Origin of the sequence: Tritonibacter mobilis, assembly GCF_001681715.1 — a bacterium.
In the GTDB taxonomy this organism is placed as follows: domain Bacteria; phylum Pseudomonadota; class Alphaproteobacteria; order Rhodobacterales; family Rhodobacteraceae; genus Epibacterium; species Epibacterium mobile.
Genome location: NZ_LNWY01000021.1, coordinates 1 through 53074, shown reverse-complemented (window position 1 = coordinate 53074; position 53074 = coordinate 1). Strand labels below are relative to the sequence as shown.

67 protein-coding genes (1 of these 67 cut by a window edge) are annotated in these 53074 nt (G+C 59.0%); 18 read left to right on the top strand and 49 right to left on the bottom strand.

The annotated features are described in order from the left end of the window. The 5 genes from yidC to UB90_RS19235 form a co-directional block, all read left to right on the top strand. Nucleotides 1–1526 carry the 3' portion of a membrane protein insertase YidC gene (gene yidC / locus UB90_RS19255; RefSeq protein WP_065326677.1) on the top strand. The gene continues 310 nt to the left of window position 1, outside the view, so only the last 1526 of its 1836 coding nucleotides appear in the window; its start codon lies off the left edge, out of view; the stop codon is at nucleotides 1524–1526. After that, nucleotides 1523–2260 (top strand): MOSC domain-containing protein, encoded by a 738-nt coding sequence (locus UB90_RS19250; RefSeq protein WP_065326678.1) that lies wholly within the window; start codon nucleotides 1523–1525, stop codon nucleotides 2258–2260. Before yidC ends, UB90_RS19250 begins: the two co-directional genes overlap by 4 nt. Continuing rightward, nucleotides 2260–2910 (top strand): ribosome biogenesis GTP-binding protein YihA/YsxC, encoded by a 651-nt coding sequence (gene yihA, locus UB90_RS19245; RefSeq protein ID WP_065326679.1) that lies wholly within the window; start codon nucleotides 2260–2262, stop codon nucleotides 2908–2910. The genes UB90_RS19250 and yihA overlap by 1 nt, the downstream gene beginning before the upstream one ends. A gap of 16 nt (nucleotides 2911–2926) precedes the next feature. After that, nucleotides 2927–3286, top strand: a complete 360-nt coding sequence (locus UB90_RS19240; protein WP_065326680.1) for a DUF2946 family protein — start codon at nucleotides 2927–2929, stop codon at nucleotides 3284–3286. 68 nt (nucleotides 3287–3354) lie between these two features. Next, nucleotides 3355–4767, top strand: coding sequence for a PepSY-associated TM helix domain-containing protein (locus tag UB90_RS19235; RefSeq protein WP_065326681.1), 1413 nt, complete (start codon nucleotides 3355–3357; stop codon nucleotides 4765–4767). A gap of 46 nt (nucleotides 4768–4813) precedes the next feature. On the opposite strand, the gene UB90_RS19230 is transcribed toward UB90_RS19235, so the two are convergent. Further along, the gene (locus UB90_RS19230; protein WP_009177046.1) at nucleotides 4814–5545 is read right to left on the bottom strand and encodes an SDR family NAD(P)-dependent oxidoreductase; all 732 of its coding nucleotides are present in this window, start codon (nucleotides 5543–5545) and stop codon (nucleotides 4814–4816) included. A gap of 171 nt (nucleotides 5546–5716) precedes the next feature. Between UB90_RS19230 and argB the strand changes: the two genes are divergently transcribed. The 4 genes from argB (at nucleotide 5717) to UB90_RS19210 (ending at nucleotide 8479) form a co-directional block, all read left to right on the top strand. After that, nucleotides 5717–6577, top strand: a complete 861-nt coding sequence (argB, locus tag UB90_RS19225; RefSeq protein WP_046002741.1) for an acetylglutamate kinase — start codon at nucleotides 5717–5719, stop codon at nucleotides 6575–6577. 70 nt (nucleotides 6578–6647) lie between these two features. Continuing rightward, nucleotides 6648–7343, top strand: coding sequence for a ferredoxin (locus tag UB90_RS19220; protein WP_065326682.1), 696 nt, complete (start codon nucleotides 6648–6650; stop codon nucleotides 7341–7343). Then, complete coding sequence (locus UB90_RS19215) at nucleotides 7340–7837, top strand: SixA phosphatase family protein (protein WP_065326683.1); 498 nt, start codon at nucleotides 7340–7342, stop codon at nucleotides 7835–7837. The genes UB90_RS19220 and UB90_RS19215 overlap by 4 nt, the downstream gene beginning before the upstream one ends. A gap of 216 nt (nucleotides 7838–8053) precedes the next feature. Continuing rightward, nucleotides 8054–8479 carry a GNAT family N-acetyltransferase gene (locus UB90_RS19210; RefSeq protein ID WP_065326684.1) on the top strand — a complete coding sequence of 142 codons (426 nt, stop codon included), beginning with the start codon at nucleotides 8054–8056 and terminating at the stop codon, nucleotides 8477–8479. A gap of 238 nt (nucleotides 8480–8717) precedes the next feature. Here the strand turns inward: UB90_RS19210 and UB90_RS19205 are convergent, their stop codons facing one another. The 8 genes from UB90_RS19205 to crcB form a co-directional block, all read right to left on the bottom strand. Beyond that, on the bottom strand, nucleotides 8718–9509 hold the full coding sequence (locus UB90_RS19205) for an amino acid ABC transporter ATP-binding protein (protein ID WP_065326685.1): 792 nt from the start codon (nucleotides 9507–9509) through the stop codon (nucleotides 8718–8720). 12 nt (nucleotides 9510–9521) lie between these two features. After that, nucleotides 9522–10850: an amino acid ABC transporter permease gene (locus tag UB90_RS19200; protein ID WP_065326686.1), complete on the bottom strand. Its 1329-nt coding sequence runs from the start codon at nucleotides 10848–10850 to the stop codon at nucleotides 9522–9524. A gap of 1 nt (nucleotide 10851) precedes the next feature. Next, entirely contained in the window at nucleotides 10852–12120 is a 1269-nt protein-coding gene (locus UB90_RS19195) for an amino acid ABC transporter permease (protein WP_005633188.1), read from the bottom strand. 139 nt (nucleotides 12121–12259) lie between these two features. Further along, a complete protein-coding gene (locus UB90_RS19190) occupies nucleotides 12260–13276 on the bottom strand; it encodes an amino acid ABC transporter substrate-binding protein (RefSeq protein WP_039982887.1) in 1017 nt (338 codons plus the stop codon). A 310-nt stretch (nucleotides 13277–13586) separates the two neighbouring features. Further along, nucleotides 13587–14291 (bottom strand): ATP12 family chaperone protein, encoded by a 705-nt coding sequence (locus UB90_RS19185; RefSeq protein WP_065326687.1) that lies wholly within the window; start codon nucleotides 14289–14291, stop codon nucleotides 13587–13589. A gap of 42 nt (nucleotides 14292–14333) precedes the next feature. Beyond that, nucleotides 14334–15002 carry an HAD-IA family hydrolase gene (locus UB90_RS19180; protein WP_065326688.1) on the bottom strand — a complete coding sequence of 223 codons (669 nt, stop codon included), beginning with the start codon at nucleotides 15000–15002 and terminating at the stop codon, nucleotides 14334–14336. Next, nucleotides 14999–16045 carry an RluA family pseudouridine synthase gene (locus UB90_RS19175; protein ID WP_065326689.1) on the bottom strand — a complete coding sequence of 349 codons (1047 nt, stop codon included), beginning with the start codon at nucleotides 16043–16045 and terminating at the stop codon, nucleotides 14999–15001. Before UB90_RS19175 ends, UB90_RS19180 begins: the two co-directional genes overlap by 4 nt. Next, nucleotides 16042–16422: a fluoride efflux transporter CrcB gene (gene crcB, locus UB90_RS19170; RefSeq protein WP_065326690.1), complete on the bottom strand. Its 381-nt coding sequence runs from the start codon at nucleotides 16420–16422 to the stop codon at nucleotides 16042–16044. Before crcB ends, UB90_RS19175 begins: the two co-directional genes overlap by 4 nt. Nucleotides 16423–16589: 167 nt before the next feature. Here crcB and UB90_RS19165 point away from each other — a divergent pair, with 167 nt between their 5' ends. Continuing rightward, on the top strand, nucleotides 16590–17984 hold the full coding sequence (locus UB90_RS19165) for a multicopper oxidase family protein (protein WP_081285620.1): 1395 nt from the start codon (nucleotides 16590–16592) through the stop codon (nucleotides 17982–17984). A 67-nt stretch (nucleotides 17985–18051) separates the two neighbouring features. Here UB90_RS19165 and UB90_RS19160 read toward each other — a convergent pair whose 3' ends face one another. The 3 genes from UB90_RS19160 to UB90_RS19150 all read right to left on the bottom strand — a co-directional run bounded on the left by UB90_RS19160 (nucleotide 18052) and on the right by UB90_RS19150 (nucleotide 22060). Then, on the bottom strand, nucleotides 18052–19383 hold the full coding sequence (locus tag UB90_RS19160; protein ID WP_065332055.1) for a replication-associated recombination protein A: 1332 nt from the start codon (nucleotides 19381–19383) through the stop codon (nucleotides 18052–18054). Nucleotides 19384–19386: 3 nt separating this feature from the next. Next, nucleotides 19387–20784, bottom strand: a complete 1398-nt coding sequence (locus UB90_RS19155) for a trypsin-like peptidase domain-containing protein (RefSeq protein ID WP_065326693.1) — start codon at nucleotides 20782–20784, stop codon at nucleotides 19387–19389. Nucleotides 20785–20965: 181 nt separating this feature from the next. Further along, on the bottom strand, nucleotides 20966–22060 hold the full coding sequence (locus UB90_RS19150; protein WP_065326694.1) for a 3-deoxy-7-phosphoheptulonate synthase: 1095 nt from the start codon (nucleotides 22058–22060) through the stop codon (nucleotides 20966–20968). A gap of 356 nt (nucleotides 22061–22416) precedes the next feature. On the opposite strand from UB90_RS19150, the gene UB90_RS19145 reads away from it, so the two are divergent. Then, nucleotides 22417–23814: an MATE family efflux transporter gene (locus UB90_RS19145; RefSeq protein WP_065326704.1), complete on the top strand. Its 1398-nt coding sequence runs from the start codon at nucleotides 22417–22419 to the stop codon at nucleotides 23812–23814. On the opposite strand, the gene UB90_RS19140 is transcribed toward UB90_RS19145, so the two are convergent. Further along, nucleotides 23801–24454, bottom strand: a complete 654-nt coding sequence (locus tag UB90_RS19140) for a YitT family protein (protein ID WP_065326695.1) — start codon at nucleotides 24452–24454, stop codon at nucleotides 23801–23803. The genes UB90_RS19145 and UB90_RS19140 overlap by 14 nt on opposite strands. Nucleotides 24455–24605: 151 nt before the next feature. On the opposite strand from UB90_RS19140, the gene UB90_RS19135 reads away from it, so the two are divergent. Both UB90_RS19135 and UB90_RS19130 read left to right on the top strand, forming a co-directional pair. Next, nucleotides 24606–25505, top strand: a complete 900-nt coding sequence (locus UB90_RS19135; RefSeq protein WP_065323000.1) for an NAD-dependent epimerase/dehydratase family protein — start codon at nucleotides 24606–24608, stop codon at nucleotides 25503–25505. Between the two features lie 55 nt (nucleotides 25506–25560). Then, nucleotides 25561–25899 carry a zinc ribbon domain-containing protein YjdM gene (locus UB90_RS19130; protein WP_009176198.1) on the top strand — a complete coding sequence of 113 codons (339 nt, stop codon included), beginning with the start codon at nucleotides 25561–25563 and terminating at the stop codon, nucleotides 25897–25899. On the opposite strand, the gene UB90_RS19125 is transcribed toward UB90_RS19130, so the two are convergent. The 10 genes from UB90_RS19125 to UB90_RS19080 form a co-directional block, all read right to left on the bottom strand. Beyond that, nucleotides 25896–26294 carry a hypothetical protein gene (locus UB90_RS19125; RefSeq protein WP_065326696.1) on the bottom strand — a complete coding sequence of 133 codons (399 nt, stop codon included), beginning with the start codon at nucleotides 26292–26294 and terminating at the stop codon, nucleotides 25896–25898. The two genes, UB90_RS19130 and UB90_RS19125, sit on opposite strands and share 4 nt — an antisense overlap. Before the next feature lie 212 nt (nucleotides 26295–26506). Continuing rightward, nucleotides 26507–26932, bottom strand: a complete 426-nt coding sequence (rplQ, locus tag UB90_RS19120) for a 50S ribosomal protein L17 (protein WP_009176308.1) — start codon at nucleotides 26930–26932, stop codon at nucleotides 26507–26509. A gap of 146 nt (nucleotides 26933–27078) precedes the next feature. After that, the gene (locus tag UB90_RS19115; RefSeq protein WP_005621805.1) at nucleotides 27079–28095 is read right to left on the bottom strand and encodes a DNA-directed RNA polymerase subunit alpha; all 1017 of its coding nucleotides are present in this window, start codon (nucleotides 28093–28095) and stop codon (nucleotides 27079–27081) included. 113 nt (nucleotides 28096–28208) lie between these two features. Further along, nucleotides 28209–28598, bottom strand: a complete 390-nt coding sequence (gene rpsK / locus UB90_RS19110) for a 30S ribosomal protein S11 (protein ID WP_005621807.1) — start codon at nucleotides 28596–28598, stop codon at nucleotides 28209–28211. Nucleotides 28599–28614: 16 nt separating this feature from the next. After that, nucleotides 28615–28983, bottom strand: coding sequence for a 30S ribosomal protein S13 (gene rpsM / locus UB90_RS19105; protein ID WP_005621809.1), 369 nt, complete (start codon nucleotides 28981–28983; stop codon nucleotides 28615–28617). A 373-nt stretch (nucleotides 28984–29356) separates the two neighbouring features. Continuing rightward, the gene (locus UB90_RS19100) at nucleotides 29357–29938 is read right to left on the bottom strand and encodes an adenylate kinase (RefSeq protein ID WP_005621812.1); all 582 of its coding nucleotides are present in this window, start codon (nucleotides 29936–29938) and stop codon (nucleotides 29357–29359) included. Beyond that, complete coding sequence (gene secY / locus UB90_RS19095; protein ID WP_009177182.1) at nucleotides 29935–31299, bottom strand: preprotein translocase subunit SecY; 1365 nt, start codon at nucleotides 31297–31299, stop codon at nucleotides 29935–29937. Before secY ends, UB90_RS19100 begins: the two co-directional genes overlap by 4 nt. Before the next feature lie 110 nt (nucleotides 31300–31409). Beyond that, on the bottom strand, nucleotides 31410–31880 hold the full coding sequence (gene rplO, locus UB90_RS19090; RefSeq protein WP_009176352.1) for a 50S ribosomal protein L15: 471 nt from the start codon (nucleotides 31878–31880) through the stop codon (nucleotides 31410–31412). A 185-nt stretch (nucleotides 31881–32065) separates the two neighbouring features. Then, nucleotides 32066–32758 (bottom strand): hypothetical protein, encoded by a 693-nt coding sequence (locus UB90_RS19085; protein ID WP_065326705.1) that lies wholly within the window; start codon nucleotides 32756–32758, stop codon nucleotides 32066–32068. A 450-nt stretch (nucleotides 32759–33208) separates the two neighbouring features. Further along, a complete protein-coding gene (locus UB90_RS19080; protein ID WP_005621822.1) occupies nucleotides 33209–33424 on the bottom strand; it encodes a DUF1127 domain-containing protein in 216 nt (71 codons plus the stop codon). A gap of 260 nt (nucleotides 33425–33684) precedes the next feature. Here UB90_RS19080 and UB90_RS19075 point away from each other — a divergent pair, with 260 nt between their 5' ends. Beyond that, entirely contained in the window at nucleotides 33685–34425 is a 741-nt protein-coding gene (locus UB90_RS19075; protein WP_065326697.1) for a class I SAM-dependent methyltransferase, read from the top strand. Nucleotides 34426–34519: 94 nt separating this feature from the next. On the opposite strand, the gene rpmD is transcribed toward UB90_RS19075, so the two are convergent. From rpmD to UB90_RS19000, 15 genes are all read right to left on the bottom strand, one after another. Further along, nucleotides 34520–34708 (bottom strand): 50S ribosomal protein L30, encoded by a 189-nt coding sequence (gene rpmD, locus UB90_RS19070; RefSeq protein ID WP_005621828.1) that lies wholly within the window; start codon nucleotides 34706–34708, stop codon nucleotides 34520–34522. A 12-nt stretch (nucleotides 34709–34720) separates the two neighbouring features. Continuing rightward, nucleotides 34721–35284 carry a 30S ribosomal protein S5 gene (gene rpsE / locus UB90_RS19065; RefSeq protein WP_009176874.1) on the bottom strand — a complete coding sequence of 188 codons (564 nt, stop codon included), beginning with the start codon at nucleotides 35282–35284 and terminating at the stop codon, nucleotides 34721–34723. Between the two features lie 167 nt (nucleotides 35285–35451). Further along, complete coding sequence (rplR, locus tag UB90_RS19060) at nucleotides 35452–35811, bottom strand: 50S ribosomal protein L18 (RefSeq protein ID WP_005621834.1); 360 nt, start codon at nucleotides 35809–35811, stop codon at nucleotides 35452–35454. An 11-nt stretch (nucleotides 35812–35822) separates the two neighbouring features. Beyond that, the gene (gene rplF, locus UB90_RS19055) at nucleotides 35823–36356 is read right to left on the bottom strand and encodes a 50S ribosomal protein L6 (RefSeq protein ID WP_005621838.1); all 534 of its coding nucleotides are present in this window, start codon (nucleotides 36354–36356) and stop codon (nucleotides 35823–35825) included. A 15-nt stretch (nucleotides 36357–36371) separates the two neighbouring features. Next, nucleotides 36372–36764 carry a 30S ribosomal protein S8 gene (gene rpsH / locus UB90_RS19050; protein ID WP_005621841.1) on the bottom strand — a complete coding sequence of 131 codons (393 nt, stop codon included), beginning with the start codon at nucleotides 36762–36764 and terminating at the stop codon, nucleotides 36372–36374. 12 nt (nucleotides 36765–36776) lie between these two features. After that, on the bottom strand, nucleotides 36777–37082 hold the full coding sequence (gene rpsN, locus UB90_RS19045) for a 30S ribosomal protein S14 (protein WP_005621844.1): 306 nt from the start codon (nucleotides 37080–37082) through the stop codon (nucleotides 36777–36779). Nucleotides 37083–37101: 19 nt separating this feature from the next. Continuing rightward, the gene (gene rplE / locus UB90_RS19040) at nucleotides 37102–37665 is read right to left on the bottom strand and encodes a 50S ribosomal protein L5 (protein ID WP_005621847.1); all 564 of its coding nucleotides are present in this window, start codon (nucleotides 37663–37665) and stop codon (nucleotides 37102–37104) included. Beyond that, nucleotides 37665–37970: a 50S ribosomal protein L24 gene (gene rplX, locus UB90_RS19035; RefSeq protein ID WP_005621849.1), complete on the bottom strand. Its 306-nt coding sequence runs from the start codon at nucleotides 37968–37970 to the stop codon at nucleotides 37665–37667. Before rplX ends, rplE begins: the two co-directional genes overlap by 1 nt. Further along, a complete protein-coding gene (gene rplN, locus UB90_RS19030; protein ID WP_005621870.1) occupies nucleotides 37970–38338 on the bottom strand; it encodes a 50S ribosomal protein L14 in 369 nt (122 codons plus the stop codon). The genes rplX and rplN overlap by 1 nt, the downstream gene beginning before the upstream one ends. Nucleotides 38339–38439: 101 nt before the next feature. Beyond that, the gene (gene rpsQ / locus UB90_RS19025) at nucleotides 38440–38670 is read right to left on the bottom strand and encodes a 30S ribosomal protein S17 (RefSeq protein ID WP_005621877.1); all 231 of its coding nucleotides are present in this window, start codon (nucleotides 38668–38670) and stop codon (nucleotides 38440–38442) included. Nucleotides 38671–38682: 12 nt separating this feature from the next. Further along, on the bottom strand, nucleotides 38683–38883 hold the full coding sequence (gene rpmC, locus UB90_RS19020; RefSeq protein WP_005621881.1) for a 50S ribosomal protein L29: 201 nt from the start codon (nucleotides 38881–38883) through the stop codon (nucleotides 38683–38685). Nucleotides 38884–39113: 230 nt separating this feature from the next. Further along, nucleotides 39114–40154, bottom strand: coding sequence for a succinylglutamate desuccinylase/aspartoacylase family protein (locus tag UB90_RS19015; RefSeq protein WP_009177189.1), 1041 nt, complete (start codon nucleotides 40152–40154; stop codon nucleotides 39114–39116). A 72-nt stretch (nucleotides 40155–40226) separates the two neighbouring features. After that, the gene (locus UB90_RS19010; RefSeq protein WP_009176738.1) at nucleotides 40227–40847 is read right to left on the bottom strand and encodes a 2OG-Fe(II) oxygenase family protein; all 621 of its coding nucleotides are present in this window, start codon (nucleotides 40845–40847) and stop codon (nucleotides 40227–40229) included. Between the two features lie 117 nt (nucleotides 40848–40964). Further along, nucleotides 40965–41675 carry a substrate-binding periplasmic protein gene (locus UB90_RS19005; protein WP_065326698.1) on the bottom strand — a complete coding sequence of 237 codons (711 nt, stop codon included), beginning with the start codon at nucleotides 41673–41675 and terminating at the stop codon, nucleotides 40965–40967. Nucleotides 41676–41745: 70 nt separating this feature from the next. Further along, nucleotides 41746–42000, bottom strand: coding sequence for a hypothetical protein (locus UB90_RS19000; protein WP_009176451.1), 255 nt, complete (start codon nucleotides 41998–42000; stop codon nucleotides 41746–41748). 275 nt (nucleotides 42001–42275) lie between these two features. Here UB90_RS19000 and UB90_RS18995 point away from each other — a divergent pair, with 275 nt between their 5' ends. Then, nucleotides 42276–42926 carry a glutathione S-transferase family protein gene (locus UB90_RS18995; RefSeq protein WP_065326706.1) on the top strand — a complete coding sequence of 217 codons (651 nt, stop codon included), beginning with the start codon at nucleotides 42276–42278 and terminating at the stop codon, nucleotides 42924–42926. A gap of 88 nt (nucleotides 42927–43014) precedes the next feature. On the opposite strand, the gene rplP is transcribed toward UB90_RS18995, so the two are convergent. Genes rplP through rplB form a run of 5 tightly spaced genes read right to left on the bottom strand, consistent with a single transcriptional unit; the run spans nucleotide 43015 to nucleotide 45668 of the window. Beyond that, a complete protein-coding gene (rplP, locus tag UB90_RS18990; protein ID WP_005621901.1) occupies nucleotides 43015–43428 on the bottom strand; it encodes a 50S ribosomal protein L16 in 414 nt (137 codons plus the stop codon). Between the two features lie 12 nt (nucleotides 43429–43440). Continuing rightward, nucleotides 43441–44160, bottom strand: coding sequence for a 30S ribosomal protein S3 (gene rpsC, locus UB90_RS18985; RefSeq protein ID WP_065326699.1), 720 nt, complete (start codon nucleotides 44158–44160; stop codon nucleotides 43441–43443). Beyond that, entirely contained in the window at nucleotides 44160–44540 is a 381-nt protein-coding gene (gene rplV / locus UB90_RS18980; protein ID WP_005621907.1) for a 50S ribosomal protein L22, read from the bottom strand. Before rplV ends, rpsC begins: the two co-directional genes overlap by 1 nt. Before the next feature lie 3 nt (nucleotides 44541–44543). Then, nucleotides 44544–44822, bottom strand: coding sequence for a 30S ribosomal protein S19 (gene rpsS / locus UB90_RS18975; RefSeq protein ID WP_005621910.1), 279 nt, complete (start codon nucleotides 44820–44822; stop codon nucleotides 44544–44546). A 3-nt stretch (nucleotides 44823–44825) separates the two neighbouring features. Beyond that, nucleotides 44826–45668 (bottom strand): 50S ribosomal protein L2, encoded by an 843-nt coding sequence (gene rplB, locus UB90_RS18970; RefSeq protein WP_008207548.1) that lies wholly within the window; start codon nucleotides 45666–45668, stop codon nucleotides 44826–44828. A 320-nt stretch (nucleotides 45669–45988) separates the two neighbouring features. Between rplB and UB90_RS18965 the strand changes: the two genes are divergently transcribed. Then, nucleotides 45989–47434 carry a P-loop ATPase, Sll1717 family gene (locus UB90_RS18965; RefSeq protein ID WP_065326700.1) on the top strand — a complete coding sequence of 482 codons (1446 nt, stop codon included), beginning with the start codon at nucleotides 45989–45991 and terminating at the stop codon, nucleotides 47432–47434. A 79-nt stretch (nucleotides 47435–47513) separates the two neighbouring features. Here the strand turns inward: UB90_RS18965 and UB90_RS18960 are convergent, their stop codons facing one another. The 5 genes from UB90_RS18960 to UB90_RS18940 all read right to left on the bottom strand — a co-directional run bounded on the left by UB90_RS18960 (nucleotide 47514) and on the right by UB90_RS18940 (nucleotide 50647). Continuing rightward, nucleotides 47514–47810: a 50S ribosomal protein L23 gene (locus tag UB90_RS18960; protein WP_009176651.1), complete on the bottom strand. Its 297-nt coding sequence runs from the start codon at nucleotides 47808–47810 to the stop codon at nucleotides 47514–47516. Further along, complete coding sequence (rplD, locus tag UB90_RS18955) at nucleotides 47807–48424, bottom strand: 50S ribosomal protein L4 (protein ID WP_005621925.1); 618 nt, start codon at nucleotides 48422–48424, stop codon at nucleotides 47807–47809. The genes UB90_RS18960 and rplD overlap by 4 nt, the downstream gene beginning before the upstream one ends. After that, the gene (rplC, locus tag UB90_RS18950; RefSeq protein WP_009176269.1) at nucleotides 48421–49140 is read right to left on the bottom strand and encodes a 50S ribosomal protein L3; all 720 of its coding nucleotides are present in this window, start codon (nucleotides 49138–49140) and stop codon (nucleotides 48421–48423) included. Before rplC ends, rplD begins: the two co-directional genes overlap by 4 nt. Before the next feature lie 18 nt (nucleotides 49141–49158). Continuing rightward, nucleotides 49159–49473 carry a 30S ribosomal protein S10 gene (gene rpsJ / locus UB90_RS18945; RefSeq protein ID WP_005621947.1) on the bottom strand — a complete coding sequence of 105 codons (315 nt, stop codon included), beginning with the start codon at nucleotides 49471–49473 and terminating at the stop codon, nucleotides 49159–49161. 685 nt (nucleotides 49474–50158) lie between these two features. Further along, entirely contained in the window at nucleotides 50159–50647 is a 489-nt protein-coding gene (locus UB90_RS18940) for an NYN domain-containing protein (RefSeq protein ID WP_009176865.1), read from the bottom strand. A 213-nt stretch (nucleotides 50648–50860) separates the two neighbouring features. On the opposite strand from UB90_RS18940, the gene UB90_RS18935 reads away from it, so the two are divergent. Further along, nucleotides 50861–51700 (top strand): phytanoyl-CoA dioxygenase, encoded by an 840-nt coding sequence (locus UB90_RS18935; RefSeq protein WP_065326701.1) that lies wholly within the window; start codon nucleotides 50861–50863, stop codon nucleotides 51698–51700. A 4-nt stretch (nucleotides 51701–51704) separates the two neighbouring features. Continuing rightward, nucleotides 51705–52619, top strand: a complete 915-nt coding sequence (locus tag UB90_RS18930) for an aldo/keto reductase (protein WP_065332054.1) — start codon at nucleotides 51705–51707, stop codon at nucleotides 52617–52619. A 170-nt stretch (nucleotides 52620–52789) separates the two neighbouring features. Here the strand turns inward: UB90_RS18930 and UB90_RS18925 are convergent. Further along, nucleotides 52790–53074: EF-Tu C-terminal domain-related protein (locus UB90_RS18925; protein WP_456293453.1), on the bottom strand; the 285-nt coding region annotated here is incomplete at its 5' end.

The window sequence follows — 53074 nt, the reverse complement described above, 5'->3', positions numbered from 1 at the left end:
GCCTCAAGGATTACCGCGAAACGCTGGACGACGATTCGCCCATCGTGACGCTGCTGTCCCCCGCCGGTCAGGCCAACGCCTATTACGCGCTCTATGGCTGGGCGCCGGGCACAGGCCTCGGGATTGAGGACGTCCCCACTGCCAACACCCGCTGGCAAGCGGCAGATGGCGCAACCCTGACGCCCGAAACCTCGGTGACCCTCACGTGGGACAACGGCAAGGGGCTGACCTTCTCGCGCGAGATCGCCATCGACGAGGACTATATGTTCTCGATCACCCAGTCGGTCACCAATACCTCTGGCGAAAGCGTCGCGCTCGCGCCCTACGGCACCTTGGCCCGCCACGGCCTGCCTGCAAATCTTGAGAATTTCTTCGTCCTGCACGAAGGCGTCGTCGGCATGGCCGATGGGGAACTGGCCGAGATCGACTATGACGACATGACCGATTTCGACCCCGATCCGCGCGATGGTTCGCGCTCTCAGATCACTTCCGTCACTGAAAACGGCTGGATCGGTTTCACGGGCCACTACTGGATGTCGACGCTGATCCCCGCACCGGGCGACGCATTCCGCTCTATCGTAAAATACGACGAGCGCCGCGACATCTACCAAACCGACGTTGTCCTGCCGACCGTGACCCTCGCCGCAGGCGAAAGCACCTCGGCCAGCACCCAGCTTTTTGCCGGTGCCAAGGAATGGGCCACCATCCGCGAATACGAACGTGGCGGCATCGCAGGTTTCCTCGACTCGATCGACTGGGGCTGGTTCTTCTTCTTCACCAAGCCGATCTTTGCCGTGCTGCATTGGCTCAATGCCGCCATCGGCAACATGGGTGTCGCGATCATCGCGCTCACTTTCCTGTTGAAAATCCTCGTCTTCCCGCTGGCCTATAAATCCTATGCCTCCATGGCGCGGATGAAGGAACTGCAGCCCGAGATGGAAAAACTGCGTGAACGCGCAGGCGATGACCGTCAGAAGATGCAAAAGGAGATGATGGAGCTTTATAAGCGCGAGAAGGTAAACCCGGCTGCGGGCTGTCTGCCGATCCTGATCCAGATCCCGATCTTCTTCTCGCTCTACAAGGTGATCTTCGTCACGCTCGAACTGCGCCATTCGGCCTTCTTTGGCCCGTTCCAAGACCTCTCCGCACCCGATCCGACCTCGCTCTATAACCTCTTTGGCCTACTGCCATGGGGTGCGCCTGCGCCGGATTCGATCCTTGCGCTGGCCTTTATCGGCATCCTGCCAATCCTGCTCGGTATCTCCATGTGGCTGCAGCAGAAGCTGAACCCGGCCCCCGCCGATGAGACCCAGAAGATGATTTTCGCGTGGATGCCTTGGGTCTTCATGTTCATGTTGGGTGGTTTTGCCTCGGGCCTCGTGGTCTACTGGATCACCAACAACGTGATCACCTTTACCCAGCAGTACCTGATCATGCGTTCGCACGGCTACACGCCGGATGTGTTCGGCAATATCAAGTCGAGCTTCAAACGCGGTGAAAAAGCCGAGAAGGCCGATAAGAAATGACAGCAACTGTCAAACAAATGTGGCGGCACCCGATCAAGGGGATCGGGGCCGAACCACTGACAGAGGTCCGCTTGGAAACAGGCGGGCCTATGCCTTTGGATCGGGCTTGGGCGGTGCTGACAGGCACATCCGAGGATACCGGCGCGTGGCAGCCCTGCCGGAACTTTGCCCGTGGCTGTTTCGGCCCCGAGCTGATGGCGATCACCTCCGAGTGCAGCGGCGATCAGATCACTCTGCGCCATCCCAAACAGGGCGAGATCACCCTTGATCCGGCCACCGATGGTGCGCGGCTTCTGGACTGGTTGTTGCCGATATACCCGGCCGAGCGCCCCCAGCCCCACAGCCTGATCAAGGCCCCTACGGGCGGCATGGCGGATGCGAAATTCTCTGCCGTCTCGATCCTGTCGCTGACCTCGCTGAAGGCGCTGGGTGAGGCCTTGGAACAAGACCTCGACCCACGCCGCTTTCGCGGCAATCTCTGGATCGACGGCACCGCCCCCTTTGAAGAATTCGACTGGGTGGGACGGGAGCTGAAAATCGGCTCCACCCGGCTGGAAGTGGTGGATCGCATCACCCGCTGCCGCGCCACCGAGACCAACCCCGACACCGGCGAACGCGATGCCAACACGCTGAAGGCACTGCGCGAGCATTGGGGCCACACCGATTTTGGCATCCGCGCCAAAGTTCTGAGCGGTGGCGACATCGCGCTCTCCGACAGCCTAGAGGTTCTGTGATGCAGCTTCCCTTCCCCCTCGCCGAAGGTCCCGAAGCAGTGGCCGCAGAAACCGGGCGCAAGCTCTTTGCCGGCCAGTCCGAATTCCTCAAGGGTGTGGTGGCGATGTCCGGCCTGCCCCCGGCAGATCGGATTGAGGTCTGCTTTGCCGGGCGCTCCAACGTGGGGAAATCCTCGCTGATCAACGCGCTCACGGGCACCAAGGGGCTGGCGCGCGCCTCAAACACGCCGGGGCGCACGCAGGAGATCAACTTCTTCACCCAAGGGCCCGAGCTCTATCTCGTTGACCTGCCCGGCTATGGCTACGCCAATGCGCCGCTGGCGGTGGTGGAGAAATGGCAGCGCCTGCTGAAACAGTATCTCTCCGGTCGCCAGACCCTGCGTCGCGCCTTTGTGCTGATCGACACCCGCCACGGTGTCAAAAAGGTCGACGAGGAGATCATGAAGCTGCTGGACAGCGCCGCCGTGACCTTTCAGGTGGTGATGACCAAGGCCGACAAGGTGAAGGAGAAAGACCGCGCCAAGATCCTCGATCAGGTGCGCGACGCGCTCTCCAAACACCCCGCCGCCTACCCCGAGATCGTGCTGACCTCGTCGGAAAAAGGCGACGGCATCGCCACGTTGCGCTCCATCATCGCGCATCTGGACTAAGCCCCTGCGCCGCCTCATGCCATATCTGGGCCTGCTGGCTATCCTGATCGCCGGGTTGATCCCGGCGGGCTGGATGCCGGTGACGGCGCATGATGGCAAGGTGCTGCTGGTGCTTTGTACGGGCAACGGCCCAGAGGAACGTTGGGTCGACCTCGATGAGGGAACGCCCGCGCACGGCGAACACGAAGAGGACGAAAGCGCCAGCCGCAATTGTCCCCTCGCCGCCCAGCCGCAGCTCGCGGCCCATACGGCCACGCAACTGCCTCTGCCCCTGATGGGGCCGGAGCGTGATCTGTGGTATCGCGCCCCTTTCACCCATCACAGCGCCGGGTTTCACTGGCGCTATGATGCCCGCGGCCCGCCCGCTCTCTCCTGATCCTTCGCAAAATCACCCTGATTGCACCGCGCTTTGACGCGGCTTTACTGGTATGGAGAACTCCCACAATGGCACTCAGCCAAACCGCTGGCGCGGATAGCCGTCCCGCCACCCCGAATCTGTCGCAAAAATTCTATTTCGCCGCATGGCGCTGGCATTTCTATGCGGGCCTCTACGTCATTCCATTTCTCATCATGCTGGCCGTCACCGGCCTTGCGATGATGTATATTTCGATCTTTGACGGGCGCGATGGTGAATATGTTGCCGTGCCCGTCGGCGCATTGGTGCAGCCCATCGAGGCCCAGACCCAAGCGGCCGTGGACGCCATTCCCGGCGCCACGCGTGTTGAATGGATCGGCCCCAAGGCCGCAGATCGCGCCGCGGTAGTGCGCGTCGCAACCGAGGGCGGCATGCGCATGGTCGCCGTTGATCCCTACACCGCCGAGGTTGTGGAGACATGGGACCGCCGCGCGGGCTGGTATGACTTCCTCTCTGACATTCACGGCACATTGCTGATCGGCGACACCGGTGATCGCCTCATCGAGATCGCCGCAGGTCTCGCCATCGTTCTGGTGCTGACCGGGCTTTATCTGTGGTGGCCCTGCGGCGACTGGACCTCTGCCTTTGTGCCGCGCCTGCGCGCCAAGGGGCGCGCCCTATGGAAGAGCCTTCATGCGGTGATCGGCGTCTATATCTCGCTCATTTTGGTGGTGTTTCTGGTGTCCGGCCTGTCCTGGGCCGGGATCTGGGGCGAGCGTTTTGTGCAGGCATGGTCCACCTTCCCGGCGCAGAAATGGGAGGCCGTTCCGCTCTCGGACAGCACCCACGCAGACCACATGAATCATGGCGCCATGAAGGACACGCCTTGGGCGCTGGAGCAGACCCCGATGCCCGAATCCGGCTCTGACGCCGGGATCACGGGCCTGCCCGAAGGCAGCGCTGTGACCGGTGACAGCATCTACGCGCTGGCGCGCACGCTGGGCTACGAGGGGCGTTTTCGCATTGTGTTTCCCGGTAATGACACCGGCGTCTACACGATCAATCAGGACAGTATGAGCAACGACAGCGCCTGCCCGACGTGCGACCGCACCGTCCATGTCGATCAGTTCACCGGCAAGATCCTCGCCGATGTGAAATTCTCCGACTACTCACTGGCCGGGAAGTCCATGGCGGTGGGCATTGCCTTTCACGAGGGCGACATGGGGCTTTGGAACATCGTGCTGAACACGGTGTTCTGCCTCTCGGTGATCTTCGTCTGTGTGTCGGGCGTGGTGATGTGGCTCAAACGGCGCCCCTCGCGCGCAGGCCGTCTTGCCGCGCCGCCGGTGCCGCAGGACCTGCCGTTCTGGAAAGGCGCGGTGCTGATCGGGCTCTTTGCCTCATTGGCCTTCCCGCTGGTGGGTCTGACGCTCTTGGCGGTGCTGGCACTGGATGTGTTGATCCTGTCGAACCTGCCCCGCCTCAAGCGCGTGGTCAGCTGACCCTCGGCCCGGCTTTGCGCGCAAGGCCGGGCCAATCCCGCTCCGCTCAGACGTGTTGCGCGCCGTTCACTTCGATCTCGGTGCCGGAAATATAGCTGCTCTGTTCGGAGCACAGGAAATAGATCGCATCCGCCACCTCAGAGGGCTGGCCCAATCTGCGCAGCGGCAGTTTTTCCACGATCTTGTCGGTGCCCGGGCTCAGGATCGAGGTCTCCACCTCGCCCGGCGCAATCGCATTGACCCGCACGCCCATCGGCCCGAAGTCATGCGCCATCTCGCGCGTCAGCGCCGCCAGCGCCGCCTTTGAGGTCGCATAGGCCGCGCCCGCAAAAGGATGCACCCGGCTGCCCGCAATCGAGGTCACATTGACCACCGCGCCCTTGGCGGCCGCCAGTTCCTCCCGCAGGCCCCGCGCCAGCACCACCGAGGCAAAGAAATTGACGTGAAACACCTTGGCCCAGTCCATCAGATCGGTGTTGAGCGTGCTCAGCCGCTCCCCTTCCGGTCCCTTGGGCGAGATCCCGGCGTTGTTCACCAGCGCATCCAGCTTGCCATCCTCCAGCCGTTCCTGAATGATGCCAACCGCGTTGATGGTGTCGGAGGGGTCCGACAGATCCAGCTGCACGTGGTTTTCCTCGCCCCCGCCCCAAGGGCATTCCTTTGGGAAAGGCTGGCGCGAACAGGTAATCACCCGCCAGCCCTCGGCATTGAACCGGCGCACGGTGGCATGACCGATGCCCCGGCTGGCTCCGGTCAAAAGCAGGGTTTTACGACGCATGGGATGTCCTCTCGCGGGTGATGCTGCGCCTGCAACAGTAGCACTCGGCGCGGCAACGGCAATGGGATGCGTGGCTGTCAGGCCAGATCATCCTTGGCAGGGGCTGCGGAAATGCGTAACACCTCAGTGACACCCCGCTCCGGTGCGCCGGGGCCTCAGGACCTGACAGCGATGAAGACCCGAGACATGAACCGCGACTGGATTGCCACTGCTGAAACCCTCTCAAGCGCCCTGCCCTACCTGCAGCGCTATGACGACGCCATCGTGGTGATCAAACTCGGCGGTCACGCCATGGGCAGCGACGAGGGCATGGAAAGCTTTGCCCGTGATGTGGTACTCTTGCGTCAGGTGGGGGTAAACCCGGTGATCGTGCATGGCGGCGGGCCGATGATCAATTCGCTGCTCGACAAATTGCAGATCAAATCCGAATTCGTGAACGGCAAGCGTGTGACCGATGCAGCCACGATGGAAGTGGTGGAGATGGTGCTCTCCGGCATGGTCAACAAACGCATCGTGCAGGCGATCAACGCCCAAGGCGGCAAGGGGATTGGCCTCTCGGGCAAGGACGCCAACCTGATCACCTGCGAGATGACAGATCCGGCCCTTGGCTTTGTTGGCACCCCCTCAGAGGTGAACGCCGACATGCTGAAGAACCTCTTTGAAAAAGAGTTCATTCCAGTGATCGCCCCCATCGGTGCGGGCCGCGCGGGCGAGACGTTCAACATCAACGGCGACACCGCCGCCGGTGCCGTCGCCGCCGCGCTCAAGGCCGACCGGCTTTTGCTGCTGACGGATGTGGCGGGTGTCAAAAATGCCGAGGGCGTTGTGGTCACCGAACTCAAGGCCGCCGATGTCGAGGCCATGACCGCCGCAGGCGTGATTGCAGGTGGTATGATCCCCAAGACCGAGACCGCGCTGACAGCCGTCCGCGGCGGCGTACGCGCTTGCACCATCGTCGATGGCCGCGTGCCCAATGCAGTGCTGCTGGAGCTGTTCACCGATCACGGCGCAGGCTCGATGATCCGCAGCTGATCGCACAGATCACTAAACTCGCATCACGCGCGACTTGCCAGCACGCCCGGTTCGGGTTTTGCTAGCAGCTATGGTCGCAAATGATCCTCACGCACTGACCGATGACCGCTATGGGCAACTTGATGCGGCCCTCGCGCCCTATGGTCTGATGATTTACGGCGGCATTCACCCTAGACGTGTGCCCGTCCCCGAATACGACAGCGGCACGCTGATCCTGATCGGCACCGCTCCGGCGTTTTGGGAGCGCCTGCGCGCAGCACCAGAGGGACGCGACCAAGCCCCCGATCCGGTGGATCGCTATTCCCTGCGCGTGCTCAGTTCCATCGCTCGCAAGCACCAAGCGCAAGCTGTGAAATTCCCCTTTGATGGCCCACCCTACGCGCCATTTATCGCTTGGGCGCTGGCCTCCGGGCGCGCTTTCACATCTCCGTCGCAGATGCTGGTGCATGATGAGGTTGGCATGCTGATTTCCTACCGCGGAGCACTCCACTTTGACGAGACTTTCACGATCCCACCACCCAAATACCAACACTCCCCCTGCAAGACCTGCGCGACGCGGCCTTGCCTCTCTGCCTGCCCCGTACACGCGTTGGTTGACGAAGGCCCCTATAAGCTGGCAGCCTGTCATGACCACCTCGACACAGCACAGGGGGCGGAGTGCATGGCATCGGGCTGTATCGCGCGCCGAGCCTGCCCGCTCAGTGACGGTGCCGGGCGCCCGCCTGCGCAAACTGCCCACCACATGAGATATTTTCACCGCCCATGACCTGCACCCTGTATCTGACCCGCCATGCCAAATCCGCCTGGAACACCGACGCCCCCAGTGACCACGCACGCCCCTTAAACAAACGCGGCCGCCGCTCTGCCGCAGCCTTGGGCGCGTGGGTGCGCGAGCAAGAGGTCCAGCCCATGCAAGTTCTGTCGTCGTCGTCGCAACGCACCCGTGAAACCTATGACCTGATGGAGCTTGCGGCACCGGCAAGTTTTACGGAGCGGCTCTATCACGCGACGCCCGAAATCATCCATGATGTGCTGCACGAGGCAACACAGCCGCAGGTGCTTTTGCTCGGTCATAACCCCGGCCTGATGGAATTTGCCCATGAGATCGTGAAACACCCTCCGCCCCATTCGCGGTTCGACGACTACCCGACAGGGGCTACACTGATCGTGGAGTTCGACATTGCGCATTGGGCCGAAATGCAACCCACCAGTGGCCGGGTGATTGATTTCGTGGTCCCGCGCGAACTTTTGGGCGAATAATCCTTCTGTTCTGAATAGTTGCATGGACCCGAAGCGCAGGGTATCAAAGGCCACCGACATAGGAGTTTTGATGTCCCGTTGATGCCGGTGCCAAGGCACCAGTACCGCAAGAACCAAAAATGCGAAGGCAACCCATCCGGCTGCCGCTTTTGACTTGCGCAATACAAACATCAAATTCGTCGCCTGCAGGCGACTCTAAACGGGATACCCCTGACAATGATCAGACCCTATTCTCCGTCGGACAAACCGGCGGTTCTCCATATCTGGCGTGAAGCCAGTGCCATCGCGCATCCCTTCCTGAGCGCGGCCTTGGTCGCACAGGCCGAAGCCATGATCCGTGACCAGTTTCTCGACCTCGCGGAAACCTGGATGATTGACGCAGATAACACGCCCGCAGGCTTTATCGCCCTGCTCGGCAATGAGGTCGGCGGCCTTTTTGTACTGCCCTCGCATCAAGGCAAAGGGTACGGACGCGCGCTGCTGGATCACGCGCTGCACACCCGCGCGGAACTGGAACTCTGCGTCTTTGCCGCCAACCACCGGGCACGCGGTTTCTACAAGGCCTATGGTTTTCAGGCCGGGGAAGAACGGCTCAACGCCTTCTTCGATCAACCTGAAATCGTGATGCATCTTTCACGCTAACAACACGCAAACGGGCGGGGGAGCACTCCCGCCCGTCTCCCTCGCATTGAAATGCGATATCGCCCGTTGGGCCGGGCGCGCCGCTGACGCGGCGCGATCCCGCTCTGCCTTCAGCTTTTTGCAAATATCTCGGGGGTCGGGCCCGCAGGGCCCGAAAGGGGGCAGCGCCCCCTCACACCACATAAACAAGCGAAAAGGCCGGGCATTGCCCGGCCTTTTCTCAATTTGACAACAGGTCTCAGTGACCCAGGATCTGGCTGAGGAACAGCTTGGTGCGTTCGCTCTGCGGGTTGTTGAAGAACTCTTCCGGCTCGTTCTGCTCCACGATCTGGCCGGCATCCATAAAGATCACCCGGTTCGCCACCTGACGGGCAAAGCCCATCTCATGCGTCACACAGAGCATCGTCATGCCTTCTTCGGCGAGCTCGATCATCGTGTCGAGCACCTCTTTGATCATCTCCGGATCCAGCGCCGAGGTCGGCTCGTCAAACAGCATGATCCGCGGCATCATGCACAAGCTCCGTGCAATCGCCACCCGCTGCTGCTGACCGCCCGACAACTGGCCCGGATACTTCAGCGCCTGATCGGGGATCTTCACTTTTTCCAGGAAATGCATCGCGCGCTCTTCGGCCTCTTTCTTGGGCGTCTTGCGCACCCAGATCGGGGCCAGCGTGCAGTTTTCCAGAATGGTCAGATGCGGGAACAGGTTGAAGTGCTGAAACACCATGCCAACCTCGGAGCGGATCTTGTCGATGTTCTTGAGATCATTCGACAACTCGGTACCATCCACCAAGATCTTGCCCGCCTGATGCTCTTCGAGCGCATTGAGGCAGCGGATCAGGGTGGATTTGCCGGAGCCCGAAGGCCCCGCGATGACGATACGTTCGCCTTGGTTCACCGTCAGGTTGATGTCGCGCAGCACATGAAATGCGCCGTACCACTTGTTCATATCGGTGATCTGGATGGCGACCTCATCCGAGACTTTCATCTTGGAGCGGTCGATTTCTCGGTCGAGAGCAAGTTCAGACATATGTTGAACTCCTTAACGGTGGCCAGTCTGGAGTTTGCGCTCCAGATACATGGAATAGCGGGACATGCCGAAGCAGAAGACGAAGAACAGCAGCGCGATGAAGCCGTAAAGCTCCCACACAAGACCATTCCAGTCCGCATCAGCACGGATGGCGTTTGTCAGGTTCAGCGGGTCAAACAAACCGATAACCGACACAAGGGTGGTGTCCTTGAAAACGCCGATGAAGGTGGAGACGATGCCCGGAATGGAGATCTTCAACGCCTGCGGCATGATGATCAGCCGCTGCGCCTGCCAATAGTTGAGACCAAGACTGTCGGCCCCCTCATACTGACCTTTTGGCAGCGCCGCGAGACCGCCCCGGATCACCTCAGCCATATAGGCGGAGGCAAAGAGCGTCACCATGATGAAGACCCGCATGATGATGTCAAAGTTGGTCCCCGGGGGCATAAAGATATTCAAAAGCGTCGAGGCCACGAACAACAGTGTGATCAACGGCACGCCGCGGATGAACTCGATAAAGCCCACGCAGAGCGTCTTTACGATCAGCAGATCCGACTGACGTCCCAGTGCCAACACGATCCCGATCGGCAGCGACAGGCCAATGGCCACAACGCCGATGGTGATCGACAGCATGAAGCCCCCGAACTGCCGCGATTCCACCGATTCCAATGCCAGTGGGACCACTGAGGCCAGCGCTGAAGAAAACAGCGAGGCGACAAACAGCCACCACACAAATGCAGCGACAACACCGACGATCAAGCCGATCAGCTCCGATGTGCTCTGAGCGAGCGCCTTATAGACCACGTAGCCCAGCACAAACCCAAGTGCAGCAGACACCGGCGTCCACACGGTGCCACCCCACAACAGCCAAGGCATCAGGAACGGGTAAACTGCGGTGAAGTAGATCAGCTTGGCCGGAACCTTGTCGGAAAACAGCACCGGCGCCAGCGCGACAAACAGCAACACAAAGGCCAGAACCGGGCGCCAGCGCAGGTCAGCCGTCCCTTCCTCGTACCCATTGGGATAAAAGCCAAACAACAGCTGTGGCCAGCGTTCGGCAATCACGCCCCAGCACGCCCCAGCATTGTGGCCGCTGCGTCCCAGCTCTTCAAAGATCACGCGGCATTCTGGCAGCGAGGTGGCCGACCATGTCGGCACCCATGCCCAACCAATCAATCCGATCAGGATTTTGATCACGAAGTACAGCGACACCACTGTCAGGATCGAGTTGAACCAACCGGAGAACAGATTGGCGCGCGCCCATCCCACCACGCCAACTTCGCTGGCTGGCGGATCTTTGGGTGGCAGCATCTCCGTGCGAACGAAAGAAATGTCACTCATATTACCGCTCCACCAGTTTGACGCGATTGTTGTACCAGTTCATGGCGCTGGAAATCAGCAGGCTGATCGTGAGGTACACGAGCATACCCAAGAGCACGGTTTCCAACTCCCGCCCGGTCTGGTTCATGGTGATCCCCATCAATGTCCCGGTCAGATCCATGTAGCCCACAGCAATGGCGAGCGAGGAGTTCTTCGTCAGGTTCAGATAGTTGGAGATCAGCGGCGGAATGATAACGCGCAACGCCTGCGGCAGAACCACGAGGTTCATGATCCGCTTGGGGCGCAGACCAAGGGCCGCAGCCGCTTCTGTCTGACCTTTAGAGATTGCGAGAATACCAGAGCGCACGATCTCGGCGATGAAGGCCGCCGTATAGAGCGACAAGGCCAACCACAGCGCAATCAAGGAGTTGCGCAGATGGGTCCCGCCCGAGAAGTTAAACCCTTTCAATTCTGGATAACCAAGGTGGAAGCCCAGCACCAACATCAAGAGCGCAGATGGCACGATCACAACCGCGGCGCGGATGTGCCAGATCGTTGGCCGCCGCCCAGTGGATTCCTGCAGCGCGTCAGCCCATTTGCGAATGCGCATGGAAGCATAGAGGCTGCCGCCAAGCACGATCAAAAAGGCCATCAGATCGAGCGAGACATCAAAACGCAGCGCTGAATCGCCAAACACATGGATGTTGCCAAGCGAGTTGTGAAACAGCGGCTCTGGCACATAGACACCGCGATTGGTCACGGCGACGCTGTCAAAGACGCTCATCGTGGCTTCGGGAGTGTCCCCCCTAAAGGCGCGAGGCGCAGGCAGTGTCTCGATCAGGATCGCCATGATGAAAACGATCCACAAGAGCACCGGCACGTTGCGGAACATCTCGACGTAGATGGTCATCAAACGAGCGACAAGCCAGTTCGACGACAGGCGCAAGACGCCGATGATCACGCCAAGGATGGTTGCAGTGATACAGCCAAGAACGGCCACAACCAGCGTGTTCAGCAGACCAATCAACGACGCCCGCATGTGGCTGTCTTGATTGTCATAATCCAGAAGTCGCTGGTTGATGTCATAGCCCGCTGGCTCTGACAGGAAGCTAAAGCTGGGTTCTTTACCCAGATCCGTGAGGTTGTGAACGGTGTTGCTGATGATTGATCCGATAAGGATCATAAACCCGATCATGGCAACCACCTGAATGGTCGCGGAGCGATAGCGGGTGTCGTAAATCAGCATCGACAGCCGAAAACTCTCTTTCGGCGGGTCAGTCAAAGTCGACATATATAGGGATCCCCGAGGCCTGCAGTTCCAATCCTCCCGGCGAGGTTCATCCTCACTCTGTGACTGGCCGCAGATTTCGTTATTCTTTACTGGGAAGAAGGGCGCGAGGAGAACCTCACGCCCTTTCCGGTTTCAAAACTTAGCGGAACGGCGGTGCGTAAAGCAGGCCACCATCGGTCCACTGGGCGTTCAGGCCACGGGCCAGACCGACCGGAGTGTCCTCACCAATGGTCTTGGCAAAGATCTCACCGTAGTTACCACCAGCGGCCAGCGCTTTTTGAGCCCAGTCCGCGTCCAGACCGAGCATCTCGCCGAGGTTGCCCTCGGAGCCCAGCAGGCGGTTGATTTCCGGGTTGTCGGTGCCAGCTGCTTTTTCGGACATGTTCGCGGAGGTGATGCCCAGCTCTTCAGCTGCGACCAGCGCGTTCAGGGTCCAGCGCACCACGTCGCCCCACTCGTTGTCGCCGTGACGGACCAGCGGGCCGAGCGGCTCTTTGGAGATGATCTCCGGCAGGATCACGTGGTTGGACGGATCGTCAAAGGTCGCGCGGGTTGCCGCCAGACCGGATGCGTCGGTGGTGTAGACGTCGCAAGCACCCGCCAGATACTGCTGGCGCGCTTCTGCGTTGGTCTCGATCGGAACCGGCTCATAGGAGATGTTGTTGGCACGGAAGAAGTCCGCGAGGTTCAGCTCGGTGGTGGTACCGGTCTGAATACATACGGTCGCGCCGTCCAGTTCCTTGGCCGAGGACACGCCCAGCTCTTTGGGGATCATGAAGCCCTGACCATCGTAGTAGTTCACGCCGATGAATTCGAACTTCAGGTCAACGTCGCGGCTGAAGGTCCAAGTGGTGTTACGGGCCAGCACGTCAACCTCGCCAGAGGCCAGTGCGGTGAAGCGGGTCTTGCCGGTGGTCGGCACGTATTCGACCTTGCTCGGGTCACCGAGGACGGCTGCTGCCACAGCGCGGCAGACCGCGATGTCAAAGCCTTCCCACTCACCGTTGGCGTTCGGCGCAGAAAAGCCGACCAGACCGGTGGAGACCCCGCAGTTCAGTTTGTCGCGTGCCTTGACGTCGTCCAGCGTGCCGGCTGCTGCAGCACCGGCTGCGAGACCGGCCACGGTCAGCGCGCCAAAGAATACGGAATTGTTCATGTTTACCTCTTCCTGACTATCCACCTGAGTTGGTGGTTCTTTATCACCCACCCCGTCACGGTGCGGGCTGTTTGAAGCGAGGTTGGCCCCGCTTTCGTGGCCGAGTTTGGGCGGATTCATCAACGTACGTCAAGGGCAGTATCACCGAAATCAATGGGCTTTTCGCCTTGATCGGCTTGAGCTTGGTATTTTTTGGGCAATGGATTCGCGAATCATCGAACCCCTGATTCGACAAACGGCGCCCCGATTGGGACGCCGCATTGATTGACCGCCAACCGCTGGCGACAAGCATGAATTACTCAGCCTGCGCTCAGACCCGCGCGTAAAAACCCGCAGCGTGTTCAAAGGCCTGTTTTTTCTGGGCTTCAATAGCTTGCGCCTCGTCGTCCGGGCCCCAAAGCTCCTCTTGCCAGCGCTCATCAATGCGCGAGATTTCCCAGATCTCATCCAACGTGCGCCAGCCCTCTGCGGTGGCGAACCCAAGGATCAACGAACCGGTCAACCCCACCAGATCGTGAAACGCCGCGAGCTGAAACGGCGTCATTTGATGCACCCGCTTGCGCAGAACTTCCAGTGCAGCCCCGTCTTGCGGCGCATGCAGGATGCCAGCGCGCGGCAGCAGGCGTGCGCCCAGCGCAGCCTCGGCCCAATCCAGCGCCGCATCCCAAGATTCGCTCTGACGGGCGACCAGCCCCTCGGGGCTTTCGGCGCGGTAACACAACAGATCGCTGTCGCCGTACTCCGCCAGCATATCGGCAACCTCGGCGAACTGCACCGCCACCTTGTCGATCGCCGCATTGGCCGACCGCGTGTTGGGCATCGACAGCGGGTCGATCTGCTCGTCCTGCGCGTCCCACTCGGCGGCAATCGCCTCAGCCAGCGTCCGCGTCGGCACCACCAGCGCGGTTTTTGCCGGTGTTTTCACGCGCCGCCCGTCCAGCGCCACGGCAAAGCCCGCGCCGTCTTCCTCGACGCTCACCTCTTTCCAGAATCGCTTCTGTTTCCATTCACTCATCTTGGTCCGTCCTTCTTCGTCTCGGGCGTGGTCGCGGCAGGGTTAGTCCGGCCAGATCCGGCGCAACAGATCCGGCAGCGCGGCGAACTCCGCCAGCATGTGATCCGCCCCCAGATGCGCAGCCGCATGGTAGCCCCAATCCACGCCGATGGTCGTCACCCCGGCGGCGCGGCCCATGTCCATGTCAAATGTGGTGTCGCCAATCATCACCGTGTCGGCAGGCGGGATGCCCGTCTCCGACATCGCCGTGAGGATCATCGACGGATGCGGTTTGGAGGGGTGGTGATCGGCCACCTGACGGGTGACGAACATTCCCAGATCATGCCCTTCGATCAGCGCGTCCAACCCGCGCTGGGATTTCCCGGTGGCCACACCAAGGATGTATTCCGGCACCGCATGAAGCGCGTCCAGCACCTCCCGGGCTCCGGGATAAAGCGGTGAATGCGCCGCCCCTTTGTGCAAACGCTCTGCCTGAAAGGCGCGTTTGTAGCCCTCAACGAGCGCGTCCTGAACCTGCGCGGGCTGATCCGCCGCCAAACGCGTCATCGCCTGCGGTAGCGACAGCCCCACGATGGACAGGATCGCCGCGCGTGAGGGAGGCACCAACCCCGCACCTGCGAAAGCCTCATTCATGCAAGAAACAATCGTCCCCTGGCTGTCCACCAGGGTCCCGTCCACATCAAACAGAATGAGCTTCAGCGCAGAGGTCAAAACAGCGTCTCAAAGGGATCGTCGGCGGCCAGATCCTCGGTCCAGCCAAAGGTGTCCCAGCTCTCTTTCATATGATCCGGCAGCGCGGCGGTCACTGTCACCACTTTGCCGGTGACAGGGTGTTCGAACTGCAAACGGCGCGCGTGCAGGTGCAGTTTTTTCGAGATCAGACCGCCAATTTGCGCGCCCCAGCCATCGCCGAGGTTCTCCTGACCGGAACCGCCATATTTGCCATCGCCAATGATCGGATGCCCCATGCCCGCCATATGCGCCCGCAATTGGTGGGTGCGGCCCGTCACAGGCTCCATCGCGACCCAGCTCGCACGGCTCGCCACGCGGTAAAGCGTGGCATAAAAGGTATGCGCGCGCTTGGCCCCGGGCGTTGCATCCACATCGCGCGGATCAACGGGGATCATCTTTTCGCCCTCGCCGGATTTGCCGTGCCCCGGTGCCTTCACCAACCCGGTCTTGATCTCGCCAAGGTAGGGGGTCGGCACGCCTGCGACCAAGGCCCAGTAGATCTTGCGGGTGTTCTTGTGGCGGAAGGCTGCGGTGAGCCCCTGCGCCGCCTTGCGGTTGCGCGCCAGCACCAGCAGGCCGGATGTGTCCTTGTCGAGACGGTGCACCAGCCGCGGCTTGTCCTCGGCGTCAAAGCGCAGCGCTTCCGAGAGGCCATCCACATGTTTGGTCGTGCCGGAACCGCCCTGCACCGCCAGCCCCGCCGGTTTGTTGATCACCAGAACATCGTCGTCCTTATAGACCACGCAATCGCGAATCATCTTGGCGTCGGCATCCGAGATCTTCACCGGGCGCGCTTCGGCCGGTTTCATATCGCTCTCGGCCAGCGGCGGCACCCGCACCACCTGTCCGGCCTCAACGCGGGTGTTGGCCTTCACACGGCCCCCGTCCAGACGCAGCTCGCCCTTGCGGCACATCTTCTCGATGCGGCCTTGGTTCACATGCGGGAAAAGCCGCCGCAACCAGCGGTCGATCCGCTGGCCGCCGTCGTCTTCGGTGACGGTGATCATCTGCACGCCGTTCATGTCAGCACTCCTCTGGCCGCCATCATGCCAAGGGCAAGGGCTGCAATAGACAGGCCTGCGGAGAGGCCAATATAAAGCGCGGCCTGCCCGTAGGCCCCGCGCTCAAACAAGGTAACCGCCTCCAGCGAGAAGGCCGAAAACGTGGTGAAACCGCCCAGAACACCGGTCATCACAAAGGGCGACAGATGCGTCAGCCCCTTATGCGCCGCCAGCACCACAAAAGCACCCATCAGGGCAGAACCAAGGATATTCACCCCCAGCACCCCCAGCGGAAACGAGGTCGGCCCGAGCACGCGCAGCACGCCCACCCCCACGAGGTAGCGACAGCTTGCCCCAATCGCGCCGCCCAGCGCCACATTCAACACGGTTATCAACATGCCCGCTCCCTTCGCGCGAGGCGCGCTGGATGTCAAGTTTTGCGGCCCAATCGCGCCCCATGGCCGCTCTGCACCAGACGCAGACCGGGCCGTTCACAACTGCGTCAGCTTCCAGTGGGTGGAAGTCTTGTTCCCAACGCCTCGCTGGTTAGGCTCAGGCAAACGATATGAAAGCCCATCTTATGCGCCTCAGCCGACGTCACGCCCTGCAAGGACTCACCGCCCTCGCCACGCTCCCCGCCCTACCCCGTATGGCCCGCGCCACGGCCCATCGCCTGACCCTCGCGCCCGCCTCCCAGCAAATCGCCCCGCCAAACTACCCGGCCACGGATCTGTGGTGCGTCAACGGCACCATGCCGGGCGAAACCCTGCGCCTGAAACAGGGCGCACAGCTGGTGGCCGAGGTCGAAAACCGCCTGTCACAGCCCACCAGTCTCCATTGGCACGGCATCCGCATCGATAACGCCATGGACGGGGTGCCCGGCGTCACGCAGGACCCGATCCAGCCCGGTGAAACCTTCACCTATGATTTCGTCCTGCCAGATGCGGGCAGCTACTGGTACCATTCCCACGCGCAATCGGTGGAACAGGTCGAACGCGGCCTGCAAGGCGTGTTGATCGTCGAGGAACCGGATGCGCCGGATGTGGATCAGGACCTGCCGCTGGTGATTGACGACCTGCGTGTCACGGCTGAGGCCGCGGTCGATACCGCGTTCAATGCCCCGCATGATCTGTCGCACGCGGGCCGCATGGGCAATGTGCTCTTGTGCAACGGCAAGATGGTGGCGGACCACCCCGTCAAAACCGGCGACCGCCTGCGCCTGCGCCTCATCAACAGCGCCAATGCGCGCATTTTCACCCTCGGCCTTCAAGGGCTTGAGGGCTGGGTGATGGCCTATGACGGCATGCCACTGGCCACGCCGATGCCGCTGCCGGACCAACTTGTCCTCGCCCCCGCCCAGCGCATCGACCTCTTTGTCGACGTGACTGCCAAGGCTGGCGAGGACGCATTTCTCCTCCAGTTTGAGCGCGATGGCGGCTATGAGCTGGCCCGCTTTCCGGTGTCATCCGGCACCCGCACCCGCCGCACCGCGCCCACTGCGCTACCGCCCAATCCCGACTTTCCCATCGATCTGAACGCCGCCCGCAGCGTCGATCTGATCACCGAAGGCGGCGCGATGGCGTGGCTGCAAAACGCCAATTTCAAAGGCGAAGACCTCTCTGGCCAGGACCTCGCCCAATTGGGCCAGTTCTGGTCCTTCAACGGCACCGCAGGCCGCCCGATTGAGCCGCTGATCACCGCAAGCCGGGGGGAGACCATCCGCATCCGCATGGTCAACGACACCCAGTTCCCACATGCCATGCATCTGCACGGCATGCATTTTTCCGAGGTCCTGCCAGATGGCACCCTCGGTCCGTTGCGTGACACGCTCCTGATGCTGCGCGGAGAAACCCGCGAGATCGCCTTTCAGGCCCATAACCCGGGTGATTGGCTGTTTCACTGCCATATGCTGTCGCATCACGCCGCGGGCATGGGCACATGGGTACGGGTGACAGCCTGACGCCCCGGCTCTTCTAACCGCAAATATCCCCGCCGGAGGCCTTCAGGTTTTGCCCGCAAAACCTGAATTACTCTCCTTGGCGCTGGATGCGTTTCTTGGCAAAGAACTCCGTGCGCTTGCGCAGCTCGCGCTCAAACCCGCGTTCCACCGGCTGATAGAGCACAGGTCGTTTCACCCCGTCGGGAAAGTAATTCTGCCCCGAAAATCCATCCTCGGCGTTGTGGTCGTAGTCATAACCTTTGCCATATCCCTGCTCTTCCATCAGCTTGGTTGGCGCATTCAGAATATGTTTGGGCGGTGGCTCTGACCCCGTCTCCTTGGCCAAGCGCCGCGCCGCCTTATAGGCCATGTAGCCTGCGTTGGTCTTGGGCGCGAGCGCGAGGTAAATCACCGCCTGCGCCAGCGCCAACTCCCCCTCGGGCGAACCAAGCCGCTCATAGGCTTCCCAAGCTTGCAGGCAGATCGCCTGCGCTTGCGGGTCGGCAAGCGCAATGTCCTCCACCGCCATCCGGGTCAGACGCCGCGCCAGATACTTGGGGTCTTCGCCGCCCTCTAGCATCCGCGCAAACCAATAAAGGGCCGCATCCGGGTCTGAGCCACGCACCGATTTATGCAGCGCCGAGATAAGGTTATAATGCTCATCGCCGGATTTGTCATATTTCGCCGCCCGCCGCATCAGCCGCGTTGCCAGCGCCTCGCGGCCGAGGGGCTGATCGACCTTCCAAGCCGCGACCTGCTCGATCAGATTTAAGAGCGCCCGCCCGTCGCCATCGGCCATCTGATGCAGCGCATCGCGCGCCTCGGGCAACAGCGGCAACCGGCGTTCCAGTGCCTTTTCCGCGCGCTGCATCAGCCGCTCCAGATCCGCAAGGCTCAGACGTTCCAGCACCAGAACCTGCGAGCGCGACAACACGGCGGCATTGAGCTCGAAACTCGGGTTTTCCGTCGTGGCCCCCACCAGAAGGATGGTGCCATCCTCCATATGCGGCAGGAACCCGTCCTGCTGGGCCTTGTTGAAACGGTGGATCTCGTCCACAAACAACAGCGTGCCCTGCCCGTTCTGGCGCCGGATCTTAGCCGCCTCAAACACTTTCTTCAGGTCCGGCACACCGGTAAAGATCGCCGAGATCTGCACAAAATGCAGATCGGTTTCCTGCGCCAACAGCCGCGCAATGGTGGTCTTGCCCCCCCCCGGTGGTCCCCAGAAAATGAGCGACGAGAGGCTCCCAGAGGCCAGCATCACCCCCAACGGTGCCTCTTCGCCCAGCACCTGCTCCTGACCGATCACCTCGGCAAGCGTGCGGGGCCGCAACCGGTCCGCGAGCGGGCGCGGAGCGTCATTGGCCGCATCGTGATCGCGCTGAGCGCCCGCCTCCCCGCTGTCAAACAGATCCGCCATCGCTTAGAGCCGGAACCGCAACGACACGCGCTGGCCCTGTCGCAGCAGATCCAGCCGCATCCAGCGGCCACTGTTCATCAGAAGGTTCGCCACATCCTCGGGCGCTGTGATCTCCTCGCCATTGATGGCCAGCAGCAAATCCCCCGCGCGCACGCCGCCGCGCCCGGCATAGGGGCCGGGGTCCATCACCACCACCCCTTCGGTCGACAGCGGCAGCTGCATCTTGGTGATGACCTGCGGGTTCACCTGACCCACCACCAGCCCCGGCATCGGGGTTTGCTCGTTCAGCGTGATTGGATCAGCGGCCGGAGAATTGGGCGCTTCCATCAGCGCGACCTCAACGGTCTCGGTTTCGCCCTGACGCACCCGCGTCACCACGCTGGTGCCACCCAGTTCCGCCACCGACAGACGAAAGGCCATCTCGGAGGGCGAGTTCACCGGCTCACCGTCCACTGCCAGCACCACATCGCCCACCTCAAAACCCGCCTCGACAAAGGGGCTTTGCGGATGCAGCTCAGAAATCAGCATCCCATCCACCTGACCAAGGCCCAAGGCTTCTGCCAGATCGGAATCCACCGGCTGGCCTGTCATCCCTGCCCACGGGCGCTGAAATTCGCCTTCGCCCTCACGCGCCTGACGCACAAATTCGCGCACCAGATTGGCCGGGATGGCGAAGCCAATACCATTGGAGCCGCCCGAGCGGCTGAGGATACGGGTGTTGATGCCAATGAGATCACCATTCACATCAATCAGCGCCCCACCAGAGTTGCCCGGATTGATCGGCGCATCGGTCTGGATGTAATAGCCAAACCCCTGCCCGCCGCCGGTGCCCGTGCGCGCAAGGCCCGAGATAATGCCCGAGGACACCGTCTGCCCCACCCCAAAGGGGTTGCCGATGGCCAGGGTCAGCTCGCCCACCTCGACCTCATCGCTGTTGCGCAGGCCAAGGAATGGCAAGCCTTCGGCGTCTTTCAACTGCAAGATCGCCAGATCGGACGCCTGATCCGCAAGGATCACCTCGGCCTGATACTCGCGCCGATCATTGGTCACCACGCGGATATCGGACGCCTCTCCGACCACGTGATAATTTGAGACCACGATGCCATCCTCGGAGAGGATCACGCCAGAGCCGAGCGAGTTCTGCACCCTCGGGCGCGGCTGGGCAAACTGGCGAAAGAAATCATCAAAGAACGGATCATCCGCAAAGGGGCTGCGAGCGCGGTCCTGTCGGATGATCTTGGCGTAAATATTCACAACCGCCGGTGCGGCCTCGTTGACCAGTGGCGCAAACCCCAGTGAAATCTCGGTCTGGCTCTGCGGGACTTTGGTCTCTGCCTGCGCCGCAAGCGGCAAGCTGGTCACCAGAGCGAGGGTCAGGGGAAGGGCAAGACTGCGGATCATGGGGCCTCCGGACATATTATTTCGGTTCTGATGATATGCGGAGGCGGACAGGTGATTGCAAGCATGTGCAGAAAAACCGGGGCTTAAGGGGCGCTGCCCCTCCTGACCTGCGGTCAGTTCACCCCGGGATATTTTGGGTTAGAAGATGAAGGGGGCGGGATTGCGCCGCCCCAGTCCCCAATCAGCCAGCAAGGCGCGCGCCGAGGGCACGGCGGCTGTCCACCGCCTGTGCCAGTTTGCGCAGCTGGGTTTCGGTTTCCTCCCAGCCGATGCAGCCGTCAGTGATCGACTGACCGTAGGTGAGGGTCGACAAATCGCCGCCCGAGGGCAGGTCCTGGCGGCCATGCACCAGATGGCTTTCGATCATGATGCCGGTGATGCGGGTTTCGCCCTGCGCCATCTGATCGGCCACATCCGAAAGCACCTCGGGCTGTTTGGCCGGGTCTTTGGCGGAGTTGGCATGGCTTGCGTCGATCATCACCTGCGGGCGGATGCCATCGGCTGCGGCCTTTTGGCAGGCGGCATCAATGCTGGCCGCGTCATAGTTGGTGCCACCGCCCCCGCGCAGGATGATATGGCAATCGGGGTTGCCAGCCGTGGCGGCAATCGCCGCGAGGCCCGAAGGCGCCAGCGCCATGAAATGATGCGGTGTGGCTGCAGAGCGCACCGCGTCGATGGCAATCTGCACATTGCCGCGGGTGCCGTTCTTGAACCCCACCGGGCAGCTCAGGCCCGAGGCCATCTCGCGGTGGATCTGGCTCTCGGTGGTGCGGGCGCCAATCGCGGCCCAGCTGACCAGATCGCTGATGTATTGCGGCACCGCCGCATCGAGGAATTCGGTCCCCACCGGCAGGCCCATCTCGCTCAGGTCAAGGCAGAGTTTGCGGGCAATCGACAAGCCCTTATTGATGCGGAAAGACCCGTCGAGGTCGGGGTCGTTGATCAGCCCCTTCCAGCCTGCAATGGTGCGGGGTTTTTCAAAGTAGACCCGCATCACGATCTCGAGCTCATCGCCCAGCTCGGCGCGCAGAGGGGCGAGGCGGCGGGCGTAGTCCAGCGCGGCCTCGGGGTCGTGGATGGAACAGGGACCAACCACCACGACCAGCCGGTCGTCCACACCATGCAGGATCTTTTGAATGCTGGCGCGTGCGGACAGGACGGTCTCGCGCGCGGCATCGGTCAGCGGGTGTTTCACCGCGAGGGCTTCGGGGCAGATCAATTCCTGCATATCGGTAATCCGGAGGTCATTTGTCGGGGTCGCAGAGAGCGTTGTCATCGGGGCTTTCCTTTGGCGGGTGCCCCGTCTGGACCTCTGGACAACAAAAAACCGCCCTTGGTCCCGGGGCGGTTTGGTGCGGTATTCTGGTGTTTCTGTCAGTTCAATTCAGAAACGCGAAGACCCTCCGTCCGCCATGTGGCGCGGATAAAAGTAATACCAGAACTGAGCGAACTGTTGGGTCATGCGCCGGACGCTAGCGAAGATTCGCGCCCCTGTCGATCCCCAAAAATTGCCATGATTTCATCGCAGGCACCGGGAGGAACACGGACGGGAAAGGGTTTGTACCTGCGCGCCTTGCGACTAAATAGGACCAGCGGATGCTCCGCAAAGACCAAGATGACGGAGATCCCTGCATGCAACAGGCCAAGTTTCTCAAAGGCAATTTGCTGCGCCATATCACGGTGATGTCGCTCACCTCCTCGGTGGGGTTGATGGCGGTGTTTGCGGTGGATTTCATCGACATGGTCTTTATCGCCATGCTCGGCAAAGAAGAGCTGGCGGCGGCCGTGGGCTATGCCGGTGCGATCCTGTTTTTCACCACCTCATTCAACATCGGGATTGCCATTGCGGCAGGTGCGTTGGTGGCGCGGGCCTTGGGCGCGGGGGATCATGTACTGGCCCGGCAGCAGGCCTCTAACGCCTTGATATGGGGCGGGGTTTTCTCGGCTCTCTTTGCCGTGGTGATCTGGATTTACCTCTCGCCTCTGGTGTCGCTTCTGGGGGCCAACGGACGGGCGCATGATCTGGCGGTGGACTATCTGAAAATCATCGTGCCGACCTTGCCGCTCCTGTTGATGGGGATGGCGGGAGGGGCGATCCTGCGCGCCCATGGCGATGCGCGCCGCGCCATGATGGCCACCATTGCCGGGGGGCTGGTCAATGCGGTCTTGGACCCGATCCTGATCTTCGGCCTTAATATGGAACTCACCGGCGCGGCCCTTGCCAGTGCCGCCTCGCGGGTGGCGGTTGCGGTCTTTGCTTTGGGGCCGATCTTTCGCCACCACGGCGGGTTGGAGCGCCCGCCGCTGTCGCTGTTCATCGCCGGGCTTGCGCCAATCTTTGCGATTTCCTTTCCGGCGATTCTCACGCAGTTGGCCACCCCGGTCGGACAGGCCTTTGTCACCCGCGCCATGGCGGAGTTTGGCGAGGATGCGGTGGCGGGCATGGCGATTATCGCCCGGATGTCGCCGCTGGCCTTTGGCACCATCTTTGCGCTGTCGGGTGCTGTGGGGCCAATTGTCGGACAGAACTACGGCGCGGGGAATTTTGCCCGTGTGCGGCGCGCGTTTTGGGATGCGCTCCTGTTCACTGGTATCTTTGTGGCGGTGATGACGGCGATCCTGTTTGCCCTGCGCACGCATGTTGCCGCACTGTTTGACGCCGACGGCACCGCGCTTACGCTGATCTATCTATTTTGCGGCCCGCTTGCGCTGGCGTTCTTCTTTAACGGAGCGATCTTTGTGGCCAATGCCAGCTTCAACAACCTTGGCCGCCCGTTCAACTCCACCTGGCTGAACTGGGGGCGCAATACCATCGGGACCATCCCGCTGGTGTGGCTGGGCGCTCATTTTTATGGAGCATCCGGCGCATTGATCGGTCAGGCGGTGGGCGGTGTGATCTTTGGAATCTTTGCGATCTGGCTTGCGCGGCGCGTGATTGCAGAGGTTGAGGCCACAGGTGGCGCCCCCAAAGGCCCCGGCCTGTTCCAGCGTCAGGCGCGCCAGATCATCCTTGCTTTCAGTCGGCGCTAGGCTCTTTGGGCGTGGCGCGCCCATAGCCGGGGCGCCCTGTGCCGCTTTGGGCGACGTCGAAATTCCACACGATGCAGAGGTTGGTGAACATCGCACCAATAAACGAATAGATCAGCTGTTCGGGTGACAGCACCAGCGCCGCAGCGGCAAAAACGCAAGCGTCGACGCCCAGTTGGAACCAGCCAGCCTTGAACCCGGTGCGGTGCTCGATGATGATGCCAAGGATGGTCATGCCACCGGCAGAGGCATTGTGGCGAAAGATCGCGATCAGCCCGGCTCCGCTGCACGCCCCACCCAAGAGCGCCGCAACGCCGATGTGCAGCGCATCAAAGCTCAGGTAGTGCGGCAGGATCTGCGCCCCGGCGGAGATCCCCAGAACCACCATCACCGTGCGCAGGGCAAAAACCGCGCCGCGTTTGCTCCATGCAAGGATCAGGAACGGAATCCCGATCATAAAAAACAGCGGCCCAAAACCCAGCGGCAACACATAAGAGAGCAACAACGCAATCCCCGCCGTCTGCCCGGTCACCAGCCCCGCGGCCTTAAGGAACACCACGCCGAGCGAACACATCAACACGCCAAAGACCAGACCTTGCAGATCAAAGAGGGTCAGGAGGGGTTTGGTCTGTGTTGTGTTCATCAAAGCTGTCCTTGCGTTGCTGTGCATTGGTGATAGGGCGCTGCAGCGCAGAAAACAATGTCTGAGGCGCGCGGGAGGTGGATCACGCAAGAGTGCACTGGACCGAAGCCTTGTTAACGCTATCCTCCCGCAAAAATATGAGGAGGACGTCATGCGTATTCTATTCACCGGAGGGTCTGGCAAGGCCGGGCGTCATGTGATTGCCTATTTGCTGGCGCGAGGGCATCGGGTGGTCAACGTGGATCTGAAACCGCTGGACCTGCCCGGTGTCGACAACCGCATCGCGGATATTTCGGATGCCGGTCAGATGCACGATGTGATGCATGCTTGGGCGGGCTATGACGAGATGGAGCATCACCGAACCCCGCCCCCCTTTGACGCGGTGGTGCATTTCGCCGCCGTGCCGCGCCTTTTGATGACCTCAGATAATGAATGCTACCGGATCAATACCATCGGCACTTACAATGTGATCGACGCAGCGCTGAAGGCTGGTGTGCGCAAGGTGATCTTTGCCTCCTCCGAGACTACCTATGGCATCTGTTTTGCAGGCGGTGAGCGCAAACCCGAATATCTGCCCATCGACGAGGACCACCCGGTGGTGCCCGAGGATGCCTATGCGATGTCCAAGGTCGCCAATGAGCAGGCCGCACAGAGCTTCCAGCGCCGCACCGGTGCCGATATCTATGGGCTGCGCATCAATAATGTGATCGAGCCGCATGAATACAAGGCGAACTTCCCCGCCTATATGGCCGATCCCGACATGCGGCGGCGCAACATCTTTGCCTATATCGACGCGCGGGATCTTGGCCAGATGGTGCAGCGCTGTCTGGAAGTCGACGGCCTTGGCTATGAGATCTTTAACGTGGCCAACAGCGATCACTCAGTGAACCTGACCACCTCGGAAATCATCACCCATTACTATGACGGCATCCCCGCCAAGGAGATGGGAGAGGATGAGACCTTTTATTGCATTGAGAAGGCCGAGCGATTGCTGGGTTTTGCGCCTGAGCACAATTGGCGCATGTATCTTCATGACCCGCGCGAGGCGTAGGCGTCGGGCAACATTTGACTAGGCGCAGGCGGGGCTAGGGAGTATGGGGAGTGTCATGACAGATACCTTGCCCCCCTGCCCCGAATGCGCCTCGGTCTATACATACGCGATGGACGCCCTGCTGGTCTGCCCCGAGTGCGGCCATGAATGGTCTGCTGAGGCAGACACAGACGCGCCGGTGGTGCGCGACAGTGTGGGCAATGTTCTGGTGGATGGCGACACGGTGACAGTGATCAAGGACCTGAAGGTCAAAGGGTCCTCTTCTGTGGTCAAAGTCGGTACCAAAGTGCGCGGCATCCGTCTGGTCGACGGCGATCACGATATCGACTGCAAGGTACCGGGCATCGGGCAGATGGGCCTCAAGAGCCAGTTTGTGAAAAAAGCGGCGGATTAACCGCTAAGAAGGCTGTCAATTTGATCGGCAGCCAATTCCACTTGAGACTTCATCAGGCCGGAGTTGGCCGACCAGTTCTCAAGTTCTATCAATACCTGTTCATTCGCTCCCTTTTCTTTCAGGAGCTTCCGGTTTTCGACAACCAAATTCAATACTTGGTCACATTGGGCGCGCATCTCTAAGAGTGGGCCAATCACGTTCCGGGGATCGTTGTATAGCCCTTCTGCCTTTCTCAAAAGGCGAGTTGCTTCGAAATCCGCTAGCAACGCCGCTGATCTGGTATTCGCTTCGACATTTGCGATTAACGCGGCGGCTTTAAGCCGACGGTTTTCGGAATTCTGCGACGCAGAGTACCCAAGACCTAAAAAAGCAAAGAGTGTTTCAAGAACTGCCATTAATCACCTCAAACCCGTATTGAACAATAAGAACAAAATCTCTTTGCTCGGCAACGGCCAAGACCCGCGATGACAATACAAACATCTCCCGAGGGGAAAATCGGGGATTGTCTGGCCTAACGGTCGGACGAGACATCGTCATCATTCAAACAAAAACCCCCGCCCTGTTGCCAGAGCGGGGGAAAGGCAGACGGTCAGATGACCGCGAGATCTTATTCTTCGTCTTCGACGGCTTCGATTTCTGCCAGACGGGCCTTATCGGCTGCGCCTTTTGCGGAAACGTCGCGGTCTACGAATTCGATGATCGCCATAGGCGCCATGTCACCATAACGGAAACCGGCCTTCAGGATGCGGACGTAACCGCCCTGACGATCCTTGTAGCGCGGGCCCAGGACTTCGAACAGTTTCGCGACGTCCTTGTCCTCTTTCAGCTTGGAAGCGGCCTGACGACGGGCGTGCAGGTCGCCGCGCTTTGCCAGCGTGATCATCTTTTCGATGATCGGACGTAGTTCTTTTGCTTTGGGAAGGGTGGTCTTGATCTGTTCGTGTTCGATCAGCGAGCCAGCCATGTTGGAGAACAGGGCCTTACGGTGCTCGTGAGTACGGTTCAGGCGGCGATAACCACGTGCGTGACGCATTTTCTATATCCTTTAACTTGCGTTTTGCTTTGTCAGGCAGCTGATGCGTGTCGGCTGCTCACCTTGGGGCGGAAGGCCCAGATTTTCCCCGGCAGGTCCGGGAATTTTGAAGGGGGCCTTAGCCCCCCTCAGATCGAAAGTCCAGCTTAGAAGCTGTCTTCGAATTTCTTGGCCAGCTCTTCGATATTGTCCGGCGGCCAGTCCTCGACGTCCATACCGAGGTGCAGACCCATGCCAGACAGCACTTCCTTGATCTCGTTCAAGGACTTGCGGCCGAAGTTCGGGGTGCGGAGCATCTCGGCTTCGGTTTTCTGGATCAGATCGCCGATATAGACGATGTTGTCGTTCTTCAGGCAGTTTGCCGAACGCACGGACAGTTCCAGCTCGTCCACTTTCTTCAGGAGAAGCGGGTTGAACTCGAGACCATCGTCCTCGTCCTGACGGCCTGCGGATTCCGGCTCGTCGAAGTTCACGAAGATCGACAGCTGGTCCTGCAGGATGCGGGCTGCAAAAGCCAGCGCGTCCTCGGGCGTGATGGAGCCGTCGGTGTCAACTTTGAGGGTCAGCTTGTCATAGTCTAGCACCTGGCCCTCACGGGTGGGCTGAACGTCGTAGGAGACCTTCTTGACCGGGGAGTAGATTGCGTCGATCGGGATCAGACCAATCGGAGCGTCCTCGGGCTTGTTCTTGTCGGCAGAGACATAGCCTTTGCCGGTGTTGACGGTCAGTTCCATGAACAGATCCGCACCATCGTCGAGGTGGCAGATGACGTGCTCGCGGTTCAGAACCTCGATGCCAGCGGTTTCGGCAATGTCGCCTGCGGTGACGACGGCCGGACCTTTGGCATTGATCGACAGGCGCTTGGGCCCTTCGACTTCCATGCGCAGGGAAACCTGCTTGAGGTTCAGGATGATGTCTGTGACGTCTTCACGAACACCGGCCACGGAGGAAAACTCGTGCAGCACGTTGTCGATCTGAACGGATGTGATGGCCGCGCCTTGCAGCGAGCTCATCAGGATGCGGCGCAGTGCGTTGCCGAGCGTCAGACCAAAGCCACGCTCCAGCGGTTCCGCAACGAGCGTTGCCTGACGTGCCGGATCATTGCCCGGTTTCACCTCAAGCTGCGTGGGCTTGATCAATTCTGCCCAATTCTTATGGATCATGCGTTCCCTCCATTCCTGTCTGAACCCCATGTCCAAAGGATCAGACGCCCGAGGTTTCTAATGACGAACTGAGGCCCTGCACATGGCAAGGCCCCAGTATTCTTTGCTGTCGCTTAGACGCGGCGGCGCTTCGGCGGGCGGCAGCCGTTGTGGGCGATCGGGGTCACATCACGAATGTTGGTGATGTTGAAGCCGATTGCGGCCAGCGCGCGCAGGGCGGATTCACGACCCGAACCGGGGCCTTGAACCTCGACCTCAAGGGTCTTTACGCCGTGATCCTGAGCCTTGCGGCCCGCGTCTTCTGCAGCCATCTGCGCAGCATAGGGCGTGGACTTACGAGAGCCCTTGAAGCCCATGGTGCCAGCGGAGGACCAGGAGATCGCGTTGCCCTGAACGTCAGAGATCAGGATCTTGGTGTTGTTGAACGAAGAGTTCACATGGGCAACGCCCGTTGCGATGTTCTTACGCTCTTTACGCTTCGTGCGGGTTTTATCACGTGCCATCTGTCAGGACCCTCCCTTACTTCTTCTTACCAGCAATGGCCTTTGCGGGGCCTTTGCGAGTACGAGCGTTGGTGTGGGTACGCTGACCGCGAACCGGCAGGTTGCGACGGTGGCGCAGGCCACGGTAGCAGCCCAGGTCCATCAGGCGCTTGATGTTCATCTGCACTTCACGACGCAGGTCACCTTCAACGGTGAAGGTTGCGTCGATATGTTCGCGAATCGCCAGAACTTCTGCGTCGGAGAGTTCGTTCACACGACGGGTTACGTCGATGTTCACGGCCTCGCAGATGGCTTTGGCGGATGCAGGACCGATACCCGTGATATAGGTCAGGGCGATCGGGACCCGTTTGGCAGTCGGGATGTTAACGCCGGCAATACGTGCCACGTGTCACTTTCCTTTTTGGTTGCGGTTCCGTAGCTCCAGAACCTTTTTTCACAACACTCGACCAATTGGCGTGTGCCAAAGGGTCTCGCATGTCTCGAGGTAATCAGGTGGACAACGCAAATTGCCCGCCTGGAATGATTCCCAGCAGGGATGTGGGTTCGTATGTGGATTTGGCGGATGGGTCAACCCTCAAACCGGAAGGAAACGGCGTGGGCTGTAACTCCTGTTGCGTCACGCAAGTATCGACCATCTCGGCAGAGTCAGCAATGCCCAATTTGAGAGCATATCGCCCCTGCCTTGCGCCCCCTGCCCCAAAAGAAAAACAGGCCGCCCATGGGCAGCCTGTCGAGAAATTCTGCGATGAGAATCAGGCTTACTCGCCCAAGATCCACGCGATGGATTTTTGCACCTCATCAATGGAGGCCATACCGTCGAGGCGCTGCAGGTTGCCCTTGGCCCAGTAGTAGCCAATCAACGGCGAGGTCTTTTTGTAGTATTCCATCAGGCGAATCCGTACGGATTCCTCGTTGTCGTCCGCACGCGCTTCTTTGCCCGCAGCGCGCGCCTCTTCGGCACGGTTGACGATGCGCTTTACCAGCACCTCGTCATCGACCTGCATCTCGATCACTGCATCGAGCTTCAGATCCATTTCCGCCAGAAGTTTCTCAAGCGCATCCGCTTGCGCCAGAGTGCGCGGGAAGCCGTCGAAGATGAAACCACCCTCTGAACCCTCCTGCAGGCGTTCACGGATCAGACCGATCACGATCTGGTCGGTGACAAGTTTGCCCTCGGCCATGATCGCGGCAACTTTCTTGCCCATCTCGGAGCCGGAGGACTGCGCAGCGCGCAGCATGTCACCGGTGGAGAGCTGAGTCATGTTGCGGCTTTCAACCAAATGGCTGGCCTGTGTTCCTTTGCCTGCGCCCGGCGGGCCCAAGAGAATGATATTGGTCATCGGCGAGACGGTCCCCGTTTGGTGCGTTTCTTGTTACGACCGCGCAGTTGGCTCTTCTCAATGAGGCCTTCGTATTGGTGCGCGAGAAGATGGCTCTGTACCTGTTGGATCGTATCCATGGTCACAGAGACCACAATCAGAACCGAGGTACCGCCAAAGTAAACCGGAATGGCGAAATTGTTGCGCAAAATCTCCGGCAGCAAACACACCAGTGCGAGATAGGCTGACCCGAGCACAAGGATGCGGTTCACCACATATTCGATGTATTCCGCAGTCTTCTTGCCGGGACGAATGCCGGGCACAAAGCCGTTCTGGTTCTTCAGGTTCTGCGCAACTTCATCCGGCTTGAACGAGACGTTGAAGGTGTAGAAATACGCGAAGAACACGATCATCCCTGTAAAGAACAGCAGATAGAGCGGTTGGCCGGGGCCAAAGTTCGCCAAGAGCCAGCTCATCACCGGGCTTGATGCGGAACCCTGGCTAAAGGTGGAGATCGTGGTCGGCAGCAACAGCAGCGAGGAGGCAAAGATCGCCGGGATCACGCCTGCCGGGTTGACCTTCACGGGCAGATGCGAGGAGCCACCATCATAGACCTTCATGCCGACTTGGCGGCGCGGGTACTGAATGTGGATCTTGCGCAGCGCACGCTCCATGAAGACCACGAACATGATCACTGCAACCACCATCACGATGACCGCGATGATCACCGCCGGAGAGATCGCACCAGACCGGCCAGAGGCAAAGAACTGTGCAATCGCGGCCGGGATTTCCGCAATGATGCCCACGAAGATAATCAGCGAGATACCGTTGCCGATGCCGCGGTTGGTGATCTGCTCACCCAACCACATCAGGAACATGGTCCCGCCCACCAGCGTGATCATGCACGACAGGCGGAAATAAAGACCCGGATCAAAAGCCATATCCCCCGCTTCCAGCGAAGCCGCAAGGCCATAAGCCTGTGCGGTTGCCAGCACCACGGTGCCGTAGCGGGTGTATTGGTTGATCTTCTTGCGACCCTGCTCGCCCTCTTTCTTGAGCTGTTCGAGCGCGGGCACCATGGAGGTCAGCAACTGCACGATAATGGAGGCCGAGATGTAGGGCATAATGCCCAGGGCAAAAATACCCATGCGGCCCAATGCACCACCGGTAAACATCGACACCATACCGCCAATGCCCTGCCCGGCGGTGTCCATGAACTGGCGCAATGCATCGGCGTCGATTCCCGGAACGGGAATCCAAGTGCCCAAACGATAGACAATCAAAAGTCCGATCGTAAACAGGATGCGGTTGCGCAGATCCGTGGCCTTGCCGAGCGCTGCCCAGCTGGTGTTCGCCGCCATTTGTTCTGCTGCTGATACCATAAAAGGAGTCTCTTCTTGCGAAAACGCCGCCCGGAACCGTTTTCCGGCTCGGACGGCGTATGGGAAAACTGATGACTTATGTAAGCGGCTTACGCGCCGCTCACAAGCCGTTACTCAGCTGCGGCCTCAGATGCCACGGTCAGGGCGCCGCCTGCCTTGGAGACTGCCTCAACGGCAGCTTTGGAGGCACCGGTCACAGCGATGGTCGCTTTTGCGGTGAATTCACCTTTGGCCAGCACGCGGATGCCGTCGAGCTTGCGACGAACCAGACCGGATGCAACCAGGCTGTCTTCGGTCACAGAAGCTGCGTCGAGCTTGCCTGCGTCGATGAATTTCTGGATCAGGCCGAGGTTCACAACAGCGTATTTCTTGGCGTTGGGCTTGTTGAAGCCACGCTTAGGCAGACGCTGGTAGAGCGGCATTTGGCCACCCTCGTAGCCGTTGATCGCTACACCGGAACGGGACTTCTGACCTTTGATACCGCGGCCACCCATTTTACCTTTGCCGGAACCCGGACCACGGCCAACGCGGGTCCGTTTTGGGGCTGCACCTGGGTTGTCGCGCAGTTCATTGAGTTTCATATCGCTTCTCCTACAGCCGGAAGTGACCCCATGAAGCGATCAGGGTCAGACACGGCATTTCTTGGTTTTGATTCTTGCAGCACAAAAGGCCACCGGGGGCGTATAGACGGGATGCGGTGCGGGATCAAGAGCGGCCTCACCCGATGCCCGCCTGATGCCCCAAGGCAGCGCGCGATATCGCGGGGCTATTTCTTCAACGCGCTGGTGATGGTGACCGTCTCTTTGGCACCGGACCTTACATTGACTGTCCCGCCCGTCACCGAGACCTCGCCCAGAAGACGCCCCAACTCATAGCCCCAGGTGTGATAGTCATAGCACCCGGGCTGCACCGCAAACGCACGCGTCTGACCCGGGTCGATGGTCTCTTTGGGGGCCATGGCATCTGGGGTGCGCTTGCCACAGGGGCTGATGCTGACCGATGTCAGCGCAAAAGGAGTGGCATTCCTGACGATCACTTGCGCCTTGGCCTGCGCCACAGGAGGCGTATTGGGCGTGGCGGAGCGCCCCGCGCCAGAGCTGTCCTTGCGCGCCTCCAGCACATATCGCTGCGCCGCCGCATCGAAACGGTAGTTTTCTACGCGGTAGATCACGCCGGTATCGGCATTATACTGCACCGCACTATACCCCGACGCGCCAGAATAGCTGGAGAAATTCGCCTGCATGTTCCGCCCACCCTGCGGGTTTTTGGCCACGGGCTTCCCGTAGAGAGCAATCACCTCTGAAATAGTGGTGCGTCCGGGTTCAATCGCGCTCATCAACGCCGCGCGCCCCTCCGGTGAATCCCCGATCTGATTAGAGCCGCTGATGTCATCGCTCATACAGCCTGCGGCCAAAGTCAGACAAATCAGGGCAATCAGGCTGCGCCGGGCGCGAAACATGGCCATTCCTCTCAGATAGACTGAGTGGACCGTGCCGCATCCCGGCCACGGTTGTAAATCCCACAGGCGCTGTCATGCGCCATTGGGGTGTATTTTACGGCGTCTCTTCCGCTGTCTTTCTGATGAGGGCGCTGAAAGTGATAAAGGGCGGCGCCGCCAGTTTGGAAGTGGATCGGAGGCGTCACCCTCCAAGAAGAACAGATATCTGACCTTGCACCCCCAGACGTCACTCCGGGGGTCCTGCTCCAGATTGGCCAGCCTGCCACGACCGGCCTGCGAGTTGCGCAACTCGCCGAACACAATGCCCTATCTACGCAAAGATCCCCCTACCGGACCGCGCGCCCCTTGCGCAACAAAAACGCCCCCACGATGTGGAGGCGCTTTTATGGGGCTGCTCATCCTAAGGGAGGAGGATCGGATGGCGACCGCCTTATCTCAGAGATCGAGCGTTCACGCGCCGTAAACGTGGGTGCGCGCCAGATCAGCGATATCGCAGCGGCGGATGCCGATGTCTGCCAGATCACGGTCGGTGAGCGCGTCGAGCTCGTCATAGGTGCGCTTATATTCCTTGTAGAGCGCCCAGGAGGTGCGGGCATTCTCTGCCACGCCACGCAGGCGGGCAAAAAGGGAAGAAGACGCGATGTTTGTGTTCAGTACATGTGCCATGTGTTTTGGTCCTTATCTCTAGCCGGGACGGGTTTCCGCGGCTCTTGTTGTCTCTGTTCAATTCCTTTGACACTTGCGAAGATAAGGCAGGGTGTTGGCGCTAACAACTGACAGTTCGGAACACCCGCTATGCTGCAGGTGCATAGACGATCTATTAACCCGCATTTTCCCACCTGACATTCCCCCTCCCTTTCGTGAGAGTGAACGAAAGACCCGATTTTCTCTCTTTCCCTTGCACACCAACCTCTTGCGAAGGTGCCATGACCGAACCCGCCAAAGACATTTACGACCCTGAATTTGTCGCCGACCTTTTTGATCGATGTTCCTCAAGCTACCGCAGCTGGAGCGCCGTGAGTTCGTTTGGGTTTGTCGCGATCTGGCGACATCAATGCGTCGCGCGCCTGCCGCGTCGTGCTGGACCGCACCCTGTTGTGGTCGACTTGATGGCTGGAACCGGCGAGGTCTGGCCCTACGTGCTGCGCCGGATACCCGAGGTTGCGACCATCACCGCGTTGGATATTTCGCATCGCATGCATCTTGAGGCCGTTGAGCGGTTGCATCGCAGCTATTCCGATAAGATCACACATATCGAAGCCAACGCGCTGCAAAGCGATCTGCCCGCAAACCATGCAGATTTACTTGTCTCGACCTTTGGGCTGAAGACCTTCAACACCGATCAACAAAGCGAGTTGGCAAGACAGATCGCACGCATCCTGAAACCCGGCGGCAGCTTTTCCCTGATTGAGGCCTCCGACCCCAAAGGATGGATGCTGCGGCCCTTCTATCGGTTCTATCTCGACAGGATGCTCCCTTTGATTGAGCGGTACTTCCTGCGCGGCGCGAATGATTTCAGCATGATCGGCGCCTACACGCAGAATTTTGGCGACTGCACATATTTTGCGGATGCATTGCGAGCAAATGGTCTTTCGGTCGAGATGAAGAAACACTTCTTTGGCTGCGCTACCAGTGTTGCGGGCACCAAGCCAAAGCACCACACGTAGGATGGCGCACGCCCACCGGCGCATCGCGCTTATCAACAGGAAAACGCCCCCGGATCTCTCCGAGGGCGTCTTTAGTGCATGTCGACAAAGAGGCTTAGCCGCGCTCTTCGACGATTTCCACCAGATGCGGGATCTTGTTGATCATGCCGCGTACGGAAGGGGTATCTTCCAGTTCGCGGGTTTTGTGCATCTTGTTCAGGCCCAGGCCGATCAGGGTTGCGCGCTGTTCGGCGGGGCGACGGATCGGGGAACCGATCTGTTTCACGACGATGGTTTTAGCCATGGATCAGTCTCCTTACGCTTCTGCTTCCGCAGGTGCTTCGTCCCGCTTGGGCAGGATGTCAGCAACCTTTTTGCCACGACGCTGAGCAACAGAGCGCGGGCTCTGCTCTTTTTTCAGGCCGTCGATGGTGGCGCGGATCATGTTGTAAGGGTTCTGAGAGCCAACGGACTTGGAAACCACGTCCTTGATGCCCAGCATTTCAAACACGGCACGCATCGGACCACCGGCGATGATACCAGTACCTTCCGGAGCGGTGCGCATGACCACTTTGCCGGCGCCGTGGCGACCGTACATGTCGTGGTGCAGGGTACGACCCTCTTTCAGCGGCACGCGGATCATCTGGCGCTTGGCTTGCTCGGTTGCCTTGCGGATCGCCTCGGGCACCTCTTTGGCTTTACCTTTGCCGAAGCCGACGCGACCTTTTTGGTCACCTACGACGACGAGCGCGGCGAAGCCGAAGCGCTTACCACCCTTAACGGTTTTAGACACGCGGTTGATCGCGACCAGACGATCTGCAAACTCCGGTGTCTCTTCACGATCGCGGCGGTTGCCGCGGCGGTTTTCACGTTCTGCCATTTGGCATTCCTTCATGATGTGACGAGGAAGTCAGACCGCCCCGTCAAATGTTCCAATCCTGGTGAGCCTGCCGCAAGGCCTGCTCCCGGATCATCGGGACCACCAAGGCGGTCCACTCTTTCCAAAATCGCTCGGGCGCCCCGGCCAGCGGGACGCCCGGTTGATCCTTAGATCTTCAGACCACCTTCACGCGCAGCGTCGGCCAGAGCCTTCACTTTGCCATGATAGAGGAAACCGCCACGATCGAAGTATGCTTCGGTCACGCCAGCCGCTTTCGCGCGCTCTGCGATCACGGAACCCACTTTGGTTGCCGCTTCGATGTTGTTCTTGCCTACAAAACCAAGATCCTTTTCCAGGGTCGAGGCTGCGGCGAGAGTCACACCTTTGACGTCGTCGATCAGCTGAACAGAGATGTTCTTGTTCGAGCGGTGCACGGAGAGACGCAGACGACCTGCGTTCACCTTGCGAAGCTTGTTCCGGACGCGCAGACGACGCTTCAGAAACAGGGTACGTTTGCTGTTTGCCATTTTGCTTGTCCTTACTTCTTCTTGCCTTCCTTGCGGAAGATGAACTCGCCTTTGTAGCGGATGCCTTTGCCTTTGTAGGGCTCGGGACGACGCCAGTCGCGGATTTTCGCCGCCACTTCGCCTACCGCTTGCGCGTCTGCACCTTCCACAACGATTTCGGTCTGCTTCGGTGCGGTGATGGTGACACCTTCCGGAGCAGTGAAATCGACGTCGTGGCTGTAGCCAAGGTTCAGCTTCAGGGTGTTGCCCTGCATCTGAGCCCGGTAACCAACACCCTGAATTTCAAGCTCTTTCTTGAAACCTTGGGTGACGCCCTGAACCATGTTGGCAACCATGGTGCGGGACATGCCCCACTGCTGACGCGCGCGCTTGGATTTACCGCGCGGCTCAACTTTCACCACGTTGTCCTCAACAGTGAGGGTGACGTCGTCAGTTGCGGTGAAGGTCTGGGCGCCTTTCGGGCCCTTCACTTCGATGGTCTGGCCGGACAGGCTCGCGGAAACACCGCTGGGCAGGTCGACCGGTTTTTTACCAATACGAGACATTGTGCACAGGCCTCCTTAGAAGACGGTGCAAAGCACTTCGCCACCAACGTTGGCCGCGCGTGCGTTTGCATCCGACATCACACCTTTGGGGGTGGAGACAATCGACACACCCAGGCCCTGACGGACCGACGGGATGTCATTGACGCCCATGTAAACGCGACGACCGGGTTTGGAGACCCGCTTCAGTTCGCGAATAACAGGTTCGCCTTCGTAGTACTTCAGGCTGATTTCCAGCGCCGGATGGCCGCGTTCATCAGTCGCGCTCTCATAGCCGCGGATGTAGCCCTCGGACTGCAGCACATCCAGAACCCAAGCGCGCAATTTGGACGCCGGAGTCATGACAGTGGATTTGCCACGCAGTTGAGAGTTACGGATACGGGTGAGCATATCGCCGATAGGATCGTTCATATTGTCTCTCCCTTACCAGCTCGATTTCACCATGCCGGGGATCTGGCCATTGGAGCCCAGTTCCCGCAGAGCGATCCGGCTTACCTTCAGCTTACGGTAGTAAGCGTGGGGACGGCCGGTCAGCTGGCAGCGGTTATGCAGACGGGTTGCCGAGCTGTTGCGCGGCAGTTTCGCCAGTTTCAGACGCGCTTTGAAACGCTCTTCCATCGGGCGGGATTCGTCATTCGCGATCTCTTTAAGCTCGGCACGTTTGGCAGCGTATTTGGCCACCAAGCGCTCGCGCTTTTTCTCGCGTTCGATCATTGCTTTTTTAGCCATGGTCTCTTCCTCTCCGCGATCAGCTGTTGAAGGGCATGTTGAAAGCTTTCAACAGCGCCTTAGCTTCCGCGTCGGTGTTCGCGGTGGTGGCAATTACGATGTCCATGCCCCAGGCTTCGTCGATCTTGTCGAAATCGATTTCCGGGAACACGATGTGCTCTTTCAGGCCAAGGGCGTAGTTGCCACGACCGTCGAAAGAGGTGCCGGACACACCGCGGAAGTCGCGGATCCGGGGCATCGCGATGGTGATCAGACGGTCGAGGAATTCATACATCCGCTCGCCACGCAGGGTCACCTTTGCACCCATCGGCATGCCTTCACGAACGCGGAAGCCAGCGATGGAGTTCTTTGCAACGGTGGTCAGCGCTTTCTGACCGGCGATCTTGGTCAGGTCTTCCTGAGCCGATTTCGCCTTCTTGCTGTCTTTGACGGCTGCACGGCCGCAGCCGATGTTCAGAACGATCTTATCCAGCTTAGGGATCATCATCTCGTTCTTGTAGCCGAATTCCTCTTTGAGGGCGCCACGGATGGTGTCCTTGTAGAGGGTCTTCAGACGCGGGGTGTAGGTTGCATCGTCAAGCATCAGACAGTCTCCCCGGTGGTTTTTGCAAAGCGCACCTTCTTGCCGTCTTCTTCGCGGAAGCCGACGCGGGTTGCTTTGCCGTTGGAGTCCAGCAGAGCCAGGTTCGAAAGATCGATCGGCAGGGCCTTGGGCAGGCGGCCACCTTGCGATGTCTGGGTCTGACGGGTGTGACGGATGGCCATGTTCACGCCATCTACGACAGCTTTACCGGCTTTGGGGTCAACGGAGGCAATGGTGCCTTCTTTGCCCTTATCGCGACCAGCAAGCACGACGACCTTGTCGCCTTTGCGCAGTTTAGCAGCCATTAGAGCACCTCCGGAGCGAGCGAGATGATCTTCATGAAGTTCTTCGCGCGAAGTTCGCGAACAACCGGGCCGAAGATACGGGTGCCGACCGGCTCGTTGTTGTTATTCAGGATAACAGCAGCGTTGCGGTCAAAACGGATTGCGGTGCCGTCTTCACGACGGACCTCTTTGGCGGTGCGAACGACAACGGCCTTACGGACGTCACCCTTCTTCACGCGACCGCGCGGGATGGCTTCTTTAACCGAGACGACAATAATGTCGCCAACGGAAGCGTACTTACGCTTGGAGCCACCCAGAACCTTGATGCACTGAACTCGGCGAGCGCCGGAGTTATCAGCTACATCCAGATTTGTTTGCATCTGGATCATGTGGTTTCTCCCGACCTTTGGGGCAGCGATGCGTGCTGTGATCCCCCAGGGTTTCGACTGTGCTAAAAAGCCTAGTCGCCAGGAGCCTGAATTTCAGGCTCTTAGGCTTCCAGAACTTCCCAGCGTTTCGTTTTCGATTTCGGCGCGCATTCGATGATGCGTACGGAGTCGCCGACCTTGAAAGCGTTCTTTTCATCGTGAGCCCGGTACTTTTTGGACTTACGGATGGTTTTCTTCAGAACCGGGTGTGTGAAACGACGTTCCACGGACACGGTGACGGTCTGAGCGTTTGCGTCGGAGGTCACGACGCCTTGCAGGATACGTTTGGGCATCTGTAGAGCTCCTTATTCAGCCGCTGCTGCGGCTTTTTCGTTCAGGATGGTTTTCACGCGAGCAGCGTTGCGGCGTGCCGCTTTGATGCCTGCAGTGTTTTCCAGCTGACCAGTCGCTTGTTGAAAGCGCAGGTTGAAGCTCTCTTTTTTGAGGTTTGCGAGTTCATCGCGGAGCTCGTCCACGGTTTTGTCGCGCAGATCCTTGGCGTTCATCGCCTTGCGTTCCTTTCCTTGGCACCAGAGGGCCCCTTATGGTGGGTCACCCTTTACCCTGGTGGGTTATGTCGTCTGCAGGATATGCAGAAAAAGAATCGCCCGACACAATCCGACTCGCGAATTGCGGTGAGCGATGCGTCCCTCTACAGGAGGGGGGCTGGGAGGGCAAGGGAAAGATGCGCGTCCCTTTGGACGACCGAAAATCTTTATGCTGGCCCCTTCCCTGCTCAAATAATCTCGTCCTCATCAAACATCGCTGCCCCATCAAGCTGCGCATTCAACGTTTCGATCTGCTGCTCAGCGGTTGCTGAGTTCACGGTGGCGATGTGAAACAACGCATCCCCTTCGTTCACGATGGGTAGGTTGGCGCGGCCGATGATGAGGCCCGTCTGGCTGGCGGTCAGCTCCATCTCTTCCTCGCCGAAAGGATCAGCGACGATCCCCAGCACGTCACCGGGTTCGACCATCTCACCGATTGTTTTATAGGCGCGCAGTAGCCCCCCTGCCGGCGCGCGCTCCCACGCGGAATCAGCGGCGCGCACCGGCACGCCTTCGGCCAATGGTACGCCGTCCTCAGGGATCATATCGAGCGCATGCATCACCCGCAGGATACCCGCAACGCCAACACGGGCGGATTGCTCGTCAAATCTCAGCCCCTCCCCTGCTTCATAGAGCAGAATATCAACGCCCGCCTTTTGCGCTTCTTTGCGCAGGGACCCATCGCGCAAGCCCGAGCGGATCACCACCGGCGCGCCAAAGGCATCAGCATAGGCGAGGGTCTCTTGCGCCTTGGGAGAAACGCGGATCTGCGGCAGGTTTGTGCGGTGGATCGCAGCGGAATGCAGATCAATACCAAGGTCTGAGCGGGCCACGATCTCGGTCATAAAGAGATGTGCCAGACGGCTGGCGAGTGAGCCGCCTTCGCTGCCGGGAAAACAGCGATTGAGGTCGCGCCGGTCCGGCAGATAACGCGAATGATTGAGAAAGCCGAAGGTGTTGACGATGGGCACAACGATCAGCGTGCCGCGCAAGCGCGAAAACTGGCGGCTGCGCAACAGGCGGCGGGCAATTTCCACGCCGATCACCTCATCTCCATGAATGGCCGCCGACACGAATAGCGTCGGGCCGTCCTCAGCGCCGTGGATGACATGGGCGGACATATTGACCGGCGTATGGTCGGACAACACGCTCACCGGCAGATCGACCGTGCGCCGGGTGCCGGGCGGAATATGAAAGCCGCCGATTTCAAAAGGTGAACGCCGCGCCATGAAAAAGCCTCTCGGAAGTGTTTTCCGAGAGGCTATGCAGCTTTGCGGGTATTTACAATCTGTCTGGCGCGCTCAGGCCCAAGCGTAATTGAAAGACACGGAAATCCGCTCGTCTTCGGACATGTTCATCGGCACCTCATGGCGAATGAAGCTCTCCCACAAGAGGACATCGCCCACATTTGGTGCCTCGTAGACAAAGGTGCGCAGCTCACGGCGACAGTCTTTGGTGCGGGGCGGGTGCGCCATCATCATCGCGTGACGCGGATCTTCCAGTTTCAGCGCCGAGGCCCCGTCCGGCATCGACACATAGGTAGTGCCAGAAATCACGGAATGCGGGTGGATGTGGCTGGCATGGGTGCCGCCTTCGGGCAGGATGTTGATCCAAAGATCCTCCAGCTTCAGTTCACGCCCGTCGAGATTGAGTTCCAGATCCTGCGCAAAGGCCGCGACATGCGCATCCAGCGACTTGACCAGATCGGCAAAGATCGGAAACCGCCACGGCAGATCGGTGAGCGACGCATAGGAGGTATAGCCGGGATAGCCGTTTTCCTCGCACCAGTCCTGCCCCGCCTCGTCATCCTCGGCGATGGTGATGCAGGAGGCTTCCATCTCCTGCGGGTCAATCTTGGGGCCGTGCTCGGAGAGCGCAGCCCGGTAAAGGCGGGTCACAAAGAGGGAATCGATCTGGGCCATGGCGCTCTCATAGCGCAAGCGCGACAGGTTTGGCGAGAGGCCCCGCATTCCAGATCTCTTCTTGCAAGGGTGCACACGCCAGACGTAGGCGTGTGCTGTATCATACAGGGTGACCGGTTATTCGTATTTCGCCATGATTTCGGCCTGCGTGCCGTCGTCAATCATGCTCTGCAGCGCCTCTTGCATACGTGCGACAAGGGCCTGATCGGTCTTGTGGCTACAGGCCACCGACATGGTGGTTGTCGAAATCACCAGCGCCTCTTCGATCTCGGCCCCATCGGCAAGTGCTGCCTCTAGGAACGAACCAGAGGTCGCCATCAGATCAATACGGCCCTGAAGCAGTTTTTTGAGCGTCGCAGATTGCGAGGGCGCGAGATCGATCGCCTCAAACCCTGCCTCCTCCAGCACTCCAACCGTGTAGTCCCCGGTCTGGGTGCCGGTTCGATATCCGCGCGCATCGTCGATTGAGGCCGGAGCGATATCGCTGCCCGCCTTGCGCACCAGAATGGTGCTGTCGCTCGCCAGAGGTTCAACCCACAGAAAGTTCGGGTCACGCTCTTCGGTGTGCGTGGTGCTGAACACGCAAGTATTGGGGCGGCGTTCCGCCTGACCGATGGCGCGTGACCATTGCGTCAGTTCCGCCTCATAGGTGATCCCGGCACGGTTCATCATTTCAAACACCTGATCCGCACCGATGCCGACGATTTCGCCGTCGCGCTCAAAATTCATGGGCGCGTAATCCTCGGTCAACAACATGACATCTGCGGCCTGCGCGGCCCCTCCAAGAGCAAGGGCGACGGCGGTGGCGACACTGGTTACGAACTTCATGAGGAAGCTCCCTTTTTGTTGGTTTCTATTCCGAGCCGGAGTTTATGTGCAGAATCTGAATGAATAGTTCTCAGCGGTCAGCTCTGGGAGGGTCATCAAAAACATAGGCGCAGCCCTCGATCACCATGCCCCGATCCGATGCCATTGGATTCCCCACCAAGAACCAACGCCAGCCTCCGCCGCCTGAAATCCCGCGGGAATAGGTGCAGCCATTGGCCAACGTCCAATAGGTGGCATCCTGATACCGATAGGGCGCCTGAGAGATCCGGGTGACCTGCGACGGGTCAGAACTGTCGATAGAAAGAGGCTCTTGTGTGCAGGACATAACAACACTCAGGCTTAGGACCAAACTGCAGAGCAAAACGCGTCGTATGGGTATCATGATGCAGCCTCGTTCGGTCAAAACGCGTGTCATCCACGCAGCACCAACCATAGGAACAATTCATGAACAATTGACCAATTCAGCATGAGACCAGCGTGAATTCACCCACCCGAGCCGATACTAACCGCCGCCATCAACATCCCAGAACAAGGAGATTTTCTTTGGCGGTGCAGCGCCTTAGCATCGCCGCATATCAAACACGCAGAAAGGTCACCGCAATGCTGGAAATTTGGGGGCGCAGATCATCATCAAATGTTCAGGCCTTGATGTGGTGCGTTGAAGAGCTGAACCTTGAGGCGGTCCGCCATGATGCGGGCTTTATCTATGGGGTGACCGACACGGATAGCTTTGCGAGGATGAATCCAAACCGTACGGTTCCCGTCCTAAAAGATAACGGTGGGGAAGCCTTATGGGAGACGGGCGCAATTCTGCGCTATCTGGCAGATCGCTACGGGCCCTCCTCCTTTTGGCCCAAAGCCCCCGCAGAGCGCGCACAGGTGGATAAATGGGCAGAATGGGCCAAGCTCAATGTCGCGCTGCAGTTTACGGGGCCGGTCTTTTGGCGGGTTGTCCGCACGCCGGAAGCCGACAAAGACCCGGAGGCCATCGCCCCTGCCCTTCGCGCTCTTCACGCAAATTTATTGATCGCCGAGGAGCACCTGCAGCACAACACTTGGCTTTCTGGCGATAGTTTCACCTTGGCAGACATTCAGATGGGGCATGTGCTCTATCGATATTTTGACATCGATATCGCGCGCCCGAAGCTGCCAAATTTGCGGCGGTATTATGAGCGCCTGATGGAACGCCCTGCGTATCTGGCGCATGTGGCAATCAGCTATGAGGAACTGCGCGGCGCTCTGCCCGGTTGAACCACCCGTCCGCAGGGCCGCCGTATCAAACGAAAAGCCCCCCGCCAGTTGCCTGACGGGGGGCTTAATCAGTTACGGAAAACCGGGATTACCAGTCTTCGCGCACCACGATGCGGGTCTGAACCGGCAGCTTCATAGCTGCGAGGCGCAGAGCTTCGCGGGCGATGTCTTCATTGACGCCGTCAATTTCAAACATCACGCGGCCCGGCTTCACTTTGCACGCCCAGAAGTCCACGGAGCCTTTACCTTTACCCATACGCACTTCGACGGGCTTGGAGGTCACCGGGGTGTCCGGGAAGATACGGATCCAGACACGACCTTGACGTTTCATGTGACGGGTCATTGCACGACGCGCAGCTTCGATCTGACGGGCGGTCACACGCTCGGGTGTCACTGCCTTCAGGCCGTAGGTGCCGAAGTTCAGGTCGGAACCGCCTTTTGCGAGGCCTTTGATCCGGCCTTTGTGCATCTTGCGGAATTTAGTACGCTTTGGCTGAAGCATGTCGCGTTCTCCTTAGCGATCGCCACGACGGTTGCCGCCTGCACCGCGAGGTGCCGGACCGTCCTGGAGTTCCTGAGCCTTGCGATCACGCGCCTGAGGATCATGCTCCATGATCTCACCTTTGAAGATCCAGACCTTGATACCGATGATACCATAGGGGGTGGATGCTTCAGAGTGTGCGTAATCGATGTCTGCGCGCAGGGTGTGCAACGGCACACGACCTTCACGGTACCATTCGGTCCGTGCGATTTCTGCACCGCCCAGACGACCAGCGACGTTCACCCGGATACCCAGGGCGCCCATGCGCATGGCGTTCTGCACGGCCCGCTTCATCGCGCGACGGAAGGACACACGGCGCTCCAGCTGCTGGGCGATGGACTCGCCAACGAGCTGTGCGTCGAGTTCCGGCTTGCGAACCTCAACAATGTTCAGGTGCAGCTCGGACTCGGTCATGGAAGCGATCTTCCTGCGAAGAACTTCGATGTCCGCGCCTTTTTTGCCGATGATCACGCCCGGACGCGCGGTGTGAATGGTCACACGGCACTTCTTGTGGGGGCGTTCGATGATCACGCGGGCAACACCGGCCTGCTTGCACTCTTCCTTGATGAACTCACGGATCTTGATGTCCTCGAGGAGGAGATCACCGTAGTCCTTGGTGTCAGCGTACCAGCGGCTGTCCCAGGTGCGGTTGATCTGCAGGCGCATGCCAACCGGATTGACTTTATGTCCCATTAGGCTTGCTCCTCAACTTGACGCACCTTGATGGTGATCTCAGCGAACGGCTTCAGGATCTTGCCGAAGCGACCACGGGCCCGCGGACGACCGCGCTTCATGGTCAGGTTCTTGCCGACCCATGCCTCGGCGACGATCAGTTCATCGACGTCAAGGTTGTGGTTATTTTCGGCGTTCGCGATGGCGGACTGAAGGCATTTCTTCACGTCCTGTGCGATCCGCTTGTTGGAGAAAGTGAGGTCGGTCAGAGCCTTGTCCACTTTCTTGCCACGGATCATCTGAGCCACCAGGTTCAGTTTCTGCGGGCTGGTGCGAAGCATGCGGATTTTCGCCATTGCTTCGTTGTCTGCCACGCGGCGGGGGTTTTTATCCTTGCCCATGACTTACTTCCGCTTCGCTTTTTTGTCAGCGGCGTGACCATAATAGGTGCGGGTCGGGGAATACTCACCGAACTTCTGACCAATCATGTCTTCCGAGACGTTGACGGGAATGTGCTTCTGGCCGTTGTACACACCAAAGGTCAGACCCACGAACTGGGGCAGAATGGTGGAACGACGGGACCAGATCTTGATCACTTCATTGCGGCCGGATTCGCGCGCTGCTTCGGCTTTTTTCAGCACGTAAGCATCGACGAAGGGGCCTTTCCATACAGAGCGAGTCATAGATTAGCGCCCTTTCTTCTTAGCGTGACGCGAGCGGATGATCAGCTTCTGCGACGCCTTGTTGGTGTTGCGGGTGCGCTTACCCTTGGTCGGCTTACCCCATGGGGTCACCGGGTGACGACCACCGGAGGTCCGACCTTCACCACCACCATGGGGGTGGTCGATCGGGTTCATAACCACACCACGGACGCTCGGACGCTTGCCCTTGTGGCGCATACGACCGGCTTTACCGTAGTTTTGGTTGGAGTTGTCGGGGTTGGACACGGCACCAACGGTGGCCATGCATTCCTGACGGACCAAGCGCAGTTCGCCCGAGGACAGGCGGATCTGAGCGTAGCCACCATCACGACCAACGAACTGAGCGTAAGTACCGGCTGCACGGGCGATCTGGCCGCCTTTGCCGGGCTTCATTTCGATGTTGTGAACGATGGTACCGATCGGCATGCCCGAGAACGGCATTGCGTTGCCCGGCTTGATGTCTGCCTTTGCGGAGGCGATGACCTTGTCACCAACTGCCAGACGCTGCGGCGCGAGGATATAAGCCTGCTCGCCGTCTTCGTACTTCACCAATGCGATGAAGGCAGTCCGGTTGGGGTCATATTCAATGCGCTCGACGGTCGCGGCGACATCAAATTTATTCCGTTTGAAGTCAACGATCCGGTAAAGACGCTTTGCGCCACCACCACGGCGGCGAGAAGTGATCCGTCCGGTGTTGTTCCGGCCGCCCGATTTGGTCAAACCCTCAGTGAGAGACTTGACCGGACGCCCTTTCCAAAGCTCCGAACGGTCGATCAGAACCAGCCCACGCTGGCCCGGCGTCGTCGGTTTATACGACTTAAGTGCCATGCTTTCTGTCTTCCGTTTAGCGTGCCGAGCCTTAGGTTATTATCTTTGGCCCAGCTATGTTAAAGCCCCCTGCCTTGGCGCATCCGCGCCGGGTTCAGGTGACCGATGAAGGGCCCCGAAGGTCCCTGGGTCGAATGTCCCGACAAAGATAACGGCCCCGGAACGAATCCGAGGCCTGTCAGGATTGGTGCCGCATAGCAGAGGTTGGGGAAGGTGGCAAGTGAACAGCGAACCATACCGCACTGGAAAAGCGAAAAACGTAGTTTATACTAGTCCCGTCGATGGCGAACACGATGAAATTATGCAACAAAGGTTTCTAGATGCTAACATTTGATGACGAAACAATTTCCAATCTCTTTGGTGCAGAAGACGCGGAGAACGAATACCCCGAGCGGCTAAAAGAGTATTTTTTCCGAAACAAAGCCTATGAAAGCTTGAAAGCCGACCTCCCAATTCGAGTAGTGGTTGGGTATAAGGGCGTCGGAAAGAGCGCACTTCTGAAAATTTGCCACCTCGAAGACCTCGAGGATGAGGTTTTGTCTCTTTGGGTGCGCCCAAATGATGTTTTTGGAAACATTGACACGAAAGCGAACAGTTTTCTACAACTGATTGAAAATTGGAAAACAGGTCTTTCGACTCTTATAGTAAGAAAAGCACTCGAAGGTTGCAATCTGTACGAAGACGCTAGCACAGTTTCAAAAATTCAAGGCGGTGCCCGCCAGCTGATATCTGTTCTATATGCAAAGCTTCAAGACGCGGCTGGGACTTCCCCCAAGGATTCGAAGAAGTTAATCGAAAACTTCCTTCGGCACAAAAAGGTCCGAATTTACTTGGATGACCTTGATCGCGGGTGGGAAGGTAGACCAGAGGACATAAAAAACATTTCCGCCCTATTGAATGCCATTAGGGACATGGCAGGGGACGATCGAAATGTACAATTTCGAATTGGCTTACGAACGGATGTTTATCATCTGGTAAGAACCTCCGATGAATCTACAGATAAGATCGAAGGGAATTTGGTATGGCTATCATGGAATAACCACGAAATTCTTGCAACTCTAGTGAAGCGAGTTACCTCTTTTCTTGGCGACTCGATTGACCAGCAGGATCTTGTGAAACTCCCACAGGAGGAACTTGCTAGAAAGTTGGACCCGGTAATCGAACACCGGTTTCATGGTCGCGGCAAGTGGGCAAACATTCCAACAAGAAGGATTCTCATGACGCTAACACGGAAGCGTCCTCGCGATTTGGTAAAACTATTCTATTATTCAGCGAAAGAGGCTCACAGTTCTCACTCTGGCATAATTACTTCGGGCCATCTCCAAAATATCTTTGTCAAGTACAGCAACGAGCGCCTTACTGATATTGTAAACGAATTCAAAACTGAGGTACCAAACCTCAAAGACGTTTTCCTAACGATGCGCCAAACAAGAAAAGAAAAAGAAAGCGGAATAGGTCCAATTTTTGACGATGGACAATTAGTATCTAAAATGAAGACTGCAATTCAGTCAGGACAAATATTCTTCACGAACGGAGATCAGATGTCGCCAATAGCTCTGGCTCGATTTCTATATCGGAGCGACTTCGTAACCGCCAGAATGGACATGGACTCTGGGATTGTCCGGAAGCACTTCTCTGACAACCAATTACTGGCCGAAACGCAAGCTCAGTTCGGCTTCAAATGGGAAATACACCCTGCATATCGATGGGCACTGGACCCTCAGCGCGATAGGCATGATCAACCTTTTGATCTTTCAACAGACTGAAATATCCGCACGTTGATATCTCAACAGAAAAAGGCCCCCGCTTTCGCAGGGGCCTTTCCAATTCTCAGACAACCAAATCTCAGAGTCCGGTGGACACGTCGATGGTGTTGCCTTCTTCCAGGGTGACGTAGGCTTTTTTCACGTCTTTCCGCTTGCCCAGCTGGCCGCGGAAACGCTTGACCTTACCCTTAGTGACGGTGGTGTTGACCGCTTTGACCTTCACACCAAAGAGAGCCTCAACAGCTTCTTTGATCTGCGGCTTGTTGGAGTCGATTGCCACCTCGAACACCACTGCGCCGTTTTCGGACGCCATGGTGGATTTCTCGGTGATGATCGGCTTGCGGATCACGTCGTAGTGTTCTGCCTTCGCGCTCATTTCAGGCGAGCCTCCAGTGCTTCGACAGCCGACTTCGTGAGCACGAGGGTGTCACGCTTCAGGATGTCATAGACGTTTGCGCCCATCGACGGCAGGATATCCAGACCTTCGATGTTTTTGGCGGCACGAGCGAAGCCTTCGTTGACGGCAGCACCGTCGATGACCAGAGCGCGTTTCCAGCCCAGGTTTGCAACCTGTTTGGCCAGAGCGGCGGTCTTGCCTTCGGCTTCTGCGTTCTCGATCACGACCAGTTCACCCGCTTTTGCTTTGGCGGACAGCGCGTGGCGCAGACCCAGCTTGCGGAATTTCTTGGTCAGATCGTGGCCGTGGCTACGCGGGGTCGGACCCTTGTAGATACCACCTTTGCGGAAGATCGGCGCGTTACGGTCGCCGTGGCGTGCGCCACCGGTGCCTTTTTGGCGGTAGATCTTCTTGGTGGAGTAGGAGGTCTCGGAGCGGGTCTTCACCTTATGGGTGCCGGCCTGCGCGTTGTTGCGCTGCCAACGGACCATACGGTGCAGGATGTCCGCACGCGGCTCCAGGCCGAACAGGTCTTCGGACAGTTCGATGTCGCCCGCTTTGCCGCCGTCCAGTTTGATCACGTCAAGTTTCATGCTTCACCCCCTTCCGCGGGTGCTTCAGCCGCAGCTTCAGCAGCAGTCTTCAGAGCCGCCGGGAACGGCAGACCTTCGGGTGCTTTCTTCTTCACGGCGTCTTTGACGGTGACCCAGCCGGATTTCGGACCAGGAACAGCGCCTTTGATGAAGACCAGACCACGGTCGGCGTCGGTTTTGACAACCTCGAGGTTCTGGGTGGTCACGCGTGCAGCGCCCATGTGACCGGCCATCTTCTTACCTTTGAAGACTTTGCCCGGATCCTGACACTGACCGGTGGAACCGTGGGAACGGTGAGAGATCGACACGCCGTGAGAGGCACGCAGACCGCCGAAGTTCCAGCGCTTCATTGCACCGGCGAAACCTTTACCAATGGAGGTACCGGTGACGTCGACTTTTTGACCGGTCAGGAAGTGCTCGGCGGAGATTTCCGCGCCCACTTCGATCAGGCCGTCCGCGGGAACGCGGAACTCAACCAGCTTGCGCTTGGGCTCAACTTTGGAGGCCGCGAAGTGACCGCGCATCGCCTTGGAGACGCGCTTTACTTTTGCGGAACCAGCACCGAGCTGAACGGCAGTGTAGCCGTCTTTGTCTTCGGTACGCTGAGCGACAACCTGCAGGCCATCAAGGGAAAGAACGGTCACAGGGATCTGCTTGCCGTCTTCCATGAACAAGCGGGTCATGCCCACTTTTTTTGCGATAATACCAGAGCGCATATGAATTACCCTCCGATCTTATGACTGCAGCTTGATTTCGACGTCAACGCCAGCAGCCAGGTCGAGCTTCATCAGCGCGTCCACGGTCTGAGGAGTCGGGTCGACGATGTCGAGAAGACGCTTGTGCGTACGGATCTCGAACTGATCGCGGGATTTCTTGTCCACGTGGGGACCACGCAGAACAGTGAATTTCTCGATCTTGTTCGGCAGCGGGATCGGGCCGCGTACTTGTGCGCCGGTCCGCTTGGCAGTGTTGACGATCTCTTGTGTGGACGCATCCAGCACACGATAGTCAAATGCCTTCAGCCGGATACGGATGTTTTGGCTTTGCATCGTATAGCCTTTTAGTCAGGCGTTGGGGTTGAGAGGAAGGTCCCGTGCTCGTCACGCACCCTCATCGAACCCAAAAGGCGGGAATCACCCCGCCCATCTCCCGCAGTGCGGGATGGGGCCTGTTACACCTGTTGCAACAGTGTGGCAAGGGGGAGGAGAGGCTTTATGGATCATCGCAAACTCTCCCTCTCAGAACGGATCAAAACAAAACCCAGAAACACCATGCCAACGCTAAAGCCCAAGAATACAATCTCGCCGATCCAAAGCCACACTACGGCTCACCCACGCCTGTCAGTGAACACCTCCGTATAATAAATTTTTCCCTGCAAATCGCACCCCTTGCGCCGAAGGTCGTTCTTGATGCGACGAGCGTCAATACTCAACTTTCGACAACGTCCACTGCTCCTCTGAGCCGAACTTTGTAAGTACATCTCCGGTGGATGCGAACGGTAAATAACATAGACTACTGTTCTCGGCTTGGAAAAACTCCCCCCCCTCCAGCCCAAGCCCCGTTACGCGCCTGCTTACCTCTTTCGGCGCGCGAGGTTGCGCGTTGCGACCCAAATGGGCGCTACTTGAGCGTCCTCAAGCCTCTATCTGGCGAGCCAACTCTCGCACTTCCCGCACAGATCACGGGGTGGGTCGCCCCTCATAGGTCGTCCCCTCCCTTACCCAATCAGCGCCGCTAAGAGACTTTTTCCCTTGGCAGATCGAGCCAGATCTTGTCACCGCGATAGCCACCACGCACCACCCTGCCCGCGGCAGTCTCCTGCGCAAACTCCTGTTCCCAATCGCGAAACCGGTCACGGGAAACCACGATCCCGCCGCTGTCGCGCGCCAGCTTTAGGATATGCGGATCAGCAGGCTCGCCCTTGTGCACCACATGAGACTGCGCAGACCGAAGACCAAGCCTTTTGGCAAAGCTCGGCCCGTTCAAATAGCGCCCGGCCACCAGATAGCCTGCGTTCGCGTCGAAGACTACGCAAGGGCGGTAGCCGGCTGCCTCCAACGCCTCGATAGCATCTATCACAGGCTCCAGCGATAGAGTCTCACCCTTCCAGTAGAGCAGGTTCGACCCATCAATAATGGCGAGCCTTGCGGCCTGTCTCCCACGACGACGCAGGAGAAAAAACAGAAGGCCAACTAAAAATGCAAAAAAGAGAAATTCAACCATAGGCGGATTTGCTCTGAAACCACTTTGCAAATCAAGGCGCAAATTCGTCGCCCGCTGACTTTAGCGGCACAACACTTTGAGCCCCGCACGCACTGATCCACCTCGCACCCCAATTGCCGCATTCAATAGAGTTTTTCACTCGTTTTAAACGAATTGCACATATCACACCGACAGACCCTGCAACGGGTCAGATCAACTACGGGGCGACCGATCATGCAAACTCAGTATATCATCAACGGCACAGAAATCGCAGTTCAGCTCGCAGCTGAGGACGCTTATGGTGTGGGCTCAGATGAGGTGTTGTCCACCAAATTCAACGATATCACCAAACACACCGACTGGTATGGCGCTGGCTATACGACGCTGAAGGCTGATGATTTTTATGATCCGGCCACGATCTACAGCGAAACCACAGCGGCAATTGTCAAGATCATCACTGAGTTACGCCCAGAAATTGACCTCAGTGGTTTTACACTAGAGCGGTATCACGCTTACGTCGACGATGCGCTCCATGGCGAGGTGATCAAACGTAGCCGACGCCTGTTTCCAGCCGACCTCGGCTTTGATAGCGCCAAGATACTTAAAAATTTTAGCACCTACCTCGGGGTTAATCTGAGCTTTACCAATCCGCAAACGAATACGGATGTTTGGATGATCGCGCGCATCAACAAGCCCAAAAGTCACAACTACAATACGGTTCACAAAGACATTTACGAAGCCTTCGACGAACACGGTTCCGTGCCCAAGATGGTCAATATCTGGATCCCTGTATGTGGCGTGAACGATTGTAGTGGGCTACCGATGGCCCCTGGAAGCCACCTTCTGCCAGAGAGCGAAATCACCCGCACCAAAGCAGGTAGCACGATGAATGCTCAGCGCTACAGTGTTGCAAGTATTCGCGATTGGGGCGGAAACTCCAATCTGGTGCGAGAAAACCCGAAATCTGATGAATTCCTGATTTTCTCCTCCCATCTGATTCATGGCCTCGCCCTGAACAACAACGAAGACGAAACGCGCGTCTCCTTCGAATTCAGACTATACGAAAAGCTCTGACAACGTGCGCTATGGCAAGATCGGGTTTGGTTGCTGGCAACTGGGCGGGGAACAGACCGTCAACGGGATGCAAAACGGTTGGCACGTGGGTCCTGAGGCGCAACGCATCAAGCTCATCGAAGACGCAATCACGAGCGGGATTGATGTATTTGACACAGCGCAAGCCTATGGCGACGGAATAAGTGAAACCTTGCTCGGAACAGCCGTAAGCCGTTCCGGGCAAAGAGACGATCTGCTGATTGTCACAAAACTCTCGCACCTCAACACGTTTGCACCGGACGAGATCAGTTGGCCGACGTTCCTCTCCTGTCTTGATGATAGCCGCAGGCGGCTCCAGATGGATGTGATCGATGTGGTGTTGCTACACGGCCCCTCACTAGAATTACTCTCTGATCAGGTTCGGGCGCTTTTTGAGAGGGCGCGAGAGGAGGGATACATCAATTCCTATGGTGTCAGCCCCCGCAGCTGGGAAGATTTGCAACATGCGACTGACATCGGGTTTGGCACCTATCTGCAATGGAACTATTCGGCGCTGGAGCGTAGGTGCGATGAACAGTTTTTATCGAAACTACATCGGCGCGGGCAGAGCTTCATTGGCCGCTCCACCCTGTTTCGCGGCCTGATCACTGAAACCTTCTTTCGCGATGGTCCCGCCTGCCCCTTTTATGACGCCAGAGACCAGCTTCCTCAGGTGCTTCTGGCGAAAATCCACGAGAAAATCTCTGCCTTGCGCCCCGTCGCACAGGCTCTTGATCTTACACTCAGCGAGCTTGCTATTGGGGCCGCACTGTTAAATGAGTTGTCGCTGTGCAGCCTTGTTGGCATCAGCAAGCCAGAGCACCTGAGTTCTGTCATCAAAGTCAGAGACCTACCGCAAACAAAGCTCGACGAGATCAAATCTGCGCTTGAGGCCCTATAGATGTACCGCAGCGCTAAGATAGAGCGCAGCCCTATCTCCTAGGGCGAATGCTTCATCTTTTCCCAAATACCTCGGAGCGCGAGGCAGCGCCTCGCAACAAAAAAGGGCCTCCCGCGAAGGGAGGCCCTCTCTATTGTCACTCGCCGTTTAAATCAGGCGAGGCTCTTCGCTTACGCGAGGATTTTGGACACAACGCCCGCGCCAACGGTGCGGCCGCCTTCGCGGATCGCAAAACGCAGACCGTCTTCCATCGCGATCGGGGCGATCAGTTCAACTTCGAACTTCAGGTTGTCGCCCGGCATCACCATCTCGGTGCCGGCAGGCAGGGTCACGGTGCCGGTCACGTCGGTGGTGCGGAAGTAGAACTGCGGACGGTAGTTCGCAAAGAACGGCGTGTGACGGCCACCTTCTTCTTTGGTCAGAATGTAGGCTTCTGCCTCGAATTTGGTGTGCGG

What these genes read in the sequence shown, in the direction of transcription:
- UB90_RS19240 (WP_065326680.1), top strand. Translation starts at nt 2,927, where the DNA reads ATGCCATATCTGGGCCTGCTGGCTATCCTGATCGCCGGGTTGATCCCG.
- rpsE (WP_009176874.1), bottom strand. Translation starts at nt 35,284, where the DNA reads ATGGCAGAACGTGAAAACCGCCGCGGCAACCGCCGCGATCGTGAAGAG.
- rpsH (WP_005621841.1), bottom strand. Translation starts at nt 36,764, where the DNA reads ATGAACGATCCTATCGGCGATATGCTCACCCGTATCCGTAACTCTCAA.
- rpsS (WP_005621910.1), bottom strand. Translation starts at nt 44,822, where the DNA reads ATGACTCGCTCTGTATGGAAAGGCCCCTTCGTCGATGCTTACGTGCTG.
- UB90_RS18995 (WP_065326706.1), top strand. Translation starts at nt 42,276, where the DNA reads ATGCTGGAAATTTGGGGGCGCAGATCATCATCAAATGTTCAGGCCTTG.
- UB90_RS19015 (WP_009177189.1), bottom strand. Translation starts at nt 40,154, where the DNA reads ATGGCGCGGCGTTCACCTTTTGAAATCGGCGGCTTTCATATTCCGCCC.
- rplD (WP_005621925.1), bottom strand. Translation starts at nt 48,424, where the DNA reads ATGAAACTTGACGTGATCAAACTGGACGGCGGCAAAGCGGGCGACATC.
- UB90_RS18960 (WP_009176651.1), bottom strand. Translation starts at nt 47,810, where the DNA reads ATGAGCGCGAAGGCAGAACACTACGACGTGATCCGCAAGCCGATCATC.
- UB90_RS19080 (WP_005621822.1), bottom strand. Translation starts at nt 33,424, where the DNA reads ATGGCACATGTACTGAACACAAACATCGCGTCTTCTTCCCTTTTTGCC.
- rplB (WP_008207548.1), bottom strand. Translation starts at nt 45,668, where the DNA reads ATGGCACTTAAGTCGTATAAACCGACGACGCCGGGCCAGCGTGGGCTG.
- UB90_RS19205 (WP_065326685.1), bottom strand. Translation starts at nt 9,509, where the DNA reads ATGTCTGAACTTGCTCTCGACCGAGAAATCGACCGCTCCAAGATGAAA.
- rpsC (WP_065326699.1), bottom strand. Translation starts at nt 44,160, where the DNA reads ATGGGACATAAAGTCAATCCGGTTGGCATGCGCCTGCAGATCAACCGC.
- UB90_RS18940 (WP_009176865.1), bottom strand. Translation starts at nt 50,647, where the DNA reads ATGGTTGAATTTCTCTTTTTTGCATTTTTAGTTGGCCTTCTGTTTTTT.
- UB90_RS19155 (WP_065326693.1), bottom strand. Translation starts at nt 20,784, where the DNA reads ATGATCCGCAGTCTTGCCCTTCCCCTGACCCTCGCTCTGGTGACCAGC.
- UB90_RS19075 (WP_065326697.1), top strand. Translation starts at nt 33,685, where the DNA reads ATGACCGAACCCGCCAAAGACATTTACGACCCTGAATTTGTCGCCGAC.
- UB90_RS19220 (WP_065326682.1), top strand. Translation starts at nt 6,648, where the DNA reads ATGGTCGCAAATGATCCTCACGCACTGACCGATGACCGCTATGGGCAA.
- UB90_RS19175 (WP_065326689.1), bottom strand. Translation starts at nt 16,045, where the DNA reads ATGAACGGCGTGCAGATGATCACCGTCACCGAAGACGACGGCGGCCAG.
- UB90_RS19145 (WP_065326704.1), top strand. Translation starts at nt 22,417, where the DNA reads ATGCAACAGGCCAAGTTTCTCAAAGGCAATTTGCTGCGCCATATCACG.
- rplC (WP_009176269.1), bottom strand. Translation starts at nt 49,140, where the DNA reads ATGCGCTCTGGTATTATCGCAAAAAAAGTGGGCATGACCCGCTTGTTC.
- UB90_RS19010 (WP_009176738.1), bottom strand. Translation starts at nt 40,847, where the DNA reads ATGGCCCAGATCGATTCCCTCTTTGTGACCCGCCTTTACCGGGCTGCG.
- rplQ (WP_009176308.1), bottom strand. Translation starts at nt 26,932, where the DNA reads ATGCGTCACGCACGTGGTTATCGCCGCCTGAACCGTACTCACGAGCAC.
- rpsK (WP_005621807.1), bottom strand. Translation starts at nt 28,598, where the DNA reads ATGGCACGTGATAAAACCCGCACGAAGCGTAAAGAGCGTAAGAACATC.
- rplV (WP_005621907.1), bottom strand. Translation starts at nt 44,540, where the DNA reads ATGGGCAAGGATAAAAACCCCCGCCGCGTGGCAGACAACGAAGCAATG.
- UB90_RS19250 (WP_065326678.1), top strand. Translation starts at nt 1,523, where the DNA reads ATGACAGCAACTGTCAAACAAATGTGGCGGCACCCGATCAAGGGGATC.
- rplO (WP_009176352.1), bottom strand. Translation starts at nt 31,880, where the DNA reads ATGAAACTCAATGAACTGCGCGACAACCCAGGTGCAGCCCCAAAACGG.
- UB90_RS19165 (WP_081285620.1), top strand. Translation starts at nt 16,590, where the DNA reads ATGAAAGCCCATCTTATGCGCCTCAGCCGACGTCACGCCCTGCAAGGA.
- argB (WP_046002741.1), top strand. Translation starts at nt 5,717, where the DNA reads ATGAAGACCCGAGACATGAACCGCGACTGGATTGCCACTGCTGAAACC.
- UB90_RS19210 (WP_065326684.1), top strand. Translation starts at nt 8,054, where the DNA reads ATGATCAGACCCTATTCTCCGTCGGACAAACCGGCGGTTCTCCATATC.
- UB90_RS19000 (WP_009176451.1), bottom strand. Translation starts at nt 42,000, where the DNA reads ATGTCCTGCACACAAGAGCCTCTTTCTATCGACAGTTCTGACCCGTCG.
- UB90_RS19195 (WP_005633188.1), bottom strand. Translation starts at nt 12,120, where the DNA reads ATGTCGACTTTGACTGACCCGCCGAAAGAGAGTTTTCGGCTGTCGATG.
- UB90_RS19005 (WP_065326698.1), bottom strand. Translation starts at nt 41,675, where the DNA reads ATGAAGTTCGTAACCAGTGTCGCCACCGCCGTCGCCCTTGCTCTTGGA.
- UB90_RS19140 (WP_065326695.1), bottom strand. Translation starts at nt 24,454, where the DNA reads ATGAACACAACACAGACCAAACCCCTCCTGACCCTCTTTGATCTGCAA.
- UB90_RS19215 (WP_065326683.1), top strand. Translation starts at nt 7,340, where the DNA reads ATGACCTGCACCCTGTATCTGACCCGCCATGCCAAATCCGCCTGGAAC.
- rpmD (WP_005621828.1), bottom strand. Translation starts at nt 34,708, where the DNA reads ATGGCTAAAACCATCGTCGTGAAACAGATCGGTTCCCCGATCCGTCGC.
- rpsQ (WP_005621877.1), bottom strand. Translation starts at nt 38,670, where the DNA reads ATGCCCAAACGTATCCTGCAAGGCGTCGTGACCTCCGACGCAAACGCT.
- rpmC (WP_005621881.1), bottom strand. Translation starts at nt 38,883, where the DNA reads ATGAACGCCAAGGATCTGCGCGACAAAACCGTGGACGAGCTCCGCGAT.
- rplN (WP_005621870.1), bottom strand. Translation starts at nt 38,338, where the DNA reads ATGATCCAGATGCAAACAAATCTGGATGTAGCTGATAACTCCGGCGCT.
- UB90_RS18935 (WP_065326701.1), top strand. Translation starts at nt 50,861, where the DNA reads ATGCAAACTCAGTATATCATCAACGGCACAGAAATCGCAGTTCAGCTC.
- rpsN (WP_005621844.1), bottom strand. Translation starts at nt 37,082, where the DNA reads ATGGCTAAAAAAGCAATGATCGAACGCGAGAAAAAGCGCGAGCGCTTG.
- UB90_RS19085 (WP_065326705.1), bottom strand. Translation starts at nt 32,758, where the DNA reads ATGTTTCGCGCCCGGCGCAGCCTGATTGCCCTGATTTGTCTGACTTTG.
- UB90_RS19185 (WP_065326687.1), bottom strand. Translation starts at nt 14,291, where the DNA reads ATGAGTGAATGGAAACAGAAGCGATTCTGGAAAGAGGTGAGCGTCGAG.
- rpsJ (WP_005621947.1), bottom strand. Translation starts at nt 49,473, where the DNA reads ATGCAAAGCCAAAACATCCGTATCCGGCTGAAGGCATTTGACTATCGT.
- UB90_RS18965 (WP_065326700.1), top strand. Translation starts at nt 45,989, where the DNA reads ATGCTAACATTTGATGACGAAACAATTTCCAATCTCTTTGGTGCAGAA.
- UB90_RS19150 (WP_065326694.1), bottom strand. Translation starts at nt 22,060, where the DNA reads ATGACAACGCTCTCTGCGACCCCGACAAATGACCTCCGGATTACCGAT.
- rplF (WP_005621838.1), bottom strand. Translation starts at nt 36,356, where the DNA reads ATGTCTCGTATTGGTAAAAAACCGGTCGACCTGCCCAGCGGTGTTTCC.
- UB90_RS19115 (WP_005621805.1), bottom strand. Translation starts at nt 28,095, where the DNA reads ATGATCCATAAGAATTGGGCAGAATTGATCAAGCCCACGCAGCTTGAG.
- UB90_RS19160 (WP_065332055.1), bottom strand. Translation starts at nt 19,383, where the DNA reads ATGGCGGATCTGTTTGACAGCGGGGAGGCGGGCGCTCAGCGCGATCAC.
- UB90_RS19230 (WP_009177046.1), bottom strand. Translation starts at nt 5,545, where the DNA reads ATGCGTCGTAAAACCCTGCTTTTGACCGGAGCCAGCCGGGGCATCGGT.
- UB90_RS19135 (WP_065323000.1), top strand. Translation starts at nt 24,606, where the DNA reads ATGCGTATTCTATTCACCGGAGGGTCTGGCAAGGCCGGGCGTCATGTG.
- yihA (WP_065326679.1), top strand. Translation starts at nt 2,260, where the DNA reads ATGCAGCTTCCCTTCCCCCTCGCCGAAGGTCCCGAAGCAGTGGCCGCA.
- UB90_RS19200 (WP_065326686.1), bottom strand. Translation starts at nt 10,850, where the DNA reads ATGAGTGACATTTCTTTCGTTCGCACGGAGATGCTGCCACCCAAAGAT.
- UB90_RS19125 (WP_065326696.1), bottom strand. Translation starts at nt 26,294, where the DNA reads ATGGCAGTTCTTGAAACACTCTTTGCTTTTTTAGGTCTTGGGTACTCT.
- secY (WP_009177182.1), bottom strand. Translation starts at nt 31,299, where the DNA reads ATGGTATCAGCAGCAGAACAAATGGCGGCGAACACCAGCTGGGCAGCG.
- UB90_RS19130 (WP_009176198.1), top strand. Translation starts at nt 25,561, where the DNA reads ATGACAGATACCTTGCCCCCCTGCCCCGAATGCGCCTCGGTCTATACA.
- UB90_RS19235 (WP_065326681.1), top strand. Translation starts at nt 3,355, where the DNA reads ATGGCACTCAGCCAAACCGCTGGCGCGGATAGCCGTCCCGCCACCCCG.
- UB90_RS19100 (WP_005621812.1), bottom strand. Translation starts at nt 29,938, where the DNA reads ATGACCAATATCATTCTCTTGGGCCCGCCGGGCGCAGGCAAAGGAACA.
- UB90_RS19190 (WP_039982887.1), bottom strand. Translation starts at nt 13,276, where the DNA reads ATGAACAATTCCGTATTCTTTGGCGCGCTGACCGTGGCCGGTCTCGCA.
- rplP (WP_005621901.1), bottom strand. Translation starts at nt 43,428, where the DNA reads ATGCTTCAGCCAAAGCGTACTAAATTCCGCAAGATGCACAAAGGCCGG.
- crcB (WP_065326690.1), bottom strand. Translation starts at nt 16,422, where the DNA reads ATGTTGATAACCGTGTTGAATGTGGCGCTGGGCGGCGCGATTGGGGCA.
- rplE (WP_005621847.1), bottom strand. Translation starts at nt 37,665, where the DNA reads ATGCTTGACGATGCAACCTACACCCCGCGTCTGAAGACCCTCTACAAG.
- rplX (WP_005621849.1), bottom strand. Translation starts at nt 37,970, where the DNA reads ATGGCTGCTAAACTGCGCAAAGGCGACAAGGTCGTCGTGCTTGCTGGT.
- rplR (WP_005621834.1), bottom strand. Translation starts at nt 35,811, where the DNA reads ATGGCAAACAGCAAACGTACCCTGTTTCTGAAGCGTCGTCTGCGCGTC.